This window comes from Pseudomonas paeninsulae, assembly GCF_035621475.1.
GTDB classification, from domain to species: Bacteria; Pseudomonadota; Gammaproteobacteria; order Pseudomonadales; family Pseudomonadaceae; genus Aquipseudomonas; species Aquipseudomonas paeninsulae.
The window spans coordinates 2,120,569-2,176,589 of sequence record NZ_CP141799.1 but is presented as its reverse complement, the minus strand read 5'-3'; the positions used below and the strand labels follow the sequence as shown (position 1 = coordinate 2,176,589).

The following is a 56,021-nucleotide window of genomic DNA, read 5'->3' as shown; positions in this document are numbered from 1 at the left end:
CAGATTCATGCCGTCGACCCAGAAAAGTCGAAAGCCTGGAGCATTATTTAGCGCAATGACGCGCCCGTTGTTTTAGGAAACACCCAAAAAATGAATACTCAACACCAAATTCAGGATGCCATTCGCACCCTATCCGACGCCTTTGCGCCATTCGATTGCCGCATTCTTGCCAGCCGCAAGGGTAACTTCAGCTTCACTATCGTTAATCAGGCCGGTATTGCCCAGCATACCCAGCGCCTGTACCCCGAGCAGTACAGCAGCGAGTCCTTGCCGCAAGTAATCGAGCGCGCGCGCCAATCGCTACTGGCCTGACCGAACTTCACAACGCTACAGAGGTCTTAAGTGACTAGCCTCAGGATGGAGAACGGTCATGGATAGCATCAATCGCCAATTCGTCGAACAGTTGTTTGCTCCTTTACGCGTCACTTTCAGCCCGCGCCGCCCAGACGGCGGCATTGTCCTTTCCCTCATCGACGCCGCCGATGTCACCGCCTACAGCCGAGTCCTCAGCTCCGCCCAGCGGGACGACGCGCAGGCCTTTGCGCAAAGCCTCGAAGAAATTCGCCTGGAACTCGCTGTTCGCTCCGGCAATATTCCAGCAGAAATGCGCAAGGCCCTGAAAGAACAAAACAGCGTGCTCAACTACCACGTCGACTGAAATAGCCTGTACCGCCCAACCTCACCGCACAGCACAATGCCGCTCACTTGAATCAAGTAAGCGGCATTTTTTGTAACCTTGGGCCGGAGGATTGCCCATGGGTAACTCATCGAAGCGATTGCATCTGCCAATTGGCTTACCGCGCTTGCGCCTCAGCCAGAGCGAAACAATTGGAACTGACTAGCGTGCAGCACCAATGCTGCCACTTCATTCTGACTATCTATCGCTTGAACTTGAACTGCAGTTCGGCGCCTTCTAGCGAATCCCAATAGTCATTACTTCGCTCGCTGGTGATCAGCTTTCCATTGAGCTGAAAGGGGCTTTCTGCTGCCTGATCTGCCCGAAATAGCGGCGGCAACAAGGCTGGCGACGGCAGTTCATCAGGGGCAACGAGCGACTGCAACTCTTCAAACAGATCCGCCGGCAGGCTCAAGTCCAGTTCCGCCCGGAGCGGAGGGACAACAACACTGTCGCTGGCCACCGGCTTTTTGACCACGGCAGGCTTCGGGCTGGGCCGAGCAGGCTCGACTACTTGCTTGACGACAGGTTTGGTGACCGGTCTGGAAGCAGGAGTGGACGCTACATCCGCAGCCGGCAGTGGCACGGCAGGCTTGGCAGGCTCGCCCGGCACAGCGGTCGTTGATTTTTCTTTGTCACACGCACTCAACGCTAGTAGAGCTAGAAGCAAAAGCAAAAACCGGAAGTTGATCATCAACAAGCACAATCACAGTAAGAGGGGGAGCACCATGCTCTCCTCTCCCCTGACATCTAGCAAGCCTGCCGTGCAGTGCTTACATGGGTTTTACTCAACTTGCGACCAATGAAACCTGCCCATCATCGCACTGGCCTGCTAATGGCTTCTCTCGAGTCGTTCGAGCTGCGCCTCGATATCCATCTGCGGATAATCCAGCTGCAGGCGTTGTTGCAAGCGCTGCGCCTCCTGAGCCTTGCCTGCGCGGCGCAGTTCGAGCAGCTGCATGAGCACTTTTTCCGCACCCTGCTTCGCCGCCATGCTGGCCGGCGGTATAGAACCCACGGCGGCCGGCAGCTCTGCACTCGGCACCGGGGCATCAGCCAAGGCTTCGACCTCGCCTGGTACTGGCGTGCCCGCGCCCTCCATCAGGACTGACATTGACTGCTTCTTCTCGGCCTTTTGCCGCGGCTCGGCGTAACGCTGCATGGCTGGCGCCGCCGCTTGCTCGCGCAGCAGAGCATGCGGCGCGTCGACATCGGCCATGGGCGTGGCTGGGGCCATTACGCCACGCGGCATTGGCGCAGCAAAGTTATCGGGCGCTTGTTCCAACGTGCGCCAAGTCAGGCTGATGCCGATGCCGACGCAGGCCAAACCGGCCACCGTCAGCGACCAGCGCTGCCGACCACCATGACCGAACAGCCAGCTATGCAGGCGCAGACTCCAGCTCGGTTTAACTGAGGGCTGCGCGGTACGGGCCGCGGCCAGGATCCGCGCATCCAGCCCGGCACTGGGTTCGGCCTGACTCTGGGCGCGAAAGTGTTCGAGCAAGACCCGCTCATGCGCCACGTCTTGTGGCTCGTGTTGATCGCGCTTCATACGGGTAACTCCTCGGTGGCCGGGTCAGCCAGCAACCGACGTAATTTCTGCAACGCATAGCGCAAGCGGCTTTTCACCGTTTCCGCCGGCGTGCGGGTCAGCTCGGCGATCTCGTGCAACTCCAGATCGCCGTGGGCGCGCAGTAGGAAGACCTCCCGTTGCTCGGCCGGTAGATCATCCAGCGCAGCCTGCAAGCGCTGCTGATCGCGACTCAGGCTGAGCTGCTGCTCAGGATCACTCTCGCTGCACGGCTGGTCATGCAGCTGCTCGTCGAACGCCTCATGCTTTGCCTGCTGGCGCCCCGACTTGCGCCAGTGATCGATCAGCCGATTGCGCGCGATCTGGTACAGCCAGGTCTTGAACAATACCGCTTCGCGCTGCAGCGACTGGCTGCGGATCAGGCTCATCCAGGTGTCCTGAAACACCTCCTCGGCCAGCGTCGGGTCGCCACACAGGCCACAGAGAAAACGAAACAGGCCGAGGCGATGGCGCTGATAGAGCAGCGCAAAGGCCTCGGCATCGCCCTGGCGATAACGCCGCAACAAGGCGGCGTCCTCTTCGTCAGGCAGTCGGGCAACAGGGTTGGCAGTCACGCTTAATCGACCTTGGCAGCACTGGGCGCGGGAAGTGAAGACGAAGTTTGCAGGCTTTGCGCCAATTCGACCAGCTGTACGAACTCGCCGCGCAGGCCGTAGCGATCCTCGCCTTTGCCGCTGCGCGCCAACTCGGCGCTGGCGGCCAGATCGAACTCACCCGTGTACTGCGCGCCTTTGAGTTGCTGGGCAAAGGCGGCGACGGCGGCGGCGAAGCGCAAGTCCTCGCTCGCCTGGGCAATCGTCGGGACGTTGCGTTGCGCCTCGATGGGGATTTCCAGCAGACGACTGCTGCTCTGTAGCGGCGCCTTGTAGCGGATGCGCAGCAGCGCCAGCTCGCCCTGGTTGCCCGCAGCCTTTTCCGCCGGCTGATAGCGCAGCGGCTCCAGCCAGCCCTGATTGCCGGCCGGGACTATTTCATAGAGCGCGGTCACCGTATGGCCGGCACCGATCTCGCCGGCATCGACCTTGTCGTTGCTGAAGTCTTCACGCTGCAGCGCGCGGTTTTCATAGCCGAGCAAGCGGTACTCGCTGACCTGGGCCGGGTTGAACTCGACCTGAATCTTCACATCCTTGGCCACCACCGCCAGGGTCGAGCTGAGTTGATCGACCAGCACCTTGCGCGCCTCGCGCAGGTTGTCGATATAGGCGTAGTTGCCATCGCCCGCGTCGGCCAGCTGCTCCATCAGACGCTCGTTGTAGTTATTCGTGCCGAAGCCCAGGGTGGTCAGGGAAATCCCGCTCTTGCGCTTGTCGGCCGCCAGCTGTTTGAGCGTATCGAAGTCGCTGATACCGACATTGAAGTCGCCATCGGTGGCCAGCAGGATGCGGTTGATACCGCCTTCGATAAAACCCTGCTGCGCCTGCTGGTAAGCCAACTGGATGCCCGACTCGCCAGCGGTCGAGCCACCGGCTCGCAGCTGATCGATGGCCGCGCGAATCCTGGCTTTGTCGCTGCCTGCGGTCGGCTCCAGCACCACGCTGGAGGAACCGGCATAGACCACCAGGGAAACCTTGTCCTTGGCGCGCAATTGCTCGACCAGCAGCTTCAAGGTGCTCTGCACCAGGGGCAAGCCTTCACGTCTGTCCATCGACCCCGAAACGTCCACCAGAAACACCAGATTGGCCGGCGGCAGCTGGGCAACCTGCATATCCGACGCCTTGATCGCAATGCGCAACAGACGGCTCTGCGGGTTCCACGGCGTCACCGCCAACTCGGTGCCGACGCCAAAGGGCGTAGCGCCGGTCGGTAGCGGATAGGCATAGGGGAAGTAATTGACCAGCTCCTCCAAGCGCACCGCATCGGCCGGCGGCAACTGGCCCTGATTGAGGAAGCGGCGGACGTTGGCATAGCTGCCGGTATCGACATCGATACTGAAGGTCGACACCGGCGTTTCGGCCACGGCCTGCACCGGATTGTCGGCGAGCGCCTGGTACTGCTCGCGATATTGCTCGCGGTACGTCGACGGCAGAGAGTCCGCCATAGGAGTACCGGGCCGCACCGCTTCCGGCAGCGAAGCGCCGACGACATGACGTCGCAACTCGGCTTTTTTCGCCAGCAGCGGCGCCTGAGATTGCTCAACGGCCGGAACTACCTGTTGCCGATCAGCAACAGGAGCCTGCGGCGGCTCCGGTTGAGTGGCATTGCAGGCGGCCAGGGTCAGCAGCAGACTACCGGCAAATCCCTGCAGTAGTGGTTGCGGGCCTAACGCACGAATCCTCGACATGACGCATCTCCTTGGGCGAAAAAGTTCTTCGCCCTGGTAGACGCAATAGCCGGCCGATTCGGGTTAACAGCGAGGACATTCAGCTACTCGCCGTTGCCTCCTGGCACAACTGGCTGGCCAGCATGCCCAGGGTCATCAAGGCGCGCTCGGCCTCGCGGTTCCAGGGGATGCCGCAATTCAGGCGCACGCAGTGGTTGAACTGTTCGGTATTGCTGAAGATCAGCCCCGGCGCAATGCTGATGCCCTGCTGCAAGGCGCGCACGTGCAAGTCCTTGGTGTTGACCCGCACCGGCAGGCTGATCCAGAGGATGAAACCGCCATTGGGCCGTGTCATCTGCGTACCTTCTGGAAAATACTGCTGTATCGCTAACTGGAAGGCACTGAGGTTCTTGCGGTACTCCTGGCGGATATAGCGCAGGTGGCGGTCGTAACCGCCGTTCTCAAGGTAGGCGGCCACCGCCATCTGCGTAACGCTGCAGGCTGAGTGGGTGCTGAAAGTCTGCAGACGCTGGATCTCATCCTGATATTTACCGGCGATGATCCAGCCGATGCGCACCCCCGGCGACAGGGTCTTGGAGAAGCTCGAGCAATACACCACTCGCCCTTCCCGGTCATGCGACTTGAGCGCCTTGATCGGCCCTTGCTCGAACATCAGTTCGCCGTAGATGTCGTCCTCGACGATCTGGATATCGAAATCCCCGGCCAGACGCAACAACTGCTTCTGCCGCGGCTCGGGGATGCTGCCGCCGAGCGGATTGCTCAAGCGTGCGGTCAACACCAGCGCCTTGATCGGCCACTGACTGGCCGCCAGTTGCAACGCCTCCAGGCTGATCCCCGTGGTTGGATCGCTGGGAATTTCGATGACCTTCAGGCCCAGCAGATCGGCCAACTGCAGCAGGCCGTAATAGGTCGGCGACTCGGTGGCGATCAAATCCCCCGGCTTGGTCAGCACCCGCAGCGACATCTGCAGCGCATCGACGCAACCATGGGTAATCACCACTTCTGATGGATCGACCACCACGCCGGCATCGCGCATACGGATCGCCACCTGGCGACGCAGCGGCTCGAAACCGGGGCTGAACATATAGCTGAAGGCACGCGGACTTTGAAACCGGGTGACCTTGGCCAACTGCTGGTGCAAGGCGCGTACCGGCAGGTAGTCAACATGCGGCACCGCCGCGCCGAGGGGAAACACGCCCTCGCGGCGCGACTCGGTGAGGATCTGATTGATGATGCTGCTGCGCGTCACTAGGCTGGGACGCTCGACCCGGGCGATATCCGGGGTCGGCGCGGTCAGGGCCGGGGTCTGGTGCACGTAGAAACCGGACTGCGGGCGCGCGCGGATCAGCCCCTGGTCCTCCAGGTTGGCGTAAGCCTGCAATACCGTGGCATGACTGACACTAAGCTGCGAGCTCATCTTGCGCACCGACGGCACCCGCTCTCCCGGCTGATAGACACCGCGGCGGATGTCTTCCGCCAATTGCTGGGCGATACGCTGATAGAGCAACAGACTGGTCATGGCCGTCTTCCCGCTTTATTGAACCCATACAGTAACCCGGACAACCGAAAGTGCACCGGTACAGTTCCATAAATTGTGGACGAAACAGCGTCGCTCCGCCAGCGACTGCTGTGGAACAATTCAATCACAAGCCAACTGCTTTTTGGAATTGCTCGCACCCTCTAGGCTGCGGCGATCCCGGCTACGACCTGCGATAAATCAAGCGCAGTAAAAAGCCCCGGCGCGCCAGGGCTTTTGGGTACTGCCTGGATCAGCGTGCGGAACTCAGCCGCCCCAACTCGTCGGAGAACACGATCTCGACTCGACGGTTTAGTGCGCGGCCCCTGGCCGACGCATTCTCCGCCACCGGGAAGCTCTCCCCATGGCCTTGCACCTCGATGCGCGTGGTTTCGACACCCAGATCAACCAGGACATCGGCGACGGCTTGCGCCCGTGCGCGGGACAGTTCGAGGTTTGCCAGCTTATCGCCACTGCTGTCGCTGTAGCCCTCGATACGCACCACCCGGCGCGGATTCAGCTGCAGGAACTGCACCAGTTTCAAGACTGTACGATTGGCCGAGGCCTTCAGCTCGGCCTGTCCTGCATCGAACAACACATCACCAAGGGTCATCACCAAGCCACGCTCGGTCTCGCCGGTTGTCAGGCTGAGTATCTGCTCTTCCAGCCAGTTGCTCTGCTCCTGCACACTGAGCAGCTTGGCTTCACGCAGGGCCAATTGCAGGCGCTGGCGCTCCATCTCGAGCTTGGCCGCCCGATCCTGATTCAGGGTCAAGGCACTATTTTGTCCGGCGATTTCGCTGTACCGCTGACTAAGGTAGGCGTAATGGCCAACGTCATCCGCACTCCCCCAATAGCTCGACAAACGGTCTGCACGGGCCAGGGATTCGCCTGCACGGATCACATCTTTCGGCGCACTGCGCAGCACGTCGGAGTTTTCCTTTACCGCCTGAAAGCTGCTGCGGGCCGTCTCGAGTGCCTCATTGCTGCCCTGCTGTTGCGACCCAGCGCAACCACTCAGCAGCAACGCCAACAGAGCGCCTCCCAGCAACTGGATCCGAGCATTCATCACAGCGCCCCCAACTGCTTGCGCAGGCGATTGATGCGGCTATTAAGTTCGTTGAGCTGATCCTGACTTTTCTGCGTCAACACCCGAGCTTCCGCCAGACGGGCATCCAGCTCGGCCTGCTCGGCAAGTACCCGCGCGTCCTTGAAGGCGTCACGTTGCATGGCAGATTGAGCCTGCAACAACTTGGCTTCGGCCATTGCCAGTTCAGCTACTTGCTCATCGGCACCAACAGCTTTGGCTTGTGCCAAGGCTTGCTCGGTAAGCCGCAATTGCTCGCTTGGCGCGGGATCGCTGGCGCAACCGGTCAAACTCAGCACCACGATGGCGGCGCATGAAAATCGATTAATCACAAAAAACTTCCTACGGATTCGGGACGCTTGCGGGTTGCAGATGCTGCTCTTTCCAGCGCAATAGATTGTGCTGCAGCAAGGCTTCCGGCAGGCCGGTAGCGACCGATTCTGTCATCTTTTTCGCCAGTTGTCCGCGCAGCCAGGGGTCGTTGCATGCCGAGTTATGCGACAGGGTCAGGTACAAGCCCTCGCTGGAAATAGGCGGATCCAGCACCAGCAGGTCATCCTCAATGCCCTGCGTCTCGGCCAGAGCCAAACCGGGAAACCGCTCGTAGAGCACATAATCGGTACGGCCCAGCAGTAACTTCTGAAATGCCTGAGTCAGACTGGACACGCCTTCCAGGGTCAAATTGGCCTTGGCATAAGCGTCGAACTGCTGGCCAAAACTGTTATTCACCAACGTCCCACCAGTGCGTCCATGCAGGTCGGCCCAACTGGCATAGGGAAACTCCGCGCCTTTACGCACCCAGATCACACTAGGGGTGAAGAAAAATGCCGGGTGTACATAATCCATGATTTCCAGACGCGGCAAGGTCAGAAAAGCACCAGCGAGCAAATCGACCCGTCCCGTGCGCACCTCGTCTTGGGCGCGAGACCAAGGCCCGGTATAGATCACATCGATCACCAGATCCAACTCTTTGGCCAGATGCTTGAGCAAGTCGGCGTTGGCACCAATCAATTGCTGCGGATTCTGCGGGTCACGCCATAAATAAGGCGGATACTCCGGATTACCAGTGGCGACCAGGCGCTCACACTTGCCGGCAGCAGCACTCAGCCCTGGCAACAAGACCACGCCAAGCAAAAGCAATACAGATTTCAATAACCCACGTTCGAGCATGGTGACTTCTCGACTGAACTGTTGATGGACTTTCAGGGCAAGCGAACACTGGTGAATGTCGGCTGTATGTTAGCTGACAACCAGCTTAATAATAATTCGCAATAAGGGTGCACCATGAAAAAACTGCTACTCGGCTTGATACTGCTGCTTGCCGGCGCCGCTACAACGCTCTATCTCTGCCCCGCCGCGTTACTGGCCACGACGCAGCTGATCGAGCAGCAACGGGCAGACCTAAGCGCCAAACGGTTGACCGTCAGCAATCTTAGCATTCATTACTACCAAGGCGGCCCGAGCAACGGCGAAACCATTCTGATGGTCCATGGCTTTGGTGCCAGCAAGGACAACTGGCTGCAATTTGCTCGCTACTTCACCGAGGACTACCAGGTGATAGCCTTGGACTTGCCCGGCTTCGGCGACAGTAGCAAGCCTTACGCCAGCTACGATGTCGGCACTCAAGTCGAACGCCTCGCTGCATTCACTCAAGCCTTGAAGATCAAGAAACTGCATCTGATTGGCAATTCGATGGGCGGCCATATCAGCGCCCTGTATGCCGCACGCTACCCCGAGCAAATCCTCTCGGTAGCCCTGCTCGATAATGCCGGTATCGACTCGCCACAAAAAAGCGAGCTGATGGAGCGCCTCGAACGCGGCGCACCCAATCCGCTGATCGTCAACACACAGCAACAGTTCGATCAGTTGTTGGAGTTCATCTTCGTCGAAGTGCCGAGCATGCCCGAGCGCATCAAGCACTATCTGGCAGCAAGAAGCATCGCCAATAGTGCACTTAACGAACTGATCTTCGCGCAACTGGTCAGTCGCTATATTCCGCTTGAACCCGAACTGCCGAAGATCCAGGCACCGACGCTACTGCTATGGGGTGCGCAGGACAGGGTTCTGGATGTTTCCAGTATCGAGGTCATGCAGCCGCTCCTGCAACGACCCAGCGTGGTGATCATGCAAAACTGTGGGCACGCCCCCATGATCGAACGCCCCGAGGAAACCGCCGAACACTACCGGGCGTTTCTGCGCACCGTTGTAACAGAGCTTGAATAACGTCACGCCAAGATACATCGCACACAATAAAAAACCCGCTCAACGCGGGTTTCTCATGGAGCGGGGAAGCCGGTTTACACCAGTTTCTCGAACTCCGGGATGGCCTCGAACAGGTCGGCAACCAAACCGTAATCGGCTACCTGGAAGATCGGCGCCTCTTCATCCTTGTTGATCGCAACGATCACCTTGGAGTCTTTCATGCCAGCCAGGTGCTGAATCGCACCGGAGATGCCGACGGCGATGTACAACTCAGGGGCAACGATCTTGCCAGTCTGACCGACCTGCATGTCGTTGGGCACGAAACCGGCGTCGACCGCGGCGCGAGAAGCACCAACGGCTGCGCCAAGTTTGTCGGCCAAGGCATAGAGGTGCTTGAAGTTGTCACCGTTCTGCATGCCGCGGCCGCCGGATACGACGATCTTGGCAGCGGTCAGTTCCGGACGATCGGACTTGGCCAGCTCTTCGCCGACGAATGCCGACTTGCCAGCGTCGCCGCCAATGGCAACAGCTTCAACAGCAGCGGAACCGCCCTCAGCCGCCACCGGATCGAAACCAGTAGCACGCACGGTGATCACTTTCACCGCCGCCGTGGACTGCACGGTAGCGATAGCGTTACCGGCATAGATCGGACGCTTGAAGGTGTCAGCGCTTTCAACGGCAATGATTTCCGAGATCTGATCCACGTCCAGCTGAGCGGCAACCCGCGGCAGGATGTTTTTGCCGTTGCTGGTGGCAGCAGCCAGGATGTGGCTGTAACCAGCACCCAACTCGGCTACCAGCGGCGCGACATTTTCCGGTAGCTGATGAGCGAATGCAGCGTTGTCGGCAACCAGGACCTTGGCCACGCCAGCGATTTTGCCAGCAGCTTCGGCAACTGCGCCACAACCGCTACCAGCTACCAGCACATGGATATCACCACCGATAGCTTGCGCTGCGGCAATGGTATTCAAGGTGGCAGGCGCCAGGGCCGCGTTAGTGTGTTCTGCAACAACTAAGATAGCCATTTAGATTACCTTCGCTTCGTTCTTCAGTTTCTCGACCAACTCAGCCACCGACTTGACCTTGATGCCGGCGCTGCGGGTAGCAGGCGCTTCGACTTTCAGGGTCTTGACGCTGGAAGTGGTGGCAACGCCCAGGGCTTCAGGGGTGAGCACTTCCAGCGGCTTCTTCTTGGCCTTCATGATGTTCGGCAGCGATGCGTAGCGCGGCTCGTTCAAGCGCAGGTCGGTAGTCACGATCGCCGGCAGGTTCAACGCCACGGTCTGCAGGCCGCCGTCGACTTCGCGAGTCACGTTGACCTTGTCACCGGCCACTTCCACCTTGGAGGCGAAGGTGCCTTGGGCGTAGCCGCTCAGTGCGGCGAGCATCTGGCCGGTCTGGTTGTTGTCGCTGTCGATCGCCTGCTTGCCTAGAATGACAAGCTGCGGCTGCTCCTTATCGACCACTGCCTTGAGCAGTTTGGCAACGGCCAGGGAATTCAGCTCATCGCTGGACTCGACCAGAATGGCGCGATCGGCGCCCAGTGCCAGGGCGGTACGCAGCTGCTCTTGAGCAGCAATCGGCCCGATCGACACCACGATAATTTCACTCGCCACGCCTTTTTCTTTCAGGCGTACCGCTTCTTCCACGGCGATTTCGCAGAAGGGATTCATCGACATCTTGACGTTGGCAAGATCAACGCCGCTGTTGTCCGCTTTGACGCGAACCTTGACGTTGTAGTCGACCACTCGTTTGACAGCTACAAGAACCTTCATGGATTCCTCGTTACTCTCCGGTGAATAGGAATGTCGCCAGAAGCGAACATGGCGGGTAATGCAAATCGGCCGGAACCGACTTTCAGCCCAGACGGCGAACGCAAAACCGCCCGTATCTTGACTGCACGGCCTAGCCTGGTCAATACAATGAGTCGGCCAGTCATCCGTGATGTAGTAGGATTCTAACAGGACTACAGAATATTCAAACAAACGTTTGTATTGGCCCGTTCGGAGGGTGCAGATATAATGCGCCAGCATCGCCCAGGGAACGAGCCTGATCGTCAAATAAAATTTGAGAGCCTTGAGTAGGAGATAACCTGTGGAACGCGAGTTTATGGAATTCGACGTCGTCATCGTCGGCGCCGGCCCAGCCGGCCTGTCCGCCGCCTGCCGACTGAAGCAGAAAGCCGCCGAAGCGGGCAAGGAAATCAGCGTCTGCGTGGTTGAAAAAGGCTCCGAAGTCGGTGCGCATATTCTCTCCGGGGCGGTGTTCGAGCCGCGCGCCCTGAACGAACTGTTCCCCGACTGGAAGGAACTCGGCGCACCGCTGAACACCCCGGTCAAGCGCGACGACATCTACCTGCTGAATAACGCGACAAAAGCCAGCCGAATCCCCGACCTGTTCGTGCCTAAGACCATGCACAACCAGGGCAACTACATCATTTCCCTGGGCAATCTGTGCCGCTGGCTAGCGCAACAAGCCGAAAACCTGGGCGTAGAAATCTACCCCGGCTTCGCCGCTCAGGAAGCCCTGATCGACGAGAAGGGCTCGGTCTACGGCATTCTCACCGGCGACCTGGGCGTCGACCGCGAAGGCAATCCGAAAGAGGGTTATTACACCCCCGGCATGGAATTGCGCGCCAAGTACACCCTGTTCGCCGAAGGCTGCCGTGGCCATATCGGCAAGCAGCTGATCAAGAAGTACAACCTCGACAGCGAAGCCGACGCCCAGCATTACGGCATCGGCATCAAGGAAATCTGGGACATCGACCCGGCCAAGCACGAGCAAGGTTTGGTGGTACATACCGCCGGCTGGCCGCTGTCGCTGGTCGACAGTGAAAACACCGGTGGTTCCTTCCTCTATCACCTGGAGAACAACCAGGTCGTAGTAGGCCTGATTGTCGACCTGTCCTACAGCAACCCGCATCTGTCGCCGTTCGACGAGTTCCAGCGCTACAAGCACCACCCGGTGATTGCCCAGTACCTGGAAGGCGGCAAGCGCGTGGCTTACGGCGCACGCGCCATCAGTAAAGGCGGCCTCAACTCGCTGCCGAAGATGGTCTTCAACGGCGGCGCGCTGATCGGTTGCGACCTCGGCACCCTCAACTTCGCCAAGATCAAGGGCAGCCACACCGCCATGAAGTCCGGCATGCTCGCCGCCGATGCGGTGGCTGACGCGCTGTTCGCCGGACGCGAAGGCGGCGACCAACTGACCGGCTACGTCGACGCCTTCAAAGCCAGTTGGCTGTATGACGAACTGTTCAGCAGCCGTAACTTCGGCGCGGCGATCCACAAGTTCGGCGTCCTCGGTGGCGGTGCGTTCAACTACATCGACCAGAACTGGTTCGGCGGCAAAATCCCCTTCACCCTGCACGACACCAAGCCGGATTACACCACCCTTAAACCGGCTGCCGAGTCGACGCGGATCAACTACCCGAAGCCGGACGGCAAGCTCAGTTTCGACAAACTCAGCTCGGTATTTCTCTCCAATACCAACCATGAAGAGGAACAACCCTGCCACCTGAAGCTCGCCGACCCGAGTATTCCGCTGACCAAGAACCTGCCGCTGTACGACGAACCGGCGCAGCGCTACTGCCCGGCCGGCGTATACGAAATCGTCACCCTTGAAGACGGCGAGAAGAAGTTCCAGATCAACGCGCAGAACTGCGTGCACTGCAAGACCTGCGACATCAAGGACCCCGCCCAGAACATCAACTGGGTGGCACCGGAAGGCGCCGGCGGACCTAACTACCCCAATATGTAAGACGCGCAAAAAAGGCTCCCTCGGGAGCCTTTTTCTTTAGTCCGCAGAGTGCGCCGGGACCTCATGAACATGCTGCGTACGCTGCACCCGGCGATTTCGCCCAGCCGCCGAGCCCTAGGGCTGCGGCCCAATCGGGAAGAACTCGCCACTGCTCCACACCCCCAGCCAGGTCTTACCGTCGATCTCGCGCGGTACTGCCAGCTCGACCAGCTGATAAAACACATTGCGGTGTATCAATGCCTCCAGGTTGCTGCGCACATGCACGTAGGGCGACGGCTCCTGGGTCCGCTCACTAAGCACCACGCGTAGCGGATGCTCGGCGCCGGCGACGGCCTCCTCCTCGACGTTAGTGGTGAATCGCAGCACCTGCGCCTCGCCCTCACCGTCCACCTGCAGGCTGACGGCAACGAAGGGCGCATCGTCGACCTTAATGCCGACCTTCTCCACCGGGGTAATCAGGAAGTAATCGTCGCCATCGCGGCGGATGATGGTGGAGAACAACTTGACCATCGGCTTGCGACCAATCGGGGAGCCCATGTAGAACCAGCTACCGTCACGGGCGATGCGCATGTCGATGTCGCCGCAAAAGTCAGGGTTCCACAGGTGCACGGGCGGCAAGCCCTTCTTCTCGCTCTTGGGGATCTGCGCCAGCAGGTCGCCGGCTTTTTTGCCTGGGTCGGTCATGTGAGTTTCCTTAGCGGCTCAGCCCAATCAGGCTGCGGGCATAATCGCGCAGCGGCGGACCGAGCAAATCTTCTGGTTTGGCATCATAGAACGTCAGGAAGCCGCCACGGCTGCGAATTCGCGCGGTATCGACCAGATAACGGGTATTGGTCTCGATCAGCATCAACTGAATGACGCTACGGTCGGTGCCCAGCCGGTCCAGCGCCTGCTCATCCGCCCACTCATCGCCGGTACCGATGCGGTCATCGGCATAGGCGAAGCGGCTGTAGAGCAGATAATGCGCGCCGGCCGCGCGCGCCTGACCCATGGCCTCCTCCAGCCCGGCCGGGCTGCGCGCCCGACGGACCAGCGGGAAATACTCGACGAAGCCCTTGAACGCCTCTTCCGCCACCACATTCGGGCGCGGATAGGCCGCGCCGGGGGGAACGAAGTGCCCCTGGACGATATAGATGAAAGAGTCCTGCTGTAGGCGCCGCGAGGCCATGCGCTCGGTTTGCCCATGATCGAGAAAACCGGCATCGCGCAATTGATAGGCGGCTCCATCAGCCAGGTCGCTGACCTTCATGCAGCCGCCCAAGACCATCAACGCCAGGATTAACATCAGACTGCGCATCACTCTCCTCCCATGCCGGCGACGGAATACCGGCGGATAGGGCAGTAACGCAGGTTCCATGCCATCACAGACCGCGCTGCCACTCCTGACGCAACCCGGCACCCTGCGGCTGTTCGATGGCGGCGCGCACCTGCGCCAACAGACGCGGCTTATCCGCACCCAGGATGCCTTTGAGTACCAGGTAGTTGGAGGCATGATCGCTGCGAAACACCGTGTCGCGCAGCTCAAGCCCTTGCAACAGGCACTCGACCTCGACGAACAGTTGCTCCTGACTCAATGCCTGATAATCGGCGAACGCCTGACGAAACCGTGCCTCGCCTTGGGGAAAGCTGACCACCAGGGTCGAGAGGAACTCCGGTTGCGCGGCATTCATCAGGCGCGCCGAGTTATCGGCATGCTGCCCGCTCAAGGTGCTACCACCAAGACCATTGAGGATCATCACCGAACGAGTGATCCCTGCCTGGCCAAGCTTGTCCAGGGCACTCAGGCTGGACTCGAACGTTTCGCCCTTGTTGACCCGCGCCAGCACCTCGTCGTCACCCGACTCGCAGCCCACATAGGCCATACGCAGCCCGGCATCGGCCAGCTCCTTCAGCTCATCGACCGACTTCTTGCGCAGATTGCGTGGCAGGCAATAGCTCGAGACCCGCTCGACATCCGGCATGTGCTCACGAATGGCCGATAGGATGACCAGCAAACGTCGCGTCGGCAGCACCAGGGCATCGCCATCGGCGAGAAACACCCGCTGCACGATCAGCCGCTCGCCAGCGCGGCGAATTTCGTCCAGCACCTCTCGCTCATCGCGGGCACGGAATTTCTTCTGCGCCTCGGTGTACATCTCGCAGAAGGTGCAGTTATTCCAGGAGCAGCCGTTGGTCACCGGCAGAATCAGCGAGTGGGCCTCGCTTGGCGGGCGGAATACCGGTTCGATATAGGCAATCGGGAAATCAGTCATACTTTTTAGCGTCAAGCTTCGAGCCAGGATGCCTTGTACAACCGATAGAACTCACCCTTTTTTGCGGCTTGCGGCTCTCACCCTCCAATAATCTTCATGACAGTCACGCCCCCGGAAAAGGCCACCTCCTGCTTGTCACCCAGCGCCTTGACCAGCAACCCCTGCAAAGCCGGCAAAGCCTGGTGACGCGGTTTATCGAGCAGATCACCGACATAGTGACGATTGCTCGACGACAGACAGCCATGCAGCCAGCCGGTCGACGACAGGCGCAAACGTGAACATGTCCGGCAGAACGGCACAGTTTCGTTGGCAATCACACCGAAAAAGCCCTGACCGGGAACCTCGTAGCGCAACGCAGTGGCATCCACCGGCGCATCGGCCTGGGTATAGTCGTAGCGCTCGCCGATCATGGTCAACAGCTCGGGCATGCCGACGAACTGGCGCAGGAAACTGTTGCCGTCGCGCGCCAGATGGCCCATGCGCATCAGCTCGATAAAGCGCAGTTCGAAACCGCGCTCCAGACAATACTCCAGCAACGGTAGAACCTGATCGAGGTTCTGCCCGCGTAGCGGCACCATGTTGAGTTTGATCCGCATGCCGGCGGCATGCGCTTCGTCCAACCCGGCCAAGACAGTGGGCAGATCACCACCGCGGGCAATGGTCCGGAAAGCAACGGGATCAAGGGTGTCCAGGGATACGTTGAGGCGGCGAATGCCGTTTTCCAGCAGCAACGGCAGCTTGCGCGAGAGCAGTTGGCCGTTGCTGGTCAGACTGATATCGGCCAACCCCAGCGGGCTGACGCCGCGCAGAAACGCCTCCAGCTTCGGACTGACCAGGGGCTCGCCACCGGTAATACGCAAACGCTCGATACCCGCGGCTTCGATCAAGTAGCCGACACCGCGCACCATGGCCTCGGCGGACACCTCGTCCTGCGCCGCGACCAGGCGCTTGCCGTCGGGTACGCAGTAGGTACAGGCGTAATTACAGGCGGAGGTGAGGCTTACTCGCAGATTGCGAAAGCGTCTACCTTGGCGGTCAACAATCATGGAGGACTCCGGTTAACATTACTCGGAGTATATCGCCGCAACCCGCTATGGCACATGCACTGTATGCGCTATCAACCGAACGAATAGCGTCAACTAGTCGGAGTCTCGGGGTCACGCTTGCGCTTGTTGCCCATGCGCACACCGATATCCATGAGGAACTGGAAGAACCCCTCCTGATCTTCCAGCACATTGCTCCAGAACGGCGAGTGGTAGAGCGCCACGGCGCCATGCACTAACGCCCAAGCCGCGCAATAATGGAAATACGGCGGCACGTCTTCCAACTTGCCTTCGGCGATACGGTCCTTGATCAGCTGAGTCAGACGTTCAAAGTTGGAGGCGCGGATCTTGTGCAACTGCTCAACCAGTTCCGGCACCTGATTACTCTTGACCACCTTCTCTTCCAGGCGGTCGAACAAGCGGTAGCGTTGCGGATCACGCATGCGGAACTCGAAGTAGGCGCGTGACAGTGCTTCCTTATCACGGTCGATGTCGGCCGAATGCAGCAACTCGTTCAAGTCGCGCTCGTAGTCGAGCATCAAGCGCAGGTAGATCTCCGCCTTGGACTTGAAGTGTTTGTAGATGGTGCCTTTGCCGATACCGACGGCGTCAGCGATCATCTCGACAGTAACGCTGTCTTCACCCTGTTCAAGGAACAGTTTCAGCGCGGTGTCGAGAATTTCCTGTTCGCGGCGGCGAAACTCACGGACCTTACGGGGTTCATTCTGCATAAGAAGGACTAAGAGGTCGAAAATCGAAGCCGAGTATTATGCCTAACTAACGCAAAATTGCACGGATCATCCGACCATGTACGGCATTCATGACGAGTTTCCGCAACTTCCCGGTCTCCGTTACCTGAACCACGCCGCAGTCGCGCCCTGGCCACGGCGTGCAGTGCTGGCGGTCAGGCGGTTTGCCGAACAGAACGCTCAGGTTGGCGCCCGCGACTACGCAGATTGGCTGCTGGTCGAACGCCGCCTGCGTGAACGCCTGACCCGCTTGCTCAATGCCCCCTGCAGTGACGATATCGCACTGGTCAAAAGTACCTCGCAGGCGCTGTCCTTCGTGGCGTTCGGCCTGGACTGGCATGCGGGCGACCAGGTGGTGATCAGCAACGAGGAGTTCCCCTCCAACCGGGTGGTCTGGGAGGCGCTCAAGCCGCAAGGAGTCGAAGTAATCAAGGTCGACCTGCATAGCGGCGACCCGGAAACCAAGCTGCTCAACGCCTGCGGCCCGCGCACCCGGCTGTTGTCGATCAGCGCTGTGCAATACGCCAGCGGCCTGCGCCTGGACCTGCAGCGCATCGGCCATGGCTGTCAGCAACGCGGCGTGTTGTTCTGCGTCGACGCGATCCAGCAGCTCGGCGCCCTGCCCTTCGATGTCCAGGCTTGCCAGTGCGCCTTCGCCATGGCCGATGGGCATAAATGGCTACTCGGCCCGGAAGGGTTGGGCGCGTTCTATTGTCGCAGCGACCTGCGCGCCCAGCTTGAATTGCATGAATACGGCTGGCATATGCTTGAACACCACGGTGACTACCTGCGCCAGGATTGGCAACCCGCGCACTCGGCCAGGCGCTTTGAATGTGGCAGCCCGAATATGCTCGGGGCCATGGCACTGGAAGCCAGCCTGTCGCTGCTTGAGGAAGTCGGCATGGTCGAGGTCGGCAAGGCCGTGCAGGAGCGCGTGCAGTGGCTGCTCGACGGCCTAGCCACTCTCCCCGGCGCCACGCTGCATAGCCCGATTGACCCGACTCGGCGCGCCGGTATTGTCACCTTCAGCCTCGCCGGCTGGGATAATCAGTCACTTTTCCAGCAACTCAGGTCCGAACAGGTGATTTGTGCACAACGTGGCGCCGGCATCCGCCTGTCCCCACATTTTTACAGCGAGGCACGGGTAATAGAGGAAACCTTGAGCCTGCTGCAGCAGTTGGCGACAGGATGAGGACTCAGAAGCCGGCCAGGTATTCCAAATCTGTTTAAAAAATGAGGCTAATGAGCCTGGACGTTCGGCAAACTTCGCCAATACTCAAGAGTACTGGTGGGGCATCTCCCCCCAAGTGTCCCGCCAGGCAAGGTACCGTGGACCGCGTGCCTTGATTTACTCCTAATGGTCTTAGCCCGGATTCCCCCCCAGAACCCGGGTTTTTTTTGTCGCGCCGATTATCCACCGCACACTACCTTTGGCGAGTTGCGTCCCTACGGATCGCGGCGTGTATCAAACTGGCGGCACTCCGTACAGAGCGCAGCAACTGCCAATTAGGAGTGTGCCGCACCGGTTATCCACGGCGTACTGCCTTCGGCGAGTAGCGCCCTACTGATTGCGGATGACCAGACTGACGGCGTTCCGCTTGCTAGCAATCGGCCCACCACACTCAGGCAACCCGCGCCAATGGGAATAGTCGCTTGAAGTTGGCGCTGGTCTGATCGGCCAACTGCTCGAAACTCACGCCCCGCAACAACGCCAGATACTCGGCCACGTCTCTTACGTATTCCGGCAAATTTGGTTTGCCGCGGTGCGGCACTGGCGCCAGGTAGGGCGAGTCGGTTTCCACCAGCAAGCGATCTGCCGGCACCTGACGGGCGACTTCGCGCAGCGCCTCGGCATTACGGAAGGTGACGATACCAGATAGGGAAATATAGAAACCGAGATCCAGCGCGGCCTTGGCCATCGCCCAATCTTCGGTGAAACAGTGCAACACCCCGGCCTGCGGTAAGGCGGCCTCGCGTAGCAAGGCCAGGGTATCGGCACGCGCTTCCCGGGTATGCACGATCACCGGCTTACCGGTGACCTGGGCGGCCTGCAGGTGCAGGCGGAAGGCCTGCTGCTGCAACTCTGCCGCTTGCGGTTCGTAATGGTAATCCAGCCCGGTTTCACCGATGGCCACCACCCGAGGGTGGTTCAGTTCGGCCAGCAGCCAGTCCAGAACTGGCGCGGCGCCCGGATCGAGATCCAGAGGATGAACCCCGACCGAGCAATCGACATCGGCATAGCGCTCGGCCAGGTTTTTGACCGCCGCGGCATTGTCGGCACTGACACCGATGCAGAGAAAATGACCAACGCCGCGCGCCCGCGCCGCATCCAGCGCAGCATCGAGGGAGCCGTCATGGGCGGTCAGATCGAGACGATCGAGGTGACAGTGGGAATCGATAAGCATCGGGGGCAGTCTCAAGCGAAAAGCTGCAAAGCACGCGCCGCACCCACCAGAAAGCCCGAAGCACAGCAGCTTACTTGTGGCTTGGAGCTGGGACTTGCGCCTGCAGTTACATGGTATGGGTTGGCCGATCCGACTTCAGCGCACCCGCCAGGTAGGTCTCGATCTTGTTCCGTGCGGTGTTGTCACCGTCATTGAACTGCACACCGACACCCGCTGCACGGTTACCCTGCGCGCCCTTAGGAGTGATCCACACCACCTTACCGGCGACGGGGATCTTTTCCGGCTCATCCATCAGGTTGAGCAACATGAATACTTCATCGCCAAGCTTGTAGCTCTTGTTGGTCGGGATAAACAGCCCGCCATTCTTGATAAAGGGCATGTAAGCGGCATAGAGCACGGATTTGTCTTTGATCGTCAGCGACAGGATTCCGTTACGCGGGCCCAAATTAGGTGGCATGCTCATGCGGCGTTCCTGGTTTTCATTACGTGATGGCCGATTCTAGCCCGGTCCGGGCAGGCTTGCCCACTGCACCAGCAGGGCTTCGAGAAGCAAGACACGGTTGAGGTTGGCTTTACCTATGACTTTCTGCCGCTGCGCCAGCAACCAATCCTGCATCTTCAACACTTTCGGCTGAGGCGTTTTCTCCGCCAGGTACTGTACAACCTTGCGCATATCGGCTTGTCCCAGCCCATCCACGTCATGCGTCAGCTGATAACGCAACATCAATTGCGCCCAGTCACAGAACCAGTCGAACAATAGCTGCAAGGATACCGCGTTCCAGCTTTCTGCCAATTGGCTTGCCGCGACCTGCTGCTTGAGCAGCTTCTTGACCCCCTCTACCACCAAAGCACGCTGCTGGCGCACGCCCTGTGCGTGCATACGTGCAGCGACCAATGGCGAACCTGCCGCCAAACAGAGCAACTCGGTACGCTCTTCGTCAGTACACTCCGGCAGCGCCTGTGCCAACCAGGCCTGGCTCATCGCCTGGCTCGGCAATGGACAGGCCTGCTGTACGCAGCGACTCCTCACCGTCGGCAGCAAACGACTGGGCTGATGACTGATCAACAGCAAAACCGTATCACCGGAAGGCTCTTCCAGACTTTTCAGCAGGGCGTTGGCAGCGTTCAGGTTCATCGCTTCGGCCGGCTCGACCAGTACCACCTTACGGCCGGCGAGTTGAGCGGTCTGAACCACGAAACTGACCAAGTCACGCACCTGGTCGACCTTGATTGCCTTGTCGACCTCTTCCGGCTGCAAAATGTAGTTGTCCGGATGGGTGCCGGCAGCCAGCAGATGGCAGGATTTGCACTGACCGCAGGCATCCAGGCCCGCTGGCCGCTGACAGAGCAAACGGGCCATTAGGCGCTCGGCGAGCGCGCGCTTACCGATACCGGCTGGACCATGCAGCAGATAGGCATGAGCATGCTGCGTGCGGCCGGCCAGTTGCTGCCAGAGCGTGGCTTGCCAGGGATAGGCATCAGCCACGGCACAGCTCCGCAATGCTCGCCAACATGCCGTCTAGATCCTGCTGCACCTGACTCAGCGATTGCGCGGCATTCAAAATCCGATAACGCTGAGGCTCCTCACTGGCACGGCGCAAATAGGTCTGGCGCACCGCTTCGAAAAACGCCCGCCCTTCCTGTTCGAATCGATCCAGTCGGCCACGCGCCGCAGCACGGGCCAGACCGACCTCTACCGGCAAATCGAACACTAGGGTCAAATCCGGACGCAAGTCGCCCTGCACGAAGCTTTCCAGCACGGCAATACGGACCTCCGACAAACCGCGACCGCCCCCCTGATAGGCATAGGTGGCATCGGTAAAGCGGTCGCAGAGCACCACACAACCGCGGGCCAGCGCGGGACGAATCACCTGAGCCAGATGCTGGGCACGAGCGGCGAACACCAGCAGCAACTCGGTATCGGCCGCCATTGGCTCATCGCACGGCGTCAATAACAGCTCGCGGATGCGCTCAGCCAGCGGTGTACCGCCTGGCTCGCGAGTCAACAGCACCTCAATCCCTTGAGCTCGCAGGCGCTCGGCCAGGAACTCCCGATTAGTACTTTTTCCAGCGCCTTCAGGGCCTTCCAGAGTGATAAACAAACCGCTCACAGGCTGTCCTTTATTGATTGTTCGACTGCACAGGGGCAGGACTTGAACGGTAATCTTCGCGGCGCGTGAGCTGGTACTCGCGCACTGCACGATTGTGCGCCTTGAGGGTGTTGGAGAATACGTGGCTGCCATCGCCGCGGGCGACGAAATACAGGCTCTTGCCCGCCACCGGATGTAGCGCGGCATTGATTGCCTCGCGCCCCACCATGGCGATCGGCGTCGGCGGCATGCCATCGATCACATAAGTGTTATAGGCGGTCGGCTCACGCAGGTGAGCGCGCGTCAACTTGCCGTTGTAGCGCTCACCCAGACCATAGATTACCGTCGGGTCGGTTTGCAGGCGCATGCCGATACGCAAACGCCGGATAAATACACCGGCAATCTCGCTACGTTCCTCCGGCACCCCGGTTTCCTTTTCGATTATCGAGGCCATGATCAAGGCGTCGTAAGGCTCCTTGTAAGGCAGCCCATCAGCGCGGGCCTGCCACTCCTCGGCCAATACCTGCTCCAGGCGGACATAGGCTTGCTTGAGCAGATCAAGATCGCTCATGCCGCGCACGAAACGGTAGGTATCGGGGAAGAAGCGCCCTTCCGGATTGGCCCCTGGGTAGCCCAGGCGCGCCATCAACTGGGCGTCGCTCAGCTCGGTCAAGGTCAGTTCAAGCTTGCTTTGGCGTTCCAGGGCCGCGCGAACCTGACGAAAACTCCAGCCTTCCACCAACGTCAGGCTGTACTGCACCACCTCGCCACGCTGCCACAGCCCAAGCATATCGCGCACGCTGAGCTCCGGAGTGAGGCGATACTCGCCACTGTGCAGAGGCTGCCCCTTGAGGTTGAAGCGCCAGTAGAGTCGCAGCCAGAGCGCATCATGCAAAACGCCGTCAGCCTGCAGGCGATTGAGCACGCCACCAGGTGTGGTGCCAGCCGGCACTTCAAGCATCAGCTCCTCGGTCAAATTCAACGGTTGCTCGAGCGCCGAGTGTTGCTGCCAGGCGACAAAGGCCACCAGCAAACCAGCAATTAATACACCGCCCTCAAGCAGCAACAACAATTTACGTATCACTAATCAACTGTCCAGTAGATCGCGGGCTATGACCTGCAGTTTACGGGTCAGCGGGCCAGCCGGCCACTCATGCCGTTGCAGTGCACGAACAGGCCAGATGCCATAGAGACTGTTGCAGAGAAAGACCTCATCTGCCTCTAGCAACGAATCAAGACCGATGTCGCCCACATGGCAGTGCAAACCTTGGCCCTCTGCCTGTGCCAGCAGTTCGGCGCGCATCACCCCGGCCACACCACAACGCGAAAGATCGGGCGTGAGCAAGACGCCATCCTTCAATAGAAACAAATTGCTGTAGACGCCCTCAATTACCCGCCCGGAGATATCCAGCATCAAGCCTTCGGCATGCTCGGCGTCCTGCCACTCGGCACGCGCCAGCACCTGCTCGAGTCGATTCAAATGCTTTATCCCGGCCAAGCGAGGTTGCTCGGCCAGCCGCGTAACGCAGGGAAACAAACGCACCCCCAGCGCTGCGTTGCAGACTGGATAAGCTGGTTTGGCGCTGGCCTGCAGAATCCTTCGCGGCAACGCAGGCTGTGGCGGCGCGTAACCGCGCAAACCATCACCGCGGGTCACGATCAACTTGACTACGCCATCAGCCAGCTCACGACTGAACGCCAGCAGTTCTACACGCACCAGCGCCAGATCGAGATCGATCAGCAAGCGTGCACAACCTTCGCCAAGCCGCGCCAGGTGCCGATCCAGCAATGCGGGACGGCCGCCACTGACGGCGATGGTCTCGAACAGCCCATCGCCGTAGGCCAGACCACGATCCTTGACGGAGAACAACTCCATCGGCTGACCGTCGATCCAGCTCGGCATCAACCGACGTACCGGCGGAACACCAGCGAGCCGTTGGTACCGCCAAAACCGAAGGAATTGGACAGTACTACATCGATCGGCATGGCTTTGGCCTGGTGCGCAACGAAGTCGAGGTCACAGCCCTCACTAGGTTCGTCCAGGTTGATGGTTGGTGGCGCCACCTGCTCACGAATTGCCAAGATACTGAAGATTGCCTCGACCGCGCCAGCCGCGCCCAGCAGGTGACCGGTCATCGACTTGGTCGAGCTGACGGCAAGCCGATAGGCATTTTCGCCAAATACCGACTTGATCGCCGCGACCTCAGCTTTGTCTCCCGCAGAGGTCGAGGTGCCGTGGGCGTTGATGTACTGCACCTGATCGGTATTCAACCCGGCGTCGCGCATGGCATTAGCAATGCAGCGCGCGGCACCGGCACCATCTTCCGGTGGTGAAGTCATGTGATAGGCATCGCCGCTCATGCCGAAGCCGATCAATTCTGCATAGATGGTCGCGCCTCGCGCCTTGGCATGCTCCAACTCTTCCAGAACCAGTGCACCGGCACCATCCGACAACACGAAGCCGTCGCGATCCTTATCCCACGGACGACTGGCGCTGGCTGGGTCGTCGTTGCGCGTGGACAGTGCCCGCGCCGCAGCAAAACCACCAATACCCAAACCACACGCCGCCATCTCGGCGCCACCGGCGACCATCACGTCGGCTTCGCCATAGGCAATATTGCGCGCGGCCATACCGATGCAATGGGTACCCGTGGTACAGGCCGTGGCGATCGCATAATTCGGCCCCTGCAACCCCAGATGGATCGACAGGAAACCGGAAATCATGTTGATGATCGAGCCCGGGACAAAAAACGGCGAAATACGCCGCGGGCCCAACTCATGCAACAATTTGCAGTTGTTCTCGATATTGGTCAGGCCGCCAATACCCGAACCCAGTGCCACACCGATACGCTCACGGTTGGCGTCGGTCACTTCCAGCCCGGAATCGCGCACAGCCTGAAAGCTCGCGGCTAGGCCATACTGAATAAATAGATCGAGCTTGCGCGCCTCTTTGGCAGACAAATACTCCTCGACATTGAACCCTTTGACCGAACCACCAAAACGGGTGGTGTAAGCGGAAAGATCCATGTGTTCGATGGGGGCGATGCCACTGCGTCCGGCCAAAATACCCTGCCAGCTGCTCGCCACATCGTTACCCAGCGGCGACAGCATGCCCATACCGGTAACCACGACGCGTCTACGCGACACAGCAATCTCCTCTTTTTCGGTTATTCAACACCTACCCACGCCCTTACCGCTGATAGCGGGTAACGAGCGAAGAACAGGCAAGACGCTACACCGCGCGGCGCAGCAACAGCCAAAGACTTACCCGCAGGCCAAGCCCAGCATGTGAGTCGGCCTGGAATATAGCGGGCGAGACAGACCTCACTACAATGCTTGAGGTGTAAACCGCATAGCCACGATCAACACCCCGTCAAAGAAAAACCGCACGCCCGATAAGGGCTGTGCGGCTTTTCCTGGTCGGGAACCGACGATCAGCTTATTGCGCGTGCGCAGTCACGTAATCGATGGCTTCCTGAACGGAGGTGATCTTCTCAGCTTGCTCATCCGGGATTTCAGTTTCGAATTCTTCTTCGAGAGCCATTACCAGCTCAACAGTATCAAGGGAGTCGGCACCCAGGTCTTCAACGAAGGAAGCGCTGTTGGTTACTTCGTCTTCTTTGACGCCAAGTTGCTCGGCAACGATTTTCTTGACGCGTTCTTCGATGGTGCTCATACCGTATTTTCACTCCTAATTGGAAAAATCCAGGCAGCTGGTCCGCGGCCAAGTGTATATAAAGGGTTTTTAGCTTTTCAAGCAGAATGCGAGATTGCCCCAGAACACTTCAACGATCCACCTATAAACCGATTGCAGCTTTAATAACGGATTTTAGACAGCATTTATGACAGTTTTCTGAAGACCGCAGTCACATTCAGCTCATGTACATTCCGCCGTTCACAGGGATAGTAGCTCCTGTGACGTAGGCTGCGCCATCGGAAGCGAGGAAAGCGACTACTTTCGCGATCTCTTCGGCCTGCCCCAAACGACCCAGCGGAATCTGTGCCAGCAACGCGTCACGCTGTGCTTCCGGTAGTTCGCGGGTCATATCAGTATCAATAAAACCAGGCGCCACAGCATTTACAGTGATCGACCGCGAGCCGACTTCACGCGCCAGCGCCCGACCGAAACCTTCCACCCCGGCCTTGGACGCAGCATAGTTCACTTGCCCAGCATTGCCCATGGCGCCGACAACCGAACCGATATTGATGATGCGCCCGAAGCGCGCCTTGGTCATACCGCGCAGCACCGCCTTGGACAACCTATACAGGCTGTTCAGGTTGGTATTGATGACATCGAACCACTCATCATCTTTCATGCGCAGCATCAGGTTATCCCGGGTGATACCTGCGTTGTTGACCAGGATCAACGGCTGACCAAGGTGTTGCTGAATGTGTTGCAGAGTCGTGGCAACCGATTCGTCGCTACTGACATCAAGCACCAGACCAGCCCCTTCGATGCCATGTTCTTTCAGGTACTCGGCAATCCGCTCGGCGCCAGACGGCGAAGTCGCCGTCCCGATCACAATGGCGCCCTGCCGCCCCAATTCCAGCGCAATGGCTTGACCAATGCCGCGACTCGCGCCAGTGACCAATGCAACCTTACCTTGCAGGCTCATAAAAACCTCTCTTAATTCAGGCCAAGGCCGCACGCGCGGCGGCAAAGGCGTCTGGAGTGTCCAGACTATACGTATTGATTCCTTTGACGCAGCGCTTGTTCAGCCCCGACAGCACCCTGCCTGGACCGCACTCGAGCAGATCAGCCACGCCTTGTTCAGCCATACAGACTATTGATTCAACCCAGCGCACCGGACTATACAGCTGCGCCAGCAAATCGGCCTTGAGAGTATCAAGGTCTGCGACCACGCGGGCACTGACATTCTGAACCAACGGAATCTGCGGAGATTGCCAGACAACCGCTGCAACCGCCTCAGCGAAGTGCTCAGCAGCCGGGCGCATCAGCGCACAATGCGACGGCACGCTAACCGGCAGCGGCATTGCACGTTTGGCACCACGCGCCTTACACGCCTCGACGGCGCGTGCCACGGCAGCTGCAGAACCTGCGATCACTACCTGGCCAGGCGCATTGAAGTTCACTGCGCTAACCACCTCACCTTGCGCCGCGTCGCTGCAGGCAGCCAGTACATCGGCATCGTCCAGCCCGAGGATTGCCGCCATACCGCCCTGACCAGCGGGCACAGCCTGCTGCATCAGTTGACCACGCAGTTCAACCAGCTTCACGGCTTCAGCGAAACCCAGACTGCCTGCAGCAACCAGTGCAGAGTATTCACCCAGGCTATGGCCGGCCACGAAAGCCGGCTGCAAACCACCCTCAGCGCGCCACAGGCGCCACAAGGCAGTGGATGCCGCAAGGATAGCTGGCTGAGTTTTATCGGTTTGATTGAGTTGCTCTTCCGGCCCCTGCTGGGTCAAGACCCAAAGGTCGTAGCCGAGTACTTCGGAGGCTTCGGCAAAAGTATCGATAACAATTTGCTGTGAGCCATGCCCAGCCAACATTGCCAGCGACTGCGAGCCTTGCCCAGGAAAGACGAATGCGAGGGATGCAGACATGTAAACGAGCCTCTATGGTCTTATCGTCGTATAAATTCGCGCCCAGCAGAGTCAAGCGCAACAATCTGACAGTTGGATGACAGGCCATCCGCCGCGGTCACATTAGCAGGCTACACAATCGCCAGCACCCTGCACCTGCAGCCTGCAAAACCCATCAATAACCGGCTCAGAGCAACATACCCTCGAGACGACCATGCAGGCGCCGCGGCAAATCGTCCTCGATTTCCCTCAGCGCACAACGGATGGCACTCTTGAAACCTTCAGTACCTGCTGAGCCATGACTCTTCACCACAATACCCTGCAAGCCGAGCAAGCTTGCACCGTTGTGCTGCGCGGGCGCCAACTCGGCACGCAGGCGGCGTAATACCGGCATCGCCAGCAGACCTGCCAGCCGCGAAACCAGGTTGCGCTTGAACAACAGCTCGATACGCGCCGTAATCATCGTCGCCAGGCCTTCGCTGGACTTGAGCAGAATATTGCCCACAAAACCGTCGCACACCACCACATCGGCGTCGCCACGATAAAGCCCGTCGCCTTCGATAAAGCCGATGTAATTCAAACCACTGGCCTGCTGCAAAAGACTCGCAGCAAGCTGGACCTGCTGATTGCCCTTGACCTCTTCGGTGCCGACATTGAGCAACGCCACACGCGGGCTCACCACCCCCAACGCCTCAGCGGCCACCGCGCCCATTACGGCGAACTGGTAGAGCTGCTCGGCACTGCAGTCGACATTAGCCCCCAGATCAAGCAAGTGACAGCAACCAGTCTGGGTTGGCACAGCCGAGACCATCGCCGGGCGATCGATGCCCGGCAGGGTTTTCAGCAGATAACGCGACAACGCCATCAAGGCCCCGGTATTGCCAGCACTGACGCACGCCTGAACGCGCCCCTCACGCAGCAAATCCAGAGCCACCCGCATCGACGAATCCGACTTACCACGCAGTGCCAGCGCCGGACGCTCATCCATGGCGATCACTTCGCCAGCATGCTCGACTTGCAGACGTGCACGATCGACGCCAGGACTACAGGCAATCAAATCTTCGATAAGAGGGGCTTGGCCGACTAGGACCAGATGCAGCGAAGGGTACTCAGCCAGGCAGGCAATGCTGGCCTGAACAATGCTGTGGGGACCGAAGTCCCCACCCATTGCATCAATCGCGATGATCGGAGCGGACAAGATTTACTCGTCAGCGCCCTTGTCGATCACTTTGCGACCACGGTAAACACCTTCCGGCGATACGTGGTGGCGCAGATGGATTTCACCGGTGCTTTTCTCAACGGACAGCGTGCTGGCATCGAGTGCATCGTGCGAACGACGCATGTCACGGGCGGAACGGGATTTTTTGTTCTGCTGAACAGCCATAACTAATTAACTCCTAAACGTTTGGGTCACGCTTTAACTGCGCCAATACACTGAACGGGTTGGACCGCGTTACCTCGTCCTCACTCGGCCCGGGCTCTTCGAGGCCGGCCGGCTGCTGGCAATCTTTAGGATCATGAAGCGGGACGATGGGCAAGGCGAGCAACAACTCCTCCTCAACCAACGCCAGCAGATCCAATGGCTCTTCACCCAATTCCAGAGCGTCATAGCCTTTCGGCACGGACTGGGTATTTGCACCTTCTTTCACCACAGCGTAATCACACACGCTATGGATCGGCAGGGCAACCAGCTCCAGACAACGCTGGCAAACCATCTTGACCTCAACCTCGAGTTCACTATGGAAAACCACAGCATTGCGCTCATCACGCTCGAAGAAAAACTTCACACGCACCGCGCCTTGATTATCGGCAAGCGGGTCGCAGAGTCGCGCCAAATCAGCTAGCAGTACCTCGCCTTCAAGCGTGGCACCACGATCAGCCAACTTTCGCGGATCAACATGAGGTGGAATCGGTGCATTTGACATAGGCGCCGCATTCTATGGATGCACCCTGCCCCTGTCAAAGGATATTAGGCCTGTCCCGCACGAAGAGTGCCGACTAGAATTGCCCACCTATATAAAAGGAGATGCACAGACATGCTACCCCTGGTGCTCGCATCCAGTTCGCCCTATCGCCGAGAATTATTGACCCGCCTGTGCCAGCCCTTTATCTGGGACGCGCCTGCGATCAATGAAGCCCCTCGTCCCGATGAAGACGCCAGCACACTGGTGCGCCGCCTGGCAGAAGAAAAAGCCCGCGCCCTCAGCCTCAAGCACCCGCAACACTTGATCATCGGCTCGGACCAGGTCGCCGTACTTGGCAGCCAGATTGTCGGAAAACCCGAAACATACGAGCGAGCCCATACACAACTACTCGCCGCAAGCGGCAACAGCGTCACCTTCCTCACCGGCCTGGCCCTGCTCGACAGCCAAAGCGGCCACTGCCAGATCGACTGCATCCCCTTCACCGTGCACTTTCGCCAACTGAGTGCCGCACAAATCACCCGCTACCTGCAGGCAGAGCAGCCCTACGACTGCGCCGGCAGCTTCAAGGCTGAAGGGCTGGGCGTCAGCCTGTTTCGCAGCACCGAAGGCACTGACGCCACCAGCCTGATCGGCCTACCCCTGATCCGCCTGGTGGACATGCTCCTTATAGCCGGCATTGATATCCCATAAAGCAACAAGCCCGATCAATGACCGGGCCCGCGTGCAACGCGAAATCAACTAGCGCAGGCTTGGCCCCTGGAAACCCATCCACATGGCCAGGTCCTCGGCGACGCTGGCACCCAGGCGCTTGGCAAAGCGATCGAACGGCGACTCCTCGACCGTGAAGTCGACCAGCTCTTTCTCGCCGATCACTTCACGCGCGACATAGCTGGTATTGCCCAGGGCATCGATCAAGCCAAGCTGCAGCGCCTGCTCACCCGACCACACCAAGCCTGAAAACAGCTCAGGATGCTCCGCCGACTTAAGCCGATCGCCGCGCCCCTGCTTGACGCTTTCAATGAACTGCCGATGCGTGGTGTCCAACACCCCCTGCCAGAACAGCGCCTCTTCATCGTTCGGCGGCTGAAACGGATCGAGAAACGCCTTGTGTTCGCCAGAGGTATACACCCGACGATCGACACCCAGTTTTTCCATGACCCCGACAAAACCGAAACCGGCCGCCGTCACGCCAATCGACCCGACCAGGCTGGCCTTGTCGGCATAGATCTCATCTGCGGCACTGGCAATGTAATAAGCACCCGAAGCCCCGAGATCGGTGATCACTGCATACAGCTTGATCGCCGGATACTCGCCGCGCAAACGGCGAATCTCGTCATAGATATAACCCGACTGTACCGGACTGCCGCCAGGGCTATTGATCCGCAGGATCACGCCCTTGGTCTTGTCGTTCTCGAATGCGGCGCGCAGACTGCTAACTATATTGTCAGCACTGGCCATCTCCTTATCGGCAATCATCCCGCGCACCTCGATCAATGCGGTATGACTCGCACTGCTCTTGACGCCTTCCTTCAGGTTGAGCAGCGGTGCAAATAGCGCCAGCGCAGCAAACAGATAAATAAATGTCAGCGACTTGAAGAAAATCCCCCAGCGTCGTGCGCGACGCTGCTCCTGCACGCCAGCCAACAGGGTCTTCTCCAGCAACTGCCAGCTTTTTCCATCACCTTCACTGCCAGCCGCAGCTTTCCATTCATCCGACATATTCACCCACCTCTACTGGTTGCCCACCCGCACGCCTATTGAGCCAGGCATGCAATTCCATGAAATCATCTATCGCCAACGCCGGGCCATACTCGCGCAACACGGCCAAGGGCTGAGCCCCATACCCTACCGCCACGGAGTCCATCCCGGCATGCCGAGCCATCTGCAAATCGAACGACGAGTCTCCCACCATCAAGGCCCGCTCCGCAGACACACCGCAGTGCTCAAGGATTTCCGCCAACATCAGTGGATCCGGCTTGCTCGCCGTTTCGTCGGCACAGCGGGTGACATCGAAGTAATCCAACCAGCCATGCCCCTCCAGCACACGCCGCAAGCCATGACGGCCCTTACCGGTGGCCACGGCCAAGCGATAGCCCTGCGCACGAAACATCTCCAACGCCTCGGCAACCCCCGGGAACAACGCCGAGGGCTCGACCTCCAGCGCCAGGTAGCGTTCGCTATAACAGCGACGGAAGCGCTCGACGAGCGCCGAGTCGAGCAACTCAGGGTGCAGACTGGCTATCGCCTCCGGCAAACCAAGCCCGATAATCCCCTTGACCTGCGCATCGCTACACCGCGCCAGGTCACAAAAATCCGCAGCCCAATGCATCGACTCGACGATACGCCCAATAGAGTCGACCAGCGTGCCGTCCCAATCGAAGATCAATAACTCATAGTCAGGCACTCAGACGCTCCAGCGTGCGCACCCAGACCACATCGACCGGCGCCTCCAACCTGAGCTCGCCACCATCGGGCAGCGGCACGACCAACGCATAGGCATGCAGGAACAGACGCTTGCCGCCCAATTCGCGAATCTCGCGACTGAATTCGTCATCGCCATATTTGCTGTCACCGGCGATGCAATGCCCCGCATATTGGCTATGTACGCGAATCTGGTGGGTGCGCCCGGTCACCGGCTTGGCTTCGACCAAGGTAGCGAACTCGCCAAAACGGCGCAGTACGCGGAACAGCGTCAGCGCCTCCTTGCCCTCATCGTTGACCTCGACCATGCGCTCACCAGAACGCAGATTGCTTTTCTGCAAAGGTGCATTGACCCGCTTCTTGGCAGTCGCCCAGTGGCCACGGACCAGCGCCATATAACGCTTGTCAACGCCGTCACCGCGCAAAGCCTCGTGCAGATGCCGCAGCATACTGCGCTTCTTGGCGATCATCAGCAGCCCGGAGGTATCGCGATCGAGGCGATGAACCAGCTCCAACTCCTTGGCGTCCGGGCGCAGCTGACGGAAAGCTTCTATCACCCCGTAGTTGAGACCGCTACCACCATGCACGGCGATGCCGGCGGGCTTGTTCAGCACGATCAAGGCCTTGTCTTCATAAACGATTGCCGCCTCAAGGCGCTCGAGCAAGCCCTGCGCCAAGGGTGCCGGCTCATCACGCTCAGCCAGACGCAGCGGCGGAACGCGAATGATGTCGCCCGCCTGCAGCTTGTACTCCGGCTTGATGCGCCCCTTGTTCACCCGCACCTCGCCTTTACGCAAAATCCGGTAAATCAATGTCTTGGGCACACCCTTTAACTGAGTGCGGAGGAAGTTATCGATGCGCTGGCCGGCGAGTTCCGGCGCAACCTCGAGCAGCTGAACGCCGGAGGTTGTAGAAGTAGGAATTGTCATCGCGCAATCATAACAATTTTTATGGATTTGAAGCACTTAATCATTACTGCTATAGTCGCGAACGCCGCCAAAAGCGGTCTGGTTTGCGGATGATCGCCAAAACTGCCATCCCCAACCGACGCAACCCATTTTGGACGTAAGGCCGTCCGACGGGTTATTCAGAGATAGAAAGCCGCAAAGGCCGCGAATAACTCGGAAATAAAGCCTTAAGCCATGATGCGCAGCCGCCCCCTTTGGGCGCTTGCGGTAAATGCCAACCCGCTGCGGATGTTATGCGAGCGGCACCCGATTTTCAGTCATACGTGTAGGGTGGAGACGTACAACCGTCGGTCTGCGTAGCAATTAGCTTTATCGAAGACGCTTTATCTCGTCCGCTACCGACAGTTGATTCCTCCTCCTGACTAGTGCTTTCTGTCACAACAGCGAGCAGGAGATGTCCGTCGCGACCCAGCCCAACTGGCTGACTGTCGTTTGACAATGAAACGATTTACGACCGTTTCTGACGCGCCTGACACCGACCCTGAGAGTCGTGTGTGCCGAACGCCGCTTCCGCCAGCACCGGAAACCGACGGTACAACATGAAAAGAATGCTGATTAACGCAACTCAACCCGAAGAGTTGCGTGTTGCTCTGGTCGATGGCCAGCGTCTGTATGACCTGGACATAGAATCGGGCGCTCGTGAGCAGAAGAAGGCCAACATCTATAAAGGCCGGATTACTCGCGTCGAACCTAGCCTCGAGGCCGCCTTTGTCGACTTCGGCTCGGAGCGCCACGGTTTTCTCCCCCTCAAAGAAATATCCCGCGAATACTTCAGCAAGGCTACCGAGGGTCGCGTCAACATCAAAGACGTGCTCAAGGAAGGCCAGGAAGTCATCGTTCAGGTCGAAAAAGAGGAGCGCGGCAACAAGGGCGCAGCCCTTACCACCTTCATCAGCCTGGCCGGTCGTTACCTGGTACTGATGCCGAACAACCCACGCGCGGGTGGCATCTCGCGCCGCATCGAAGGCGAAGAGCGCAACGAACTGCGTGAAGCCCTCAATGGCCTGGTTGCACCAAGCGACATGGGCCTGATCGTGCGCACTGCCGGCCTCGGCCGCAGCAGCGAAGAAATGCAGTGGGACCTCGACTACCTGCTACAACTGTGGAGCGCCATTAAGGAAGCCTCACTGGATCGCGCCGCACCGTTCCTGATCTACCAGGAAAGCAACGTGATCATCCGCGCGATCCGCGACTACCTGCGCCAGGATATCGGCGAAGTACTGGTCGACAGCGTCGAAGCGCAGCAGGAAGCACTCAGCTTCATCAATCAGGTGATGCCGCAGTACGCCAGCAAGATCAAGCTGTATGAAGACAGCGTGCCGCTGTTCAACCGCTTCCAGATCGAAAGCCAGATCGAAACCGCCTTCCAGCGCGAAGTGAAGCTTCCGTCCGGCGGCGCCATCGTCATCGACCCTACCGAAGCCCTGGTGTCCATCGACATCAACTCGGCGCGCGCGACCAAAGGCAGCGACATCGAAGAAACCGCCCTGCAGACCAACCTGGAAGCGGCCGAAGAAATCGCCCGCCAACTGCGTCTGCGTGATATCGGCGGCCTGATCGTGATCGACTTCATCGACATGACGCCGGCCAAAAACCAGCGCGCCGTGGAAGAAAAGGTTCGCGAAAGCCTGGAAGCCGACCGTGCCCGCGTACAGGTTGGGCGTATCTCGCGCTTCGGCCTGCTGGAAATGTCTCGTCAACGCCTGCGCCCGTCGCTCGGCGAAAGCAGCGGTATCGTTTGCCCGCGTTGCAACGGTCAAGGCATCATCCGCGACGTCGAATCGCTGTCCTTGGCAATCCTGCGCCTGATCGAAGAAGAAGCACTGAAGGATCGCACCGCCGAAGTTCGCGCCCAGGTGCCGATCCCGGTTGCCGCCTTCCTGCTCAACGAGAAACGCAACTCGATCACTAAGATCGAACTGCGCAGCCGTGCGCGCATCGTCATCCTGCCTAACGATCACCTGGAAACGCCGAACTTCGAAGTGCAGCGCATCCGCGACGACAGCCCGGAAGCTCAATCCATCCAGTCCAGCTATGAAATAGCTGCTACCGAAGTGGAAGAAGTAGTTCCGGTTGCTGCCACTCGCACCCTGGTTCGCCAGGAAGCGGCGATCAAGACCGCACCACAACGTACCGCGCCGACACCGACACCAGTGGCCGAGGTCAGCGAACCAGTAGTAGTAGCCGTCAGCCAACCTAGCCTGTTCAAGGGCTTGGTAAAATCCCTGGTCAGCCTGTTCGCCGGCAAGGAAGAAGAAGTAAAACCTGCGGTAGTCGAAAAGAAAACCAGCGAACGCCCGCAGCGTAGTGATGAACGTCGCAACGGTCGCCAGCAGAACCGCAGCCGCGGTGGTCGCCGCGACGAAGAGCGCAAGCCACGTGAAGAGCGCGCCCCGCGCGAAGAACGAGCGCCTCGCGAAGAGCGTCAGCCGCGTGTAGCACGCGAAGAAGCGCAACCGCGTGAAGAACGCCCAGCACGTGAAGCGGTTGAAGTTCGCGAGCCGCAGGAAGTCCGCCAGTCGCGCCCACCACGCGAAGGTCAGGACAAGCGTCGCGAACGCAAGCCACGCGAAGATCGCCCAGCACGCGAACTGCGCGAGCCGCTCGATGCAGTACAAAACGCTGACAGCAACAGCGACGATAGCAGCGTAGAAGTGCCTGCCGAGCGCCCTCAGCGCGAACCGCGTCAACCGCGCGCCCCGCGTGAAGAGCGTCAGCCGCGCCCCGAAACCGCTGCAGCCGTCGATGATGAAGTACTGAGCAACGAAGACGCGCAGCAAGACGAAGAGCCAGAAGGCGCAGAAGGCGCAGAAGGTGAGCGTCCACGCCGCCGTTCGCGTGGTCAGCGTCGTCGCAGCAATCGCCGCGAGCGTCAAAGCGATGCCAGCGGTAATGTGATCGAGGGCTCTGAAGAAAGCACTGAAGACAACGTTGAAGCCACGGCTCCACTGGCCGTTGCCGCAACCGTTGCCGCCGAACTGAGCGCAGAACTGCTCAGCCCAGAGCCTGCCGAGATCGAACAACCCGCCGAGGAAGCTCCGGTTCAACCTGCTGCAGAGCCAGAACTGCCTGCAGTCGAGCAATTGGCCGAAGCACACACCGAGACGAGTGAAGAAGCTGCTGTAGCGACAGTCAGTGCGCCGCAGATCATTGAAGCAAGCCCTGAGGCGGCCGCAGAAGTAGTCACTTCCGCACCAAGCGAAGTGCATGCCGAAGTGGTCGCTGACATCGTTGCCAGCGAGCCGGCTGAGCCAGCAATCACAGCGCCCGAAACAGTGAGCGAAGAGATCGCAGAAACCGCAAGCATTGTGCCGAGCGCCACCGGTCGCGCACCGAACGATCCGCGCGAAGTGCGTCGCCGTCAACGCGAAGCCGAACGCCTGGCTCGTGAAGCTGCCGACGCTCCAGCCCCTGCGCCACAAACCGAAGCGGTAGAAGAAGCCAGCCCAGCCGAAATCCAGGAGTCGGTTGAAGCTAGCGAAACCACTGAAGCAACCAACGAAGCACCAGTGGCTGAGACCCGCGAACCGGAGCTCACGCCGGCAAGTGATGCTGATGCCGAAAGCGAAACTGAAAAGAACCAGGATGAGCACGCGGACAAGCCGCACGCCTGAGACTATTCAGCGCAATAAAAAAGGGGATGCTTCGGCATCCCCTTTTTCTTGCTTCTGTTCACGCTAACTGTGCAACTCGTTTTTGACGGGAACCCAACGCCGCTAACATAAGCAGTCTTGGTGGGCTGAAGCCCACCTTACTTGGCCCTACCCACGCCCTTCACCCCACATAGCCATCTTGAAGCGCCGAACGCGATTCACAGCACGTTAGGCTCGATTTCCAGGTCAATCGCAAAGCGCTGAAAAATATCCGTTTGAATGCGCTGCGCCAGCGCCAACAACTGCCGTCCGCTGGCCTGGCCATAATTGACCAACACCAGGGCTTGCAGCCGATGTACTCCGGCATCGCCTTCGCGAAAGCCTTTCCAGCCAGCGCGCTCGATCAACCAGCCAGCGGCCAACTTGACCCGGCCATCAGCCTGCGGGTAAGCCACCAGGTCGGCATGTTCGGCACTTAAGCGCTGCGCCAGCTCAACCGAAACCAAAGGGTTCTTGAAAAAGCTGCCGGCATTACCCAGCACCGCTGGATCCGGCAACTTTTCGCGGCGAATCGCACAGATGGCCTGACTGACATCGACCGCCGTCGGCAACGCGATGCCCTGCTCTGCCAGACGCTGGCGCAGCGGGCCGTAGTCAAGATGCAGCGCCGCCGTACGGCGCAAGGCAAAGCGAACGCGCAGGATCACCCAGCGCCCCGCCTCACGCTTGAACAGGCTGTCGCGGTAGGCGAAAGCACAGTCGTCCAGGGAAAACTCGCGCAACTCGCCGCTGCGACGATCCAGGGCGGTCAAGCCGGCGAACTGGTCTTTCAACTCGACCCCATAAGCACCGATATTTTGCATCGGCGCGGCGCCGACCGTGCCCGGGATCAGGCTGAGATTTTCCAGACCTACCAGGCCCCGCTGCAACGTCCACTGCACAAAGGGGTGCCAAGGCTCGCCGGCCTCAGCCTCGACCAGCACGCGGTCGCCATCATCCTGCAACACACGAATGCCGCGATTGGCCATACGCAGGACCAACGCCTCGACATCGGCGGTCAACAACATATTGCTGCCGCCACCGAGCAGCAGCACGGGCAACTGCTGCTGCTCGGCATAAACCAACGCCTCACGCACCTGATCGTCGTCATGTGCCTCGGCAAACCAGCGCGCCGCAACATCCACGGCGAAGCTGTTATAGGTCTTGAGTGATACCCGCGACTGCACGCAAAGGCTCATAGTCGCCCCCGCAGTTCGCGGAGCAAGCCATCACAGGCCTGCTCAAGCAGATCAAGCACCTGCTCGAAACCTTCCGCGCCACCATAATAGGGGTCCGGCACCTCATCCAGCGTCAGGTCATAGCGGCGCAGGAACAAATCCAGCTCGGCCATGGCGCCGCCTGGACGCATGCGCCGCAGGTGCTCCAGATTACTGTTATCCATGGCCAGAATCAGATCGAAACGACTGAAATCACTGGCGCAGACCTGACGCCCGCGCAGGGCGGAAAGATCATAACCGCGCAACTGCGCCGTTTGCCGAGTGCGGCTGTCCGGCGGCTTACCCACATGCCAATCGACGGTGCCAGCGGAATCGACCTCGACGCCCTCCTCCAGCCCCTGCTCACGCAACTTGTAACGCAGCACCGCTTCGGCGGTTGGCGAGCGGCAAATATTGCCCAGACAGACAAACAAGACCCGCATCAAGCCCCCAGCAGTCGGCGCACGCGCTCTAGATCTTCCTGGGTATCGACCCCAGCCGGTGGAGCCTGCAGGGCATCGGCGACATGGATGCGCACGCCGTGCCAGAGTGCGCGCAGCTGCTCCAGGCACTCGGCGTCTTCCAGCCAGCAAGGTCCCCAGGCGACGAAATCGTGTAGGAACTGTGCGCGGTAGGCATAGATGCCGATATGCCGGCGGTAAGGCACGTTGGCCGGCAACTGCTCGCGACTGGCGGCAAAAGCGTCACGCGCCCAAGGTAACGGTGCGCGGCTGAATGTCAGCGCCAGGCCATTGCGATCGCTCGTGACCTTGACCACATTGGGATTGAACAACGCCGCCACCTCATCGATCGGTTCGGCCAGGGTGGCGACAGCCGCTTGTGGGTTGGCCGCAAGATTGGCCGCCACTTGATCGATCAGCGCTGGCGGAATCAGCGGCTCGTCACCCTGCACGTTGACCACGATGGCGTCAGGCGTCAGACCCAGCGCCGCGGCCACTTCGGCTAGGCGATCGGTGCCGGAGTTATGGTCGATACGGGTCAACAGCACTTGAGCGCCGAAACCGCGGCATGCCTCAACGATGCGTGCATCGTCGGTCGCCACCACCACTTGCTGGGCACTGCTTTTACACGCCTGCTCCCAGACATGCTGGATCATCGGTTTGCCGGCAATGTCCTGCAGCGGCTTGCCGGGTAGACGGCTAGAGGCGTAACGCGCCGGGATCACAACGGTAAAAACGCGGTTCATTTACTTGTCCAGGCGCTCGTCGACGTTGAGGGTACGGGCTTCGCTTTCCAGCATCACCGGGATGCCGTCGCGCACCGGAAAGGCCAGACCATCGGCCTTGCAGATCAACTCGGACTTGTCGGCGGCAAGCTTCAGCGGGCCCTTGCACAGGGGGCAAGCCAATATATCGAGTAATTTCGGGTCCATGGGAGATCCTTGCCGTAGAGCGGCTGCAATGAATGGGACGGCACTCGTAATAGCCAGCGGGCTTAGCGAGCGAGAGGCAGCAAAGCGGTCAATTGCGCATCGAACCAGGCAATGAAGGCCGCCGAGGGCTCGGCATCCACCACCAGATACCACCAGTCATCGGCGGCAAAAGCCCGGCATTTGACCGCATCCTTTTCCGTCATGACCACAGGCAACGCCGGGCTGAATTTCAGCAGCTCTGCGCTGTACTGCGCATGATCGGCAAAAGCATGCGGAATCGGCCGCCAGTGTAGCGTTTCGAGCGTATTGAAGAAACGTTGCGGGTTGCCGATACCGGCGACGGCATGCAGCGGCTGTTGGGGCGGGAAATGCGTCAGCGGGTGCTGCTCGCCACTGCGCAGGTTGACCAGAGCGCGAGCGCGCAAGCCGAAGGCGTAACCATCCTGCGGATCGCAGCTGGCACCGTTGTAGAGCAGCGCATCGACGCTCAGCAGACGCTCGACCGGCTCGCGCAACGGCCCAGCAGGCAGGCAACGACCATTGCCTAGACCGCGCGCCGCATCGATCAGCACCAGTTCCAGATCACGCGCCAGGCGGTAGTGCTGCAAACCATCATCACTGAGAATCAGATCCAGCGGCTCCGCTGCCAGCAAGGCCGCAACCGCACGCCCCCGGTCGGGATCGATCATCAAGGGCACACCGCTGCGCTGAACGATCAGCAACGGCTCGTCGCCGGCAACGCTGGCGCATTGATCGGCGTGCACACGCCAGGGCAATTGCGGCGCCTTGGCGCCGTAGCCACGGCTGACCACGCCGACCTTGAGGCCACGCTGGCGGCAGTGTTCGATCAACCAGAGAATCAACGGGGTCTTGCCAGTGCCGCCGACGGTGATATTGCCCACCACCACTACCGGTACAGAAGCGCGGTAGATATCGCCCGCGCCAGCGAGAAACCGCGCCCGCTTGCGCTCCACTACAGCACGGTAGAGGCGCTCGAGTGGCCGCAGCAGGGTCAGCGCCGGATGCCCGGCGTACCAGGCAGCCAGTAGGCGCTCGGACAGACTCATTGGAGAACAGCCCTCAAGGCGCGGCCTGCACCTCGACCGTGGTAATGCGCAGATGGGCAAAGCCCAACTTGCCTGCAGCATCCATGGCCGTGATCACCGCCTGATGAGGAGTCTGGCCATCGGCACTGATAGTCAGCGGCAGGCTGTTATCGCCCTCCGACTCCTTTTGCAGGGCCGCCATCAAACCATCCAGGTCACTTTTCAGCAGTTGTTTGCCATTCAGCGAATAACTGCCGTCGACTGCGATCAGCACCTCCAACTGCTTGAGTTCGGTCTGCTCCGGCGGCGTGCCACTGGCAGCCTCGGGTAGATCGACCTTGAGCTGGGTCTCACGGGTGAAGGTGGTGGTGACCACGAAGAACAGCAACAGGATGAACACCACGTCGATCAGCGAAGCCAGGTTGATCTCGATATTCTCCCGCGGTTTGCGTCGGAATTTCACGCCTTGCCCTCAGCAAAATCGACGTCACGATCACCTTGCACTACTTCCACCAGCTTGATCGCCTCCTGCTCCATGCCGACCACCAACTCATCGACTCGGCGTTGCAAATAGCGGTGAAAGAACAAGGCTGGAATGGCTACCATCAACCCGGCCGCTGTGGTGATCAATGCCGTGGAAATACCTGCTGCGAGCAGCGCCGCATTGGCCATACCCGAGCCCATGAAGGAGCTGAAAATTTCGATCATACCCAACACGGTACCGAGCAAACCGAGCAGCGGCGCGATACCGGCGATGGTGCCCAGGGCATTGAGATAGCGCTCCAGATCGTGGATAACCCGCGCGGCGGCCTCTTGGATGCACTCCTTCATGATCTCGCGACCATGCTTGGAATTGGCCAGGCCGGCAGCCAGAATCTGACCCAAGGGCGAGTTGGCACGCAGTTCCTTGAGCTTCTGGTTATTCAGCTTTTTATCCTTGATCCACCGCCATACCTGACCGAGCAGGTGTGGCGGGGTGATGCGGCTGGGCCGCAGCGTCCACAGACGCTCGGCAATAATGCCGGCCGCAGCAATAGAGCACAGCATTATGGGCAGCATCATCCAGCCGCCAGCTTTAACCAGTTCCCACACGGTGACATATCCCCTTTGGAAAAGTGGCGCCACTCTAGCATAGGGGCGGCATGTCGCCGACCGCAGCGGTTCTCATTTTTCTCGCCAAAATCGTGCGCGCTCGCGTAACCCTCGCCCGTGGGTAAAAGCGCCAAGACGAATCTGCACGGCCCCGTACTCGACCGTGTCATACAGTTGCGCGGACTGCGCCTCGTAACGCGCCACCACACTGGCATGCGGATGACCGAATGCGTTGTGCCGGCCACGGGAAATCAGTGCCGCCTGCGCCGCCACAGCCTCTAAAAAGAGCTGCGAGGATGAGCTGCGGCTGCCATGGTGTGGGGCCAACAGCCAGTCCGCACGAACGTCAAAGCCACTGTCGAGCAACGCGCGCTCGGCACTACTGTCGATATCGCCGGTCAATAACAGTCGCTCGCCAGCCGCCTCGATCAGCAATACGCAAGAGGCTTGATTGCCATCCACTGCCCCTGCCCAACGCCAGGTCGTGAAACGCACCCCATCCCACTGCCAGCTGCGCCCCGCCTCACAGGCCTCGACCTGATGCATCCCGGGCAGCGCTGCGGCCTCGCCGCTCACCACCTGCTTGACCGCCATCCCGCGCTGAATCGCCAGTGCACCGCCGGAATGATCGTTATCGGCATGGCTGATCAGCAACATATCCAGTTGAGCCACCCCCAGGCCGCGCAGCGACGGCAGCACCACACGCTCGCCCATATCGAAGTCGCCGAAACGCGGACCGGCGTCATACAACAGCGCATGTTCGCGGGTGCGCAGCAAGACCGCCAAGCCTTGACCAACGTCCAGCATCCACACCTCGGCCTGACCGTGGACCGGTCGCTCAGTCTCGGTGTAGAACAGTGGCAGCAGTAAAACCCAGCCCAGGCTGCGCAATGGCACACCGGCCGGCAGGAGCAACAGCAAAGCGCCCAGCGCCACCAGCAGCCAGGCCCAGAGCGGTAATGTCTCGGGCAACCAGGCCGGTAACCAGGTGGCCATCTGCGCCAATACCAGGAACAGCAGCTTGAGCAAACCACCAGCGAGCCATAGCAGCGCCTCGCCCAGCCAGGGCAGCGGCAACAGCAAGGTACCCAACAATGCCAACGGCACCACAGCCAGGCCGACCCAGGGCACGGCTATTAGATTGGCCAGCGGACCACTGGCACTGACCGGCAACCCCAACGCCAGCAACAGCGGCAGCAGACCTATGGCCATCGCCCACTGCGCCCGCCCCAGCGTCTGCCACCACGACCATGCGCCCAGCCGGCCGCTGAAAATCAGGATCAGCAACAGCACCGCGCCGAAGGATAGCCAGAGACCCGGTTGCAGGCTGGCCAGGGGCTCCAGCAGCAAGACCACGACCAACGCCAGCAACAACGGCAAGAAAACCCCAAGATGACGAAAGCGCCAACGCCACAGCAGCACCAGGCCGACCATCACACAAGCACGCCGCACCGGCACCTCGAAGCCGGCCAGCATGCCGTAGCCGAGCGCACCGGCGAAGGCCAGGACACAAGCACAGGGCAACCACGGCCATTGGCGTGGCCACCAGCCCAAACGCGCCAACCCGGCAATCAAGCCATACAACAGCCCGGCCAGCAGCCCGACATGCTGACCGGAAATCACCAGCAAATGCACCGTGCCGGTGTCTTGCAGCACGCGCCAATCGGCCACCGACAAGCCAGAGCCATCACCCAGCACCAGGGCCGCCAGCGCTCCCTCGCGACCATGGGCATCGACTGAGAGCAAGCGCTGGCGCAACCCATCGCGCCAGCTACCAAGCCCGCTGGCGGCGCTCACCAACTGGCCACTCTTGACCGTGCCGGTCGCGCCAATGCGTTGCGCCAGCAGCCAGGCCTCGTAATCGAAAGACTGCGGGTTGACCAGGCCATGTGGCCGCTTGAGGCGCACAGCCAGACGCCAGGTCTCGCCGCCTCGCAGCTCTGGGCCGCCATGCCAGGCCAAGCGCAGTCGCTGCGGCAACTCGGCACGCCGCGACTTGGCTTGTTGCAATTGAAACCTGACGACGCCATCGCGCACATCGGGCAGGCCGACCACCCTTCCCTGCAGCCACAGGGTACGGCCATCGAGCTCCGGCGCCAGCCTGTCGTCCAAGGCCGACTGCGCCGAGATGCCGGCCCAACTGAGGCCAAACAGGAAAAACGCCAGCGGATAGCTGCGAAAGGGCAGCAACATCAGCCCCAGGATCGGCAGCAGCCATAACAACCAGACCGGTGGCAAAATCGGCAATAATCGCAGCAGCAGCAACCCGGCCACCAGCGCAGTCATCCCTGTACGCATAATCACTCACTCCTTGTGATCCGATTCCGTGGATCTACCCCAACAAGCGGCCTTCAATTATTTGCTGTGACAAAGTGTGAAAGCGGGGCACTGCGAATCTGTGCATAATATTGGCGCTGTTAGACTGCCAGAGAGCCACGATGCCGCGTCGTTTATTCAAGCGCTATATGCCTCATCCAGACCGCATCAAGGCCAACAAATCTCTGCGCTTTCTCGGCGCCCTGATTCACGACCCCAACCTCTGGCACCTCAACCGCCACTCGGTGGCGCGCGCCGTGGCCGTCGGCCTGTTCTGGGCAATGATCCCCATGCCGTTGCAAATGGCCGCCGCCGCACTGGTCGCCATCCCCGCACGCGCCAACCTGCCCATCTCCGTTGGACTGGTCTGGCTGACCAACCCGATCACCATGCCTCCGGTGTTCTATTGCAGCTACAAATTCGGCGCATGGATGACCAACACCCCCGCCCTGCGCATGCCCGACGAGATCACCCTGAGCTGGGTCGGCCATATGCTGCAGACCCACTGGCAGCCTCTGCTCCTCGGCTCTTTCGTGCTCGGCTTGCTCTTTGCTGCGCTGGGCTACTTGGCCACCAACACCTACTGGCACTGGTGGGTACGGCGCAGCTGGCGCCGGCGCCAGGAAAAACGTCGCGACAACAAGCCGGATAACTGAGAGGCCGTGAAAAACACTCTCCTACTGCGACGGCCTCGCGATGGCGTTCGTTATTTTCAAACTCCTGAAACTAAAAAGCCGTTACTTGAGTAACGGCTTTTTAGTTTCACACAGACTAGTTCATTCGTAGCGCAAGGCGTCAGCCGGCTGGATAGCTGCCGCACGCCAGGACGGGTAGAGAGTGGCGAGAAAGCTCAAGGCAAAGGCCGCGCCGCAAATCAGCAACACATCGGACAGCAACAACTCAGACGGCAGGTTACTGATGAAGTAGACATCCGAGCTGAGTATCTGCTGACCACTGAGACGCTCGACCCAACCGACCAACTGGCTGACATTCAGCGCCGCCACTATGCCCAACACGGCCCCAATCAGCGTACCGATCACCCCAATCACCGTGCCCTGCACCATGAAGATGCCCATGATCTGTCCCGGGGTCGCGCCCAGGGTGCGCAGGATGGCAATATCTGCACCTTTATCGGCGACCACCATGATCAAGGTGGCAATGATATTGAACGCAGCCACCGCGACGATAAGCAGCAACAGCAAGCCGATCATGGTCTTTTCCATCTTCATTGCACTGAACAGGCTGCCCTGGGTCAACGTCCAGTCACTGGCCCCATAGCCCTCGCCCAACTCGCTGACGACCGCGGCCGACACCTGCGGCGCCTGATACAAGTCTTGCAACTTTAAACGCACGCTGGGCACTTGGCCCGGCTGCAAGCGTTGAATCTGCGCAGCATCGGCGACATGCAGCAAGGCCAGTGAGCCATCCAGCTCGGCACCGACCTTGAACACCCCAACCACATTGACCGCCTGCATACGCGGCGTGATGCCACCAGGCACCGTACTGGCCTCGGGCACGATCAACGCCAACCGGTCGCCGATTTTCAGTTGAAAGCGCCGGGCGGTAATTTCACCGATCACCACCCCGAACTCACCGGCCTGCAGATCGCTCAGACGACCCTGGGTCATGTGCTCGGCAATGATCGACACCTGCGGTTCCAACGCGGGATCGACGCCCTGCAACTGAATCGGCTGCATCCCCCCGCGGTAGGACAACATGCCCTCCAACTCGGCAAAGGGCACGGCGGCCAACACTTGTGGACTGCGCTTGGCAGCCGCGGCCACCGCCTGCCAATCATCCAACGGCTCGAGCCCGGAGATTACCGCGTGGGGCACCATGCCGAGGATGCGCGAGCTCATTTCCTTCTGAAAGCCGTTCATCACCGACAGCACCACGATCATCGCCAACACACCCAGGGCGAGGCCAATCATCGAGGTCAGCGAAATAAAGGAAATGAAATGGTTGCGCCGTTTGGCCCGGGTGTAGCGGGTACCGATGTAAATACTCAGGGGGCGAAACATCAGGCGGCCACCAACTTGCCGTCTTCCAGGCGCAGGATACGATCCATCTGCTGAGCCAGCTCCAGGTCGTGGGTCACCACCAAGAAAGCGGTGCGCGACGCGCTGCTCAACTCCTTCATCAGATCCTGAATACCCTGGGCGGTGTGATGATCGAGGTTGCCGGTCGGCTCATCGAGCAGCACCAGTCCTGGTCGATTGACCAAGGCACGGGCAATGGCCACGCGCTGGCGCTCGCCGCCGGACAGCTCCGACGGTTTGTGCGCCAGGCGATGGCCAAGCCCAACCCGTTCGAGTAGCCCAGTTGCCCGCTGACGCGCCTCGGCAATCGGCGTGCGCCCGATCAGCAGTGGCATGCAGACATTCTCCAGCGCCGTGAACTCCGGCAACAGGTGATGGAATTGATAGACGAAACCCAGCGAGCGGTTGCGCAGCAGGCCACGCTCCTTTTCACTCAGCGCCGACAGTTCCTCGCCCGCCAGCCAGACGCTGCCGGTACTGGGCGTATCCAGGCCGCCGAGCATATTCAGCAAAGTGCTCTTACCCGATCCCGAACTGCCGACGATAGCCACCCGCTCGCCGGGGTGCAGCTCCAGCTGCAAGCCTTCCAGCACCACCACCGACTGGGGGCCTTCCTCATAGCTTTTGCCAAGGTTGCGACAACTCAACACCGCACGATCCTGCATAACCTGATCACTCATAACGCAAAGCCTCCGCTGGCTGGGTGCGCGCCGCGCGCCAGGCCGGATAAAGGGTGGCGAGAAAACTTAGAACCAGCGCAGCGGCGCAGACCAGCAGTACATCTGCGAGCATCAGCTGCGACGGCAGGTAGTCGATGAAATAGACGTCTGCGCTGAGAAAGCGCATGCCCAGTGCACGCTCCAGTGCGGCGATAGCGGCGCTGATATTGAGTGCGGCGAAGATCCCCAGCAGCGCACCAATAAGGGTGCCGACCACGCCGATCACCGTGCCCTGGACCATGAAGATGGCCATGATTTGCCCAGGCGTAGCACCGAGGGTGCGCAGGATGGCGATATCGCCCTTCTTGTCCGTCACCACCATGACCAGCGTCGAGATGATGTTGAACGCGGCAACCGCCACGATCAGCAGCAACAGCAGACCGATCATGGCCTTCTCCATGCGGATCGCCTGATACAGGTTGCCGTGGGTGCGGGTCCAGTCGCGGGCGTAATATTCACGTTCGCCCAGGGTTTGCGCCAACTCCCAGGCCGTGCGCGGCGCCTGAAACAGATCGGCGACCTTCAGGCGGATGCCCTGCACCTGATCCGCTTGGCGGCGCTGCAAGCGCGCCAGATCCTGCACGTGGGTCATCGCCACGTAACCATCGATCTCCCCGGCACCCACATGGAAGATGCCAACCACGGTAAAGCGCTTGAGCCGCGGAAACATACCCGCTGGCGTTACCGTGACCTCAGGCGCGACAAACGTGATCTTGTCGCCCAGAGCGACGCCCAGCTTGGCTGCAGCCTTGTCACCGATGACGATGCCAAAGGCGCCGGGTTCGAGGTCTTGCAAGCGGCCCTGCTGAAAGAAATCGCCAATGATCGAAACCTTCACTTCCTCGACTGGATCGACGGCGTTGATCAACACCTTCTGCACCTTGCCCTCATGCGTGAGCAAGCCTTGCATCTGGCTGAATGGCGCGACGGCCAACACCTGCGGGTTTTCCATAGCCTTGTCGGCAAGGCTGCGCCAATCATCAATGGGCGTAGCCGACTCGATAGTGGCATGCGGCACCATACCGAGCACCCGCGTGCGCATCTCATGATCGAAGCCATTCATCACCGACAGCACCACGATCATCACCAGCACACCGAGTGCCAGCCCGATCATTGAAGTCAGGGAAATAAAGGACACAAAGTGATTACGACGCTTGGCGCGCGTATAACGCGTACCTATATATACGAACAGAGGTCTGAACATGGTGGGGGCTGATTCGAGGGAAAGAGGAACGTCCTTGTGGCGGGGCTTGGCAAGCGGCCTTACACTCAGACCACTACTGCTGCCATGGGTTCGCCATGTCGATTCAAGATGAAGATGACCGCCGCGAATACTATCGTATCGACGATACGATCGCACTGGAATTCACCCCATTGTCAGGCGCCGAGGCCCTGGCCAGCGACGAGCTTCATGACAGCTCGCCACTGTTCAACCTGCTCAGTGAACTGCACCTGCTGGACTTCGAGTCGCAGCATTTGTTGCGCCATATCAGCGAGCGCGACCGCACCCTGGCCAACTACCTCAAGGTAATCAACAAACGTATCGACCTGCTCGGCCAGGCCGTCGCGCAGAGCCTGTTGCGCGATATCGGCACGCCGAGACGGGTCTGCCTGTCCGAGGGCGGAGTGAGCTTCAACAGCAGCCAAAGCCTCGACATAGGCACCCACCTGGCGATCAAGATAGTACTGATGCCGCAGGCACTGGGTCTGCTATTGAGAGCCAAGGTCATACACTGCCAGGCAGTCGCCGAGCAACAGTTCGAGATCGGCACCGAGTTCGAAGCCTTGACCGACGCACAGCGCCAGTTACTGGCCCGGCATATCTTCCAGCGCCAAGCCTTGGAGCGCCGCCAGGCCCGTGAACAGCCCCAGCCTCAGTGACGAGAACCCTATGCCACGCCTTTTCCTTGCATTGATAATGTTGTGCCTGCCGTTCGGCGCTATCGCCGAAACCCTGCAGATCCCCCTCGGCGAGCAAGGCGCCGCCACCGTTGCACTCCCTCAGCCTGGCGAATCGCAGCGCTCGGTACTGGAGCGTTTCGGCCTGGCCGATGAAGAACACCGCGCAGTCGGCAGCCCACCGATTAGCCGCTGGGATTACCGCGAGTTCAGCGTGTACTTCGAGTACGACCACGTCATCAACAGCGTGCGCCACCATCAACCGCGCACCAGCTACCCTGCAAAGGAGCAACCGTGACCCTGATCTACGGCCATCGCGGCGCCAAAGGCGAAGCACCGGAAAACACCCTGATTAGCTTCCAGCAATGTCTGGAGCATGGTGTGCGCCGCTGCGAACTGGACCTGCACCAGTCGCGCGACGGCGAGTTGATGGTCATTCACGACCCAACCCTAAAGCGCACCACCGGCCATCGCGGCAAGGTGGTCGAACACGACGCCGCTGAACTGGCCAACTATGACGCCCGCAAAGGCGGGCCTGGCTGGAAGACCCCGTGCCCGATTCCACGCCTGGCCGAGCTGTTCGAGCAATGCGACTTCGAGCACTGGCAACTGGAAGTCAAAAGCGCCTCGAAAGTCCGTGCCGCGCGGTTGGTCGAAGCGATTGCCGAGCTGACCGCCCGTTATGGCCTGACCGAAAAAGTCACGGTCACCTCAAGCTCACGGGAAGTCCTGGGTGCACTCAAACACCTGACACCGCAACTTGCCCGCGGCCTGGTGGCGGAATATGCCTGGCTCGACCCGCTGAAAGTGGCCCAGCACTATGACTGCAGCCTACTGGCGCTGAACTGGACCCTGTGCACTCCGGAGCGCCTGCTCAAAGCGCAGAAAGCCGGTTTGCATGTCTCGGTCTGGACGGTCAACGAACCAGCACTGATGCGCCGACTCGCCGATTTCGGCGCGGACAGCATAATTACCGACTTCCCGGGGCTAGCGGTGCAGACGCTGCAACCAAACACGTAGATTGGACCGACCGCGCAGACTGAGCGTCGCGAAGCCTGACATGCAGAGCTCCCGGTGCCGCCGGATGGATAATCCTCTCTGCAAAGCAGGCAATAAAAAGGCTATGTACCCTTTAACTGTTGCATGGGCCGGCCCACCGCCTCCTGCAGACAAAACTCTGGCTGAATGCGCTTTGTGTACCGCTCCAACATGCGGCGCCAACCCAGGTAGTTAACGAGGTACTTGGTCGCAACCCCATGAAAGCGCGCCATCCAGCCCTTCAGCCGACTGTGATAAGCGTTGACGTTCTGGATATGAAAAGCCGCTTCCTGGACGCGTAACCCCGGCCTCGCATACACCACCTTGTGGGTGATCCCGTTGCGGCGTGCAAATGCCGCATAGATTGCTGCGCCATCAGTACAGAGCACCGACGCTTTATCCACCAAAGGCCTTAGCGCGGCACTTACATGGGCGGCGTCGAGCTTCTCCAACTGAAAGTCAGCGGTATGTCCTTCACGGTCGCGAACAACCAAAACGGGTATCTGATCCGGCCCCGTTCCGCGTGTCTTGCCCACACCCCCGCGTTTACGGGGTGGGCGCGGCATCTCGCGCTGACCTTTGAATGACTCGAGAAAGAACGTTTCGTCGGCCTCGACAATGCCGCTTTCACGCGCATCGTGATGCGCCGCCACATCATGCAAAAACCGATGTCGCCAGCGAAATGAAGTGTTCTTGCTGACGCTGCAGTGTCGGGCCGCCGCTCTCACGGTCAATCCAGCAATGAGGGCTTGGGCATAATCCAGCCAGCAGTCCTTTTTGCGTAGGCGCGCCAAGGGTGTTCCAGTCAATGCATTGCACGTGCGCCGACAGACCTTGCAGCGATAGCGCTGCAAGCCACCACTGCGGCCCCATGAGGCCAGTTGCGCGGCGTCGGCGGCACAGTGCGGGCAGGCTTTCAGATCAGGGATGAGCTCTTCAAAGCCATCTCGCTGCACGTTGATCTGGAGAAAATGCTGAACGATGGACTTCTGTTTGATCGTGAGGCGATCAAGCCGAGCCAGTAGGTGTTGAAAGGGTTGGGCATCCATAACGGCACTCCTTGATGAGCACACGTCTTCAGTCTAGGCCTTGCAACAGTTAACGAGTACATAGCCAATAAAAAACCGGCCACAGTGGGCCGGTTTTTTATTGCTGCCTGGTCAGAAACTCTCCCGGTTAGGCCAGCGCCACGCCGAAGAGTCACTGAACGGATCTTCCCCGACCGGCTCAGGCCACCGATCGGAGCCGGTCAAAAAAGCCGGTTGAGACCGTCGAACGCCGCCACCCGATAGGCTTCAGCCATGGTCGGGTAGTTGAAGGTGGTGTTAACGAAGTACCTGAGGCTGTTGGCCTCACCCTTCTGGTTCATGATCGCCTGACCGATGTGCACGATCTCCGACGCCTGATAGCCGAAACAGTGCACGCCCAGCACTGCGAGCGTTTCGCGGTGGAACAGGATCTTCAGCATGCCGACCGGCTCGTTGGATATCTGCGCCCGCGCCATGCTCTTGAAGAATGCCTTACCTACTTCATAGGGGATCTTGGCCTGGGTCAGCTCGCGCTCGTTCTTGCCGATCGAGCTGATCTCCGGGATGGTGTAGATTCCGGTTGGCACATCATCGACGAAACGCCAGCTGTCGTTCTCAACGATATTGCCAGCCGCCGAGCGTCCCTGGTCGTAGGCCGCACTGGCCAGACTCGGCCAGCCAATCACATCGCCAGCAGCGAAGATATTCGACACCTCGGTACGGTAATTCTGGTCGACTTCTACCTGCCCGCGGCTGTTGACCTTGATGCCGATGTTTTCCAAGCCCAGCTTATCGGTGTTGCCGGTTCGGCCGTTGCACCAGAGCAAGGCGTCGGCTTTGATCTTCTTGCCCGACTTGAGATTCAGGATCACACCGTTGTCGACACCCTCGATGCTTTCGTACTCTTCATTGTGGCGAATCAGTACATTGGTATTCCGCAGGTGATAGCTCAGCGCATCGGAGATTTCCGCATCGAGAAAACTGAGCAATTGATCACGGTTGTCGATCAGATCGACCAGTACCCCGAGACCGCTGAAGATCGACGCATATTCGCAACCAATGACCCCCGCCCCATAGATAATCAGCCGCCGCGGCGTGTGACTGAGGGTCAAAATGGTGTCGCTCTCGTACACCCGCGGATGGTTAAAATCGACATCCGCCGGACGATAGGGGCGCGAACCGGTAGCAATGATGATCTGCTTGGCCACCAGCTTTTCCACCACGCCATTGGCGCAGACTACGTCGATAGTCTGGTCGTCGGCGAAACTACCAGTGCCGAAGAACAGGTCGATGCGATTGCGCGCGTAGTATCCGGTGCGCGAGGCCACCTGTTTGCTGATCACCCGCTCGGCACTTTTGAGCACATCGGGGAAGGAAAACCAGCGCGGCTCGCCGATCTGACGAAACATCGGGTTGGTATTGAACTGCATGATCTGGCGCACCGAATGGCGCAAGGCCTTGGACGGGATGGTGCCCAGGTGGGTGCAGTTGCCGCCGACCTCGCGGCGGCTATCAACCACCGCCACCTTGCGCCCCGCCTTAGCGGCGTTCATTGCCGCGCCCTCACCCGCCGGGCCAGAACCCAGCACCACTACATCGTAGTTGTAGACCGCCATGTTTACTCCTTCAGATCACACCGGAGCGCTTGTGCCGCACTCTCGGCAGGGCCAGTACTGCATCAGCAGCCTGGCAATCGATACGTGATTCAACAGCCTGACATGCAGGCCGGCGAATGGCGATTAGCGCTTGGTCGCGTCGTAGGCGAGCTCGCGGGTATTGGTCTCGGCGGGCGAACTGTTGACTTCTTCGCACTTCTCGCGACTCCCGCCGCAAATCGAGCACTCTTTCTCGATACCCAGATTGGCAATACCACCACAGGAACCGGCTATCGGTTTACCCCCCATGATCACGCCAACTGCCATCAGCGACACCACCAACAGCATGGTGAAAAATACGATCAACCAAATCATTGCTCTTCTCCTGCAGCGAACAGCTGCTCGAAAGCCGTGGTACTCCGTGTGACGAAGCCCTCGCCCTCACGGGTCACGAAAAATGCCGCGATGCCGGCCTGCTCAGCGTAGGCAAAACCTAGCTCGGGCCCCAGCACCATCAACAATGTAGACAAGCCATCGGCGCGCAAGGTCGATGGATCGGCGACTGTCACCGCCGCCAACTTGTGGGTGATAGGCGCGCCGGTGTGCGGATCAAGCGTATGCGAGTAGCGCACGCCATTTTCCTCGAAATAATTACGGTAATCACCCGAGGTGGAAATACCGTAACCATCCAGTTGCAGAATCTTCTGCGCGACCCGCTGATCATCGCGTGGCGCCTCGATGGCAATGCGCCAAGGCTGTCCATCCGGCTTCTTGCCGACGGCCTTGAGTTCCCCGGTGACGTCCACCAGATAATTAGCGACACCCAGTTCAGCGAGGCGAACGCTTATTTTATCGACCGTGTAACCGGCGGCGATACTGTTGAGATCCAACTGCAGATCGACATCCTTGCACAGTTGCTGCCCGTCTATGCGCAGATGCCGATAACCACTGCGTTGACGCGCCTCAACCAATTGCTCAGCGGTCGGCACACGCTCGACCCGCGCCTGCGGACCGAAGCCCCATAGGTTGAGCAAGGGTTCGAGAGTGGGATCAAACACGCCGTCACTTTCCCTGGCCAACTGCAGACCCGTGCGCACAACCTCGAGCATCCCTGCGGGAACCGCCATACAGCTGCCCGCCGGTGCCCGGTTGAACGCGGAGATAACCGAGTCGTCTCGGTAGGTGGACATCTGCTGGTCGACTTCGGCAAGAACCGCCTCGGTCTCGTCCTTGATGGTCAGCCCATCGGCAACGCCTTCGCCGGTGACATATTTGACCGAATAGGTGCTACCCATAGTGGGGCCGCCGAACTCTTCGACCGTCTCAGAATGCAAACAGCCCGTTAGGGCTGCCGCAAGAGCGACAGCGATAACGGGCTGGAATACCACTAACTTCATGCCTAGCCGCCGAAGTCGTCGAGCAGGATATTCTCCTCCTCCACACCCAGGTCGACCAACATCTTGATCACGGCCGCGTTCATCATTGGCGGGCCGCACATGTAGAACTCGCAATCTTCCGGAGCCGGATGCTCCTTCAGGTAGTTCTCGAACAGCACGTTGTGGATGAAGCCCTTCATGCCGGACCAATTGTCTTCCGGCAGTGGATCGGACAACGCCAGGTGCCACTTGAAGTTGGGGTTCTCTACCTGCAACTGGTCGTACTCTTCCACGTAGAAGGCTTCACGCATGGAGCGTGCGCCATACCAGAAGCTGATCTTGCGCGTCGACTTGAGGCGCTTGAGCTGGTCGAAGATGTGCGAACGCATCGGCGCCATACCGGCGCCACCACCGACGAAGATCATCTCGGCATCGGTGTCCTTGGCGAAGAACTCACCAAACGGACCGTACACGGTGACCTTGTCGCCAGGCTTGAGGCTGAAGACCCAGGAGGACATCTTGCCCGGTGGCAAGTCGTCCTTGCCCGGTGGTGGTGAGGCAATACGGATATTGAACTTCACCAGACCGACTTCTTCCGGGTAGTTGGCCATGGAAAAGGCACGAATCGTGGTCTCTTCGACCTTGGACACGTACTTCCACTGGTTGAACTTGTCCCAGTCGCCGCGATACTCCTCCTGAATATCGAAGTCCTTGTAATGCACTTTGTGCGGCGGACATTCCAGCTGGACATAGCCACCCGCGCGGAAGTCGACGTTCTCGCCTTCCGGCAATTTCAGCGTCAGCTCCTTGATGAAGGTGGCCACGTTCGGATTGGACAACACCGTACATTCCCACTTCTTCACGCCGAAGACTTCTTCCGGCACCTCGATCTTCATGTCCTGCTTGACCGGAGTCTGGCAGGACAGACGCCAGCCAGCCTTGGCTTCGCGGCGAGTGAAGGCAGCTTCTTCGGTCGGCAGCATTTCGCCGCCGCCGCTTTCCACTACGCACTTGCACTGAGCACAGGTGCCACCGCCGCCACAGGCGGACGAGAGGAAGATATTGTTGGACGCCAGGGTCTGCAGCAGCTTGCCGCCAGCAGGTACCACAATAGTTCTTTCGCCATTGATCTCGATGCTCACATCACCGCTGGAAACCAGCTTGGCGCGCGCAGCCAGAATAACCAGCACCAACGCCAGCACGATGCCGGTGAACATGCCGATGGCGAGAAAGATTTCGTAATTGATCATCTATTCATCCCGTCCTTACAACTGCACGCCGGAGAAGGACATGAAGCCCAGAGACATCAGACCGATGGTGATAAAGGTGATGCCCAACCCCTGTAGACCTGCCGGTACGTCGCTGTACTTGAGCTTCTCGCGAATGCCTGCCAATGCAGCAATCGCCAGCGCCCAGGACAGACCTGAACCGAAGCCATAAACGGTACTTTCCGCCAGGTTGTAGTCACGTTCCACCATAAACAGGGTGCCGCCCATGATGGCGCAGTTAACCGTAATAAGCGGCAGGAACACGCCGAGGGCGTTGTACAGCGCGGGCACGTACTTATCCAGAAGCATCTCGAGGATCTGCACGATAGCGGCGATCACGCCGATATAGCTGAGCAGTCCGAGGAAGCTCAGATCGACTTCCGGCAAGCCGGCCCAGGCCAGTGCACCGTCTTTCAACAAGTAGGTGTAGATCAGGTTGTTCGCAGGAACGGTGATGACTTGCACCACGATCACCGCGATACCCAGACCGATCGCCGTTTCTACTTTCTTCGAAATGGCGATGAAGGTGCACATGCCGAGGAAGAAGGCCAACGCCATGTTCTCGACGAATACCGCCTTGGCCAGCAGGCTAATGTAATGTTCCATTAATAGGCCTCCTTATTCGATACTTGCGCTGCCATCTTGAAGCTCGGCTGTTCGACCTGCTCTCTCTTCCAGCTGCGCAGGGCCCAGATAAACAGGCCGATCAGGAAGAATGCCGAAGGTGGCAACAGCAGCAGACCGTTAGGCTGATACCAGCCACCATCGTTGATCACCGGAATGATTTCGAAGCCCATCAGCTTGCCACTGCCAAACAGCTCGCGAACGATGCCCAGCATGATCAGCATGGCGCTGTAACCAATACCGTTACCGATACCGTCGAAGAACGACAGCACCGGCGGGTTCTGCATGGCAAAGGCCTCGGCACGGCCCATCACGATGCAGTTGGTGATGATCAGACCGACGAACACCGATAGCTGCTTGGACAGACTATAGGCATAGGCCTTGAGCACCTGATCCACCACGATCACCAGCGAGGCGATGATCACCATCTGCACGATCATGCGGATCGAGCTAGGAATCTGGCTGCGAATCATTGAAATAAACAGGTTGGAAAAACCTGTCACCAGGGTCAGGGCAATCGACATCACCAGTGCGGTCTGCAGGTTGGTGGTCACCGCCAGGGCGGAACAGATACCAAGAATCTGCAGGCCAATGGGGTTGTTATTGAAGATTGGGTCCAGCAGTACTTGTTTGATCGTGGGTTGCGACATGATCAAGCCTCCCCTGCACGCAGGTTAGCGATAAACGGGCCGAAGCCATTCTGGCCAAGCCAGAATTTCAGCAGATTGTCCACGCCCTTGCTGGTCAAGGTCGCGCCGGCCAATGCATCGACCTGATGCACCGCCTTCGGGCTTTGTGGGTCGACGCCGCCTTTGACGACCGCTACGGCAAGTTTGCCGTCCTGGTCAAACAGAGTCTTGCCTGGCCACTGGCCTTTCCACTTCGGGTTATCCACTTCGCCACCCAGGCCCGGGGTCTCGGCATGCTGATAGAAGCCCATGCCAGCCACGGTATTAAGATCGCCCTTAAGTGCAATAAAACCGTACAGCGTTGACCACAAGCCGTAACCGCGTATTGGCAGAATCACGGTGTCGACCTGGCCATCCTTTTCCACCACATACACCGTGGTGTAATGCTCCAGACGCTTGATCGAAGCGATATCCTGCTTAGCCGGCAGAACGCTGGAAAGCTTGGGATCCTTCGAGGATTTCAGCGGATCGAAGGTCACTGGATCCTTGGCATCGGTGAACTTGCCACTTCGCAGATCCACGAGCTTGGCGGTAATGG

At 59.7% G+C, this 56,021-nt stretch carries 61 protein-coding genes (1 of these 61 running past the window's edge); 11 read left to right on the top strand and 50 right to left on the bottom strand.

Annotated features, from left to right (window positions below):
- Positions 1–90: 90 nt before the first annotated feature.
- The gene (locus VCJ09_RS10130; RefSeq protein WP_305255472.1) at positions 91–312 is read left to right on the top strand and encodes a hypothetical protein; all 222 of its coding nucleotides are present in this window, start codon (positions 91–93) and stop codon (positions 310–312) included.
- A gap of 58 nt (positions 313–370) precedes the next feature.
- Positions 371–658, top strand: coding sequence for a DUF3509 domain-containing protein (locus VCJ09_RS10125; protein WP_079201698.1), 288 nt, complete (start codon positions 371–373; stop codon positions 656–658).
- A 220-nt stretch (positions 659–878) separates the two neighbouring features.
- Here VCJ09_RS10125 and VCJ09_RS10120 read toward each other — a convergent pair whose 3' ends face one another.
- The 8 genes from VCJ09_RS10120 to VCJ09_RS10085 all read right to left on the bottom strand — a co-directional run bounded on the left by VCJ09_RS10120 (position 879) and on the right by VCJ09_RS10085 (position 8,321).
- The gene (locus VCJ09_RS10120) at positions 879–1,376 is read right to left on the bottom strand and encodes a hypothetical protein (protein WP_324734199.1); all 498 of its coding nucleotides are present in this window, start codon (positions 1,374–1,376) and stop codon (positions 879–881) included.
- Positions 1,377–1,508: 132 nt separating this feature from the next.
- On the bottom strand, positions 1,509–2,228 hold the full coding sequence (locus VCJ09_RS10115) for a flagellar biosynthesis protein FlhF (protein WP_324734198.1): 720 nt from the start codon (positions 2,226–2,228) through the stop codon (positions 1,509–1,511).
- Complete coding sequence (locus tag VCJ09_RS10110) at positions 2,225–2,821, bottom strand: RNA polymerase sigma factor (RefSeq protein WP_324734197.1); 597 nt, start codon at positions 2,819–2,821, stop codon at positions 2,225–2,227. Before VCJ09_RS10110 ends, VCJ09_RS10115 begins: the two co-directional genes overlap by 4 nt.
- Before the next feature lie 2 nt (positions 2,822–2,823).
- The gene (locus tag VCJ09_RS10105; protein WP_324734196.1) at positions 2,824–4,548 is read right to left on the bottom strand and encodes a vWA domain-containing protein; all 1,725 of its coding nucleotides are present in this window, start codon (positions 4,546–4,548) and stop codon (positions 2,824–2,826) included.
- 79 nt (positions 4,549–4,627) lie between these two features.
- Entirely contained in the window at positions 4,628–6,067 is a 1,440-nt protein-coding gene (locus tag VCJ09_RS10100) for an aminotransferase-like domain-containing protein (RefSeq protein WP_079201693.1), read from the bottom strand.
- 250 nt (positions 6,068–6,317) lie between these two features.
- Complete coding sequence (locus VCJ09_RS10095) at positions 6,318–7,133, bottom strand: OmpA family protein (protein WP_324734195.1); 816 nt, start codon at positions 7,131–7,133, stop codon at positions 6,318–6,320.
- Positions 7,133–7,483 carry a DUF4398 domain-containing protein gene (locus VCJ09_RS10090; protein ID WP_324734194.1) on the bottom strand — a complete coding sequence of 117 codons (351 nt, stop codon included), beginning with the start codon at positions 7,481–7,483 and terminating at the stop codon, positions 7,133–7,135. The genes VCJ09_RS10095 and VCJ09_RS10090 overlap by 1 nt, the downstream gene beginning before the upstream one ends.
- A 10-nt stretch (positions 7,484–7,493) precedes the next feature.
- Positions 7,494–8,321 (bottom strand): substrate-binding periplasmic protein, encoded by an 828-nt coding sequence (locus VCJ09_RS10085; RefSeq protein ID WP_324734193.1) that lies wholly within the window; start codon positions 8,319–8,321, stop codon positions 7,494–7,496.
- A 114-nt stretch (positions 8,322–8,435) separates the two neighbouring features.
- Between VCJ09_RS10085 and VCJ09_RS10080 the strand changes: the two genes are divergently transcribed.
- The gene (locus VCJ09_RS10080) at positions 8,436–9,374 is read left to right on the top strand and encodes an alpha/beta fold hydrolase (protein ID WP_324734192.1); all 939 of its coding nucleotides are present in this window, start codon (positions 8,436–8,438) and stop codon (positions 9,372–9,374) included.
- 74 nt (positions 9,375–9,448) lie between these two features.
- Here the strand turns inward: VCJ09_RS10080 and VCJ09_RS10075 are convergent, their stop codons facing one another.
- Together VCJ09_RS10075 and VCJ09_RS10070 are read right to left on the bottom strand one after the other, a co-directional pair.
- Positions 9,449–10,378 (bottom strand): electron transfer flavoprotein subunit alpha/FixB family protein, encoded by a 930-nt coding sequence (locus VCJ09_RS10075; RefSeq protein ID WP_324734191.1) that lies wholly within the window; start codon positions 10,376–10,378, stop codon positions 9,449–9,451.
- Complete coding sequence (locus tag VCJ09_RS10070) at positions 10,379–11,128, bottom strand: electron transfer flavoprotein subunit beta/FixA family protein (protein WP_324734190.1); 750 nt, start codon at positions 11,126–11,128, stop codon at positions 10,379–10,381.
- Between the two features lie 319 nt (positions 11,129–11,447).
- Between VCJ09_RS10070 and VCJ09_RS10065 the strand changes: the two genes are divergently transcribed.
- Positions 11,448–13,112 (top strand): electron transfer flavoprotein-ubiquinone oxidoreductase, encoded by a 1,665-nt coding sequence (locus tag VCJ09_RS10065; protein WP_324734189.1) that lies wholly within the window; start codon positions 11,448–11,450, stop codon positions 13,110–13,112.
- Between the two features lie 114 nt (positions 13,113–13,226).
- Here the strand turns inward: VCJ09_RS10065 and VCJ09_RS10060 are convergent, their stop codons facing one another.
- The 5 genes from VCJ09_RS10060 to VCJ09_RS10040 all read right to left on the bottom strand — a co-directional run bounded on the left by VCJ09_RS10060 (position 13,227) and on the right by VCJ09_RS10040 (position 17,138).
- Complete coding sequence (locus VCJ09_RS10060) at positions 13,227–13,796, bottom strand: DUF1285 domain-containing protein (RefSeq protein WP_324734188.1); 570 nt, start codon at positions 13,794–13,796, stop codon at positions 13,227–13,229.
- A gap of 10 nt (positions 13,797–13,806) precedes the next feature.
- The gene (locus VCJ09_RS10055) at positions 13,807–14,409 is read right to left on the bottom strand and encodes a DUF4823 domain-containing protein (protein ID WP_079201684.1); all 603 of its coding nucleotides are present in this window, start codon (positions 14,407–14,409) and stop codon (positions 13,807–13,809) included.
- A gap of 64 nt (positions 14,410–14,473) precedes the next feature.
- Positions 14,474–15,364 (bottom strand): radical SAM protein, encoded by an 891-nt coding sequence (locus VCJ09_RS10050; RefSeq protein ID WP_324734187.1) that lies wholly within the window; start codon positions 15,362–15,364, stop codon positions 14,474–14,476.
- Positions 15,365–15,441: 77 nt separating this feature from the next.
- Positions 15,442–16,410 carry a GTP 3',8-cyclase MoaA gene (locus VCJ09_RS10045; protein WP_324734186.1) on the bottom strand — a complete coding sequence of 323 codons (969 nt, stop codon included), beginning with the start codon at positions 16,408–16,410 and terminating at the stop codon, positions 15,442–15,444.
- 89 nt (positions 16,411–16,499) lie between these two features.
- On the bottom strand, positions 16,500–17,138 hold the full coding sequence (locus tag VCJ09_RS10040) for a TetR/AcrR family transcriptional regulator (RefSeq protein WP_324734185.1): 639 nt from the start codon (positions 17,136–17,138) through the stop codon (positions 16,500–16,502).
- Positions 17,139–17,214: 76 nt separating this feature from the next.
- On the opposite strand from VCJ09_RS10040, the gene VCJ09_RS10035 reads away from it, so the two are divergent.
- Positions 17,215–18,348, top strand: a complete 1,134-nt coding sequence (locus VCJ09_RS10035; protein ID WP_324734184.1) for an aminotransferase class V-fold PLP-dependent enzyme — start codon at positions 17,215–17,217, stop codon at positions 18,346–18,348.
- Between the two features lie 430 nt (positions 18,349–18,778).
- Here VCJ09_RS10035 and VCJ09_RS10030 read toward each other — a convergent pair whose 3' ends face one another.
- From VCJ09_RS10030 to VCJ09_RS09970, 13 genes are all read right to left on the bottom strand, one after another.
- Positions 18,779–19,561: a TatD family hydrolase gene (locus VCJ09_RS10030; protein WP_324734183.1), complete on the bottom strand. Its 783-nt coding sequence runs from the start codon at positions 19,559–19,561 to the stop codon at positions 18,779–18,781.
- A gap of 106 nt (positions 19,562–19,667) precedes the next feature.
- A complete protein-coding gene (locus VCJ09_RS10025; protein ID WP_324734182.1) occupies positions 19,668–20,024 on the bottom strand; it encodes a PilZ domain-containing protein in 357 nt (118 codons plus the stop codon).
- 36 nt (positions 20,025–20,060) lie between these two features.
- Positions 20,061–21,047: a DNA polymerase III subunit delta' gene (locus VCJ09_RS10020; protein ID WP_324734181.1), complete on the bottom strand. Its 987-nt coding sequence runs from the start codon at positions 21,045–21,047 to the stop codon at positions 20,061–20,063.
- Positions 21,040–21,672, bottom strand: a complete 633-nt coding sequence (tmk, locus tag VCJ09_RS10015) for a dTMP kinase (protein ID WP_324734180.1) — start codon at positions 21,670–21,672, stop codon at positions 21,040–21,042. The genes VCJ09_RS10020 and tmk overlap by 8 nt, the downstream gene beginning before the upstream one ends.
- Before the next feature lie 10 nt (positions 21,673–21,682).
- On the bottom strand, positions 21,683–22,735 hold the full coding sequence (gene mltG / locus VCJ09_RS10010; RefSeq protein WP_324734179.1) for an endolytic transglycosylase MltG: 1,053 nt from the start codon (positions 22,733–22,735) through the stop codon (positions 21,683–21,685).
- 3 nt (positions 22,736–22,738) lie between these two features.
- Complete coding sequence (gene pabC, locus VCJ09_RS10005; protein ID WP_324734178.1) at positions 22,739–23,554, bottom strand: aminodeoxychorismate lyase; 816 nt, start codon at positions 23,552–23,554, stop codon at positions 22,739–22,741.
- Positions 23,554–24,798: a beta-ketoacyl-ACP synthase II gene (gene fabF / locus VCJ09_RS10000; protein WP_079201674.1), complete on the bottom strand. Its 1,245-nt coding sequence runs from the start codon at positions 24,796–24,798 to the stop codon at positions 23,554–23,556. The genes pabC and fabF overlap by 1 nt, the downstream gene beginning before the upstream one ends.
- Before the next feature lie 292 nt (positions 24,799–25,090).
- Positions 25,091–25,327 carry an acyl carrier protein gene (acpP, locus tag VCJ09_RS09995; RefSeq protein WP_025167424.1) on the bottom strand — a complete coding sequence of 79 codons (237 nt, stop codon included), beginning with the start codon at positions 25,325–25,327 and terminating at the stop codon, positions 25,091–25,093.
- 196 nt (positions 25,328–25,523) lie between these two features.
- On the bottom strand, positions 25,524–26,267 hold the full coding sequence (gene fabG / locus VCJ09_RS09990; protein WP_079201673.1) for a 3-oxoacyl-ACP reductase FabG: 744 nt from the start codon (positions 26,265–26,267) through the stop codon (positions 25,524–25,526).
- A gap of 16 nt (positions 26,268–26,283) precedes the next feature.
- Positions 26,284–27,219, bottom strand: coding sequence for an ACP S-malonyltransferase (gene fabD / locus VCJ09_RS09985; RefSeq protein ID WP_079201672.1), 936 nt, complete (start codon positions 27,217–27,219; stop codon positions 26,284–26,286).
- A gap of 166 nt (positions 27,220–27,385) precedes the next feature.
- Positions 27,386–28,396, bottom strand: a complete 1,011-nt coding sequence (plsX, locus tag VCJ09_RS09980; RefSeq protein ID WP_324734177.1) for a phosphate acyltransferase PlsX — start codon at positions 28,394–28,396, stop codon at positions 27,386–27,388.
- 3 nt (positions 28,397–28,399) lie between these two features.
- Entirely contained in the window at positions 28,400–28,582 is a 183-nt protein-coding gene (rpmF, locus tag VCJ09_RS09975; RefSeq protein WP_079201670.1) for a 50S ribosomal protein L32, read from the bottom strand.
- Positions 28,583–28,595: 13 nt separating this feature from the next.
- Positions 28,596–29,123, bottom strand: a complete 528-nt coding sequence (locus VCJ09_RS09970) for a YceD family protein (protein WP_079201669.1) — start codon at positions 29,121–29,123, stop codon at positions 28,596–28,598.
- 111 nt (positions 29,124–29,234) lie between these two features.
- Between VCJ09_RS09970 and VCJ09_RS09965 the strand changes: the two genes are divergently transcribed.
- A complete protein-coding gene (locus VCJ09_RS09965) occupies positions 29,235–29,813 on the top strand; it encodes a Maf family protein (RefSeq protein ID WP_324734176.1) in 579 nt (192 codons plus the stop codon).
- Positions 29,814–29,861: 48 nt separating this feature from the next.
- Here VCJ09_RS09965 and VCJ09_RS09960 read toward each other — a convergent pair whose 3' ends face one another.
- From VCJ09_RS09960 to rluC, 3 genes are read right to left on the bottom strand one after another with little or no spacing between them, the layout of a single operon-like run.
- On the bottom strand, positions 29,862–30,842 hold the full coding sequence (locus VCJ09_RS09960; protein ID WP_324734175.1) for a S49 family peptidase: 981 nt from the start codon (positions 30,840–30,842) through the stop codon (positions 29,862–29,864).
- Positions 30,832–31,527: an HAD-IA family hydrolase gene (locus VCJ09_RS09955; protein ID WP_324734174.1), complete on the bottom strand. Its 696-nt coding sequence runs from the start codon at positions 31,525–31,527 to the stop codon at positions 30,832–30,834. The genes VCJ09_RS09960 and VCJ09_RS09955 overlap by 11 nt, the downstream gene beginning before the upstream one ends.
- The gene (gene rluC, locus VCJ09_RS09950; RefSeq protein ID WP_238043938.1) at positions 31,520–32,473 is read right to left on the bottom strand and encodes a 23S rRNA pseudouridine(955/2504/2580) synthase RluC; all 954 of its coding nucleotides are present in this window, start codon (positions 32,471–32,473) and stop codon (positions 31,520–31,522) included. The genes VCJ09_RS09955 and rluC overlap by 8 nt, the downstream gene beginning before the upstream one ends.
- Before the next feature lie 578 nt (positions 32,474–33,051).
- Between rluC and rne the strand changes: the two genes are divergently transcribed.
- Positions 33,052–36,126: a ribonuclease E gene (gene rne, locus VCJ09_RS09945; protein ID WP_324734172.1), complete on the top strand. Its 3,075-nt coding sequence runs from the start codon at positions 33,052–33,054 to the stop codon at positions 36,124–36,126.
- Between the two features lie 197 nt (positions 36,127–36,323).
- On the opposite strand, the gene murB is transcribed toward rne, so the two are convergent.
- From murB to VCJ09_RS09905, 8 genes are all read right to left on the bottom strand, one after another.
- Positions 36,324–37,343 carry a UDP-N-acetylmuramate dehydrogenase gene (gene murB / locus VCJ09_RS09940; protein WP_324734171.1) on the bottom strand — a complete coding sequence of 340 codons (1,020 nt, stop codon included), beginning with the start codon at positions 37,341–37,343 and terminating at the stop codon, positions 36,324–36,326.
- Positions 37,340–37,804: a low molecular weight protein-tyrosine-phosphatase gene (locus VCJ09_RS09935; RefSeq protein ID WP_324734170.1), complete on the bottom strand. Its 465-nt coding sequence runs from the start codon at positions 37,802–37,804 to the stop codon at positions 37,340–37,342. Before VCJ09_RS09935 ends, murB begins: the two co-directional genes overlap by 4 nt.
- On the bottom strand, positions 37,804–38,568 hold the full coding sequence (kdsB, locus tag VCJ09_RS09930) for a 3-deoxy-manno-octulosonate cytidylyltransferase (RefSeq protein WP_324734169.1): 765 nt from the start codon (positions 38,566–38,568) through the stop codon (positions 37,804–37,806). The genes VCJ09_RS09935 and kdsB overlap by 1 nt, the downstream gene beginning before the upstream one ends.
- Positions 38,569–38,754: a Trm112 family protein gene (locus VCJ09_RS09925; protein WP_079201660.1), complete on the bottom strand. Its 186-nt coding sequence runs from the start codon at positions 38,752–38,754 to the stop codon at positions 38,569–38,571.
- 62 nt (positions 38,755–38,816) lie between these two features.
- Entirely contained in the window at positions 38,817–39,821 is a 1,005-nt protein-coding gene (gene lpxK / locus VCJ09_RS09920) for a tetraacyldisaccharide 4'-kinase (protein ID WP_324734168.1), read from the bottom strand.
- Positions 39,822–39,834: 13 nt separating this feature from the next.
- Complete coding sequence (locus tag VCJ09_RS09915) at positions 39,835–40,263, bottom strand: ExbD/TolR family protein (protein ID WP_324734167.1); 429 nt, start codon at positions 40,261–40,263, stop codon at positions 39,835–39,837.
- Positions 40,260–40,892 (bottom strand): MotA/TolQ/ExbB proton channel family protein, encoded by a 633-nt coding sequence (locus VCJ09_RS09910; protein WP_324734166.1) that lies wholly within the window; start codon positions 40,890–40,892, stop codon positions 40,260–40,262. The genes VCJ09_RS09915 and VCJ09_RS09910 overlap by 4 nt, the downstream gene beginning before the upstream one ends.
- 72 nt (positions 40,893–40,964) lie before the next feature.
- A complete protein-coding gene (locus tag VCJ09_RS09905; RefSeq protein ID WP_324734640.1) occupies positions 40,965–43,178 on the bottom strand; it encodes a DNA internalization-related competence protein ComEC/Rec2 in 2,214 nt (737 codons plus the stop codon).
- 152 nt (positions 43,179–43,330) lie between these two features.
- Between VCJ09_RS09905 and VCJ09_RS09900 the strand changes: the two genes are divergently transcribed.
- Positions 43,331–43,864 (top strand): DUF2062 domain-containing protein, encoded by a 534-nt coding sequence (locus VCJ09_RS09900; protein ID WP_324734165.1) that lies wholly within the window; start codon positions 43,331–43,333, stop codon positions 43,862–43,864.
- Positions 43,865–43,984: 120 nt separating this feature from the next.
- Here the strand turns inward: VCJ09_RS09900 and VCJ09_RS09895 are convergent, their stop codons facing one another.
- Genes VCJ09_RS09895 through VCJ09_RS09885 form a run of 3 tightly spaced genes read right to left on the bottom strand, consistent with a single transcriptional unit; the run spans position 43,985 to position 47,170 of the window.
- Positions 43,985–45,229, bottom strand: a complete 1,245-nt coding sequence (locus VCJ09_RS09895; protein WP_324734164.1) for a lipoprotein-releasing ABC transporter permease subunit — start codon at positions 45,227–45,229, stop codon at positions 43,985–43,987.
- Positions 45,229–45,912 (bottom strand): lipoprotein-releasing ABC transporter ATP-binding protein LolD, encoded by a 684-nt coding sequence (lolD, locus tag VCJ09_RS09890; RefSeq protein ID WP_324734639.1) that lies wholly within the window; start codon positions 45,910–45,912, stop codon positions 45,229–45,231. Before lolD ends, VCJ09_RS09895 begins: the two co-directional genes overlap by 1 nt.
- Before the next feature lie 7 nt (positions 45,913–45,919).
- A complete protein-coding gene (locus VCJ09_RS09885; RefSeq protein ID WP_324734163.1) occupies positions 45,920–47,170 on the bottom strand; it encodes a lipoprotein-releasing ABC transporter permease subunit in 1,251 nt (416 codons plus the stop codon).
- Positions 47,171–47,265: 95 nt separating this feature from the next.
- Between VCJ09_RS09885 and VCJ09_RS09880 the strand changes: the two genes are divergently transcribed.
- From VCJ09_RS09880 to VCJ09_RS09870, 3 genes are read left to right on the top strand one after another with little or no spacing between them, the layout of a single operon-like run.
- On the top strand, positions 47,266–47,847 hold the full coding sequence (locus VCJ09_RS09880; protein ID WP_324734162.1) for a PilZ domain-containing protein: 582 nt from the start codon (positions 47,266–47,268) through the stop codon (positions 47,845–47,847).
- A 10-nt stretch (positions 47,848–47,857) separates the two neighbouring features.
- The gene (locus VCJ09_RS09875; RefSeq protein WP_324734161.1) at positions 47,858–48,163 is read left to right on the top strand and encodes a phosphodiesterase; all 306 of its coding nucleotides are present in this window, start codon (positions 47,858–47,860) and stop codon (positions 48,161–48,163) included.
- Positions 48,160–48,885 (top strand): glycerophosphodiester phosphodiesterase, encoded by a 726-nt coding sequence (locus VCJ09_RS09870; protein ID WP_324734160.1) that lies wholly within the window; start codon positions 48,160–48,162, stop codon positions 48,883–48,885. Before VCJ09_RS09875 ends, VCJ09_RS09870 begins: the two co-directional genes overlap by 4 nt.
- A 101-nt stretch (positions 48,886–48,986) precedes the next feature.
- On the opposite strand, the gene VCJ09_RS09865 is transcribed toward VCJ09_RS09870, so the two are convergent.
- The 8 genes from VCJ09_RS09865 to VCJ09_RS09830 form a co-directional block, all read right to left on the bottom strand.
- Positions 48,987–49,952 (bottom strand): IS1595 family transposase, encoded by a 966-nt coding sequence (locus VCJ09_RS09865; protein ID WP_324731573.1) that lies wholly within the window; start codon positions 49,950–49,952, stop codon positions 48,987–48,989.
- A gap of 200 nt (positions 49,953–50,152) precedes the next feature.
- The gene (sthA, locus tag VCJ09_RS09860; protein WP_324734158.1) at positions 50,153–51,547 is read right to left on the bottom strand and encodes a Si-specific NAD(P)(+) transhydrogenase; all 1,395 of its coding nucleotides are present in this window, start codon (positions 51,545–51,547) and stop codon (positions 50,153–50,155) included.
- Between the two features lie 123 nt (positions 51,548–51,670).
- Complete coding sequence (nqrM, locus tag VCJ09_RS09855; protein ID WP_079201648.1) at positions 51,671–51,901, bottom strand: (Na+)-NQR maturation NqrM; 231 nt, start codon at positions 51,899–51,901, stop codon at positions 51,671–51,673.
- A complete protein-coding gene (locus VCJ09_RS09850; protein WP_324734157.1) occupies positions 51,898–52,923 on the bottom strand; it encodes an FAD:protein FMN transferase in 1,026 nt (341 codons plus the stop codon). The genes nqrM and VCJ09_RS09850 overlap by 4 nt, the downstream gene beginning before the upstream one ends.
- Positions 52,924–52,925: 2 nt before the next feature.
- On the bottom strand, positions 52,926–54,152 hold the full coding sequence (gene nqrF, locus VCJ09_RS09845) for an NADH:ubiquinone reductase (Na(+)-transporting) subunit F (protein ID WP_154067039.1): 1,227 nt from the start codon (positions 54,150–54,152) through the stop codon (positions 52,926–52,928).
- Positions 54,153–54,167: 15 nt separating this feature from the next.
- Complete coding sequence (gene nqrE, locus VCJ09_RS09840) at positions 54,168–54,776, bottom strand: NADH:ubiquinone reductase (Na(+)-transporting) subunit E (protein ID WP_079201646.1); 609 nt, start codon at positions 54,774–54,776, stop codon at positions 54,168–54,170.
- Positions 54,776–55,450 carry an NADH:ubiquinone reductase (Na(+)-transporting) subunit D gene (locus tag VCJ09_RS09835; protein WP_324734156.1) on the bottom strand — a complete coding sequence of 225 codons (675 nt, stop codon included), beginning with the start codon at positions 55,448–55,450 and terminating at the stop codon, positions 54,776–54,778. Before VCJ09_RS09835 ends, nqrE begins: the two co-directional genes overlap by 1 nt.
- On the bottom strand, positions 55,447–56,021 hold the 3' portion of the coding sequence (locus tag VCJ09_RS09830; RefSeq protein ID WP_324734155.1) for a Na(+)-translocating NADH-quinone reductase subunit C. 214 nt of this gene lie beyond the right edge of the window; 575 of the gene's 789 nt are visible here — the last part of the coding sequence; its start codon lies off the right edge, out of view — the gene reads right to left on this strand; its stop codon occupies positions 55,447–55,449. Before VCJ09_RS09830 ends, VCJ09_RS09835 begins: the two co-directional genes overlap by 4 nt.

Bases quoted from the DNA above. Each gene is read 5' to 3' on its own strand.
- VCJ09_RS10130 (WP_305255472.1), top strand. From the start codon at position 91: ATGAATACTCAACACCAAATTCAGGATGCCATTCGCACCCTATCCGAC.
- VCJ09_RS10125 (WP_079201698.1), top strand. From the start codon at position 371: ATGGATAGCATCAATCGCCAATTCGTCGAACAGTTGTTTGCTCCTTTA.
- VCJ09_RS10115 (WP_324734198.1), bottom strand. From the start codon at position 2,228: ATGAAGCGCGATCAACACGAGCCACAAGACGTGGCGCATGAGCGGGTC.
- VCJ09_RS10105 (WP_324734196.1), bottom strand. From the start codon at position 4,548: ATGTCGAGGATTCGTGCGTTAGGCCCGCAACCACTACTGCAGGGATTT.
- VCJ09_RS10100 (WP_079201693.1), bottom strand. From the start codon at position 6,067: ATGACCAGTCTGTTGCTCTATCAGCGTATCGCCCAGCAATTGGCGGAA.
- VCJ09_RS10095 (WP_324734195.1), bottom strand. From the start codon at position 7,133: ATGAATGCTCGGATCCAGTTGCTGGGAGGCGCTCTGTTGGCGTTGCTG.
- VCJ09_RS10085 (WP_324734193.1), bottom strand. From the start codon at position 8,321: ATGCTCGAACGTGGGTTATTGAAATCTGTATTGCTTTTGCTTGGCGTG.
- VCJ09_RS10080 (WP_324734192.1), top strand. From the start codon at position 8,436: ATGAAAAAACTGCTACTCGGCTTGATACTGCTGCTTGCCGGCGCCGCT.
- VCJ09_RS10075 (WP_324734191.1), bottom strand. From the start codon at position 10,378: ATGGCTATCTTAGTTGTTGCAGAACACACTAACGCGGCCCTGGCGCCT.
- VCJ09_RS10070 (WP_324734190.1), bottom strand. From the start codon at position 11,128: ATGAAGGTTCTTGTAGCTGTCAAACGAGTGGTCGACTACAACGTCAAG.
- VCJ09_RS10060 (WP_324734188.1), bottom strand. From the start codon at position 13,796: ATGACCGACCCAGGCAAAAAAGCCGGCGACCTGCTGGCGCAGATCCCC.
- VCJ09_RS10055 (WP_079201684.1), bottom strand. From the start codon at position 14,409: ATGCGCAGTCTGATGTTAATCCTGGCGTTGATGGTCTTGGGCGGCTGC.
- VCJ09_RS10050 (WP_324734187.1), bottom strand. From the start codon at position 15,364: ATGACTGATTTCCCGATTGCCTATATCGAACCGGTATTCCGCCCGCCA.
- VCJ09_RS10045 (WP_324734186.1), bottom strand. From the start codon at position 16,410: ATGATTGTTGACCGCCAAGGTAGACGCTTTCGCAATCTGCGAGTAAGC.
- VCJ09_RS10040 (WP_324734185.1), bottom strand. From the start codon at position 17,138: ATGCAGAATGAACCCCGTAAGGTCCGTGAGTTTCGCCGCCGCGAACAG.
- VCJ09_RS10035 (WP_324734184.1), top strand. From the start codon at position 17,215: ATGTACGGCATTCATGACGAGTTTCCGCAACTTCCCGGTCTCCGTTAC.
- VCJ09_RS10030 (WP_324734183.1), bottom strand. From the start codon at position 19,561: ATGCTTATCGATTCCCACTGTCACCTCGATCGTCTCGATCTGACCGCC.
- VCJ09_RS10025 (WP_324734182.1), bottom strand. From the start codon at position 20,024: ATGAGCATGCCACCTAATTTGGGCCCGCGTAACGGAATCCTGTCGCTG.
- pabC (WP_324734178.1), bottom strand. From the start codon at position 23,554: ATGCCGAGCTGGATCGACGGTCAGCCGATGGAGTTGTTCTCCGTCAAG.
- acpP (WP_025167424.1), bottom strand. From the start codon at position 25,327: ATGAGCACCATCGAAGAACGCGTCAAGAAAATCGTTGCCGAGCAACTT.
- fabG (WP_079201673.1), bottom strand. From the start codon at position 26,267: ATGAGCCTGCAAGGTAAGGTTGCATTGGTCACTGGCGCGAGTCGCGGC.
- fabD (WP_079201672.1), bottom strand. From the start codon at position 27,219: ATGTCTGCATCCCTCGCATTCGTCTTTCCTGGGCAAGGCTCGCAGTCG.
- rpmF (WP_079201670.1), bottom strand. From the start codon at position 28,582: ATGGCTGTTCAGCAGAACAAAAAATCCCGTTCCGCCCGTGACATGCGT.
- VCJ09_RS09970 (WP_079201669.1), bottom strand. From the start codon at position 29,123: ATGTCAAATGCACCGATTCCACCTCATGTTGATCCGCGAAAGTTGGCT.
- VCJ09_RS09965 (WP_324734176.1), top strand. From the start codon at position 29,235: ATGCTACCCCTGGTGCTCGCATCCAGTTCGCCCTATCGCCGAGAATTA.
- VCJ09_RS09960 (WP_324734175.1), bottom strand. From the start codon at position 30,842: ATGTCGGATGAATGGAAAGCTGCGGCTGGCAGTGAAGGTGATGGAAAA.
- rluC (WP_238043938.1), bottom strand. From the start codon at position 32,473: ATGACAATTCCTACTTCTACAACCTCCGGCGTTCAGCTGCTCGAGGTT.
- rne (WP_324734172.1), top strand. From the start codon at position 33,052: ATGAAAAGAATGCTGATTAACGCAACTCAACCCGAAGAGTTGCGTGTT.
- murB (WP_324734171.1), bottom strand. From the start codon at position 37,343: ATGAGCCTTTGCGTGCAGTCGCGGGTATCACTCAAGACCTATAACAGC.
- VCJ09_RS09935 (WP_324734170.1), bottom strand. From the start codon at position 37,804: ATGCGGGTCTTGTTTGTCTGTCTGGGCAATATTTGCCGCTCGCCAACC.
- kdsB (WP_324734169.1), bottom strand. From the start codon at position 38,568: ATGAACCGCGTTTTTACCGTTGTGATCCCGGCGCGTTACGCCTCTAGC.
- VCJ09_RS09925 (WP_079201660.1), bottom strand. From the start codon at position 38,754: ATGGACCCGAAATTACTCGATATATTGGCTTGCCCCCTGTGCAAGGGC.
- lpxK (WP_324734168.1), bottom strand. From the start codon at position 39,821: ATGAGTCTGTCCGAGCGCCTACTGGCTGCCTGGTACGCCGGGCATCCG.
- VCJ09_RS09905 (WP_324734640.1), bottom strand. From the start codon at position 43,178: ATGACTGCGCTGGTGGCCGGGTTGCTGCTGCTGCGATTATTGCCGATT.
- VCJ09_RS09900 (WP_324734165.1), top strand. From the start codon at position 43,331: ATGCCGCGTCGTTTATTCAAGCGCTATATGCCTCATCCAGACCGCATC.
- VCJ09_RS09895 (WP_324734164.1), bottom strand. From the start codon at position 45,229: ATGTTTCGCCCCCTGAGTATTTACATCGGTACCCGCTACACCCGGGCC.
- lolD (WP_324734639.1), bottom strand. From the start codon at position 45,912: ATGCAGGATCGTGCGGTGTTGAGTTGTCGCAACCTTGGCAAAAGCTAT.
- VCJ09_RS09885 (WP_324734163.1), bottom strand. From the start codon at position 47,170: ATGTTCAGACCTCTGTTCGTATATATAGGTACGCGTTATACGCGCGCC.
- VCJ09_RS09880 (WP_324734162.1), top strand. From the start codon at position 47,266: ATGTCGATTCAAGATGAAGATGACCGCCGCGAATACTATCGTATCGAC.
- VCJ09_RS09875 (WP_324734161.1), top strand. From the start codon at position 47,858: ATGCCACGCCTTTTCCTTGCATTGATAATGTTGTGCCTGCCGTTCGGC.
- VCJ09_RS09865 (WP_324731573.1), bottom strand. From the start codon at position 49,952: ATGGATGCCCAACCCTTTCAACACCTACTGGCTCGGCTTGATCGCCTC.
- sthA (WP_324734158.1), bottom strand. From the start codon at position 51,547: ATGGCGGTCTACAACTACGATGTAGTGGTGCTGGGTTCTGGCCCGGCG.
- nqrM (WP_079201648.1), bottom strand. From the start codon at position 51,901: ATGATTTGGTTGATCGTATTTTTCACCATGCTGTTGGTGGTGTCGCTG.
- VCJ09_RS09850 (WP_324734157.1), bottom strand. From the start codon at position 52,923: ATGAAGTTAGTGGTATTCCAGCCCGTTATCGCTGTCGCTCTTGCGGCA.
- nqrF (WP_154067039.1), bottom strand. From the start codon at position 54,152: ATGATCAATTACGAAATCTTTCTCGCCATCGGCATGTTCACCGGCATC.
- nqrE (WP_079201646.1), bottom strand. From the start codon at position 54,776: ATGGAACATTACATTAGCCTGCTGGCCAAGGCGGTATTCGTCGAGAAC.